A 57,671-nucleotide genomic window follows, 5' to 3' on the forward strand; every position below is an offset into this window, starting at 1 on the left:
TATCTGTGAGGATTGTGTAAGACGCCTAGATACAAATCCTATCCGTGTGCTTGATTGTAAAAACGGTTCTTGTCAGACTCTTTATGAAGGTGCTCCAAAGTTAGTTCATAACCTTTGTGAATCGTGTGACAGCGACTTTACAAAACTAAAAGAGATTTTAGATACAAACGGTATAAGCTATGAGATCGATACTAACCTAGTTCGTGGACTTGATTACTATTCTAAAACTGCTTTTGAATTTGTAAGTGACAATATAGGAAGCCAGAGTGCAATTGCCGGTGGTGGAAGATACGACAGACTAGTAGAGTTTTTGGATGGAAAGCCGACACCTGCAGTTGGTTTTGCTATGGGGATTGAGAGACTGTTAGAACTTATAGAGATGCCGGAATCTAAACCTGAAGGTTATTATATAGGTGCTATGGATGATGAAGGTGTTGATCTTGTAGTTTCTTTAGCTCACAAAAAAAGAAAAACAGACAAAGTAACTATAGAATACAAAGCTAAAAACTTTAAAAACCATATGAAAATGGCTGATAAAGTTAATGCTAAATACTTCTGTATCATAGGCTCTAATGAGATTGAAAAAGGTACCTTTACCATAAAAGATCTTGAAGACAAATCAGAAAAAACAATCAATATAGAAGAATTTTGACAGATGAATAATTACGGTATAGATATTTTCTCAAACAATGACTTCAAAATAAGAGATGGTGAAGTTAAACTAAACTACAAATCAAAACCTTCAGTTATAAACATAGTGCAAGAGATTCGCTCAGGTGGGATCAGAGGTCCTATGCTGCTTAGATTTCCACACCTGATTAAAAAGCAAATAAAAAACCTGTATACAAACTTTAACAATGCGATGTCTGAAAATAACTACAACGGTTCGTTCAATGCAGTGTTCCCACTGAAAGTAAATCAGTTTCCAAATGCTATAAAAGCAATTACTGAGCAAGGTAAAGAGTTTAACTACGGGCTTGAAGCAGGTAGTAAAGCTGAACTTGTTTTGGCTATGAGCCAGGTAGAAGCTGGAACAAACATCACTGTAAACGGATTTAAAGATGAGGAGATGATTACAATTGCTTTTATAGGTGTAAGTTGTGGTCATAATATAACACTTACTATTGAGGGTCTTAATGAGCTTGAGACGATCATTGAAGTAGCTAAAAATACAAACTTTAAAGTACCAAATATCGGTATTAGAATTAGACTGCACAGTGCTGGAAGCGGTGCTTGGGCTAAGAGTGGTGGAATGGATGCCAAATTTGGACTTACATCTACTGAAATCATCGAAGCCGTAGCACTTTTAAGAGAAGCTGACCTACTTGATTCACTTAGTATGATTCACTTCCATATCGGTTCTCAAATGTCAGATATTGCACCACTTAAAAAAGCTCTTCGTGAAGCAGGAAATATCTACGCTGAACTTAGAATGATGGGTGCCCAGTCTTTAGAAAATATCAATATTGGTGGTGGACTTGCCGTAGAGTATGATCAGCATGAGAACTCACAAGCTCACAACTACTCTATTAAAGAGTTTTCAAGCTCAGTTGTTTTTTTACTTGGTGAGATTATGGATGCAAAGAACATTAAACATCCAAATATCTACACTGAGTCAGGTCGCTATGTAGTTGCTTCACATGCCCTTCTTGTAGCACCTGTGTTAGAGTTGTTTTCTCAGGATTACCATGAAAGATTACTAAACCTAAAAGACGTCAATCCACCTTTAGTTCAAGAGCTGGTATCTCTTAATGATCTAATATCTTCTAAGACATCAATAGAGTATCTTCACGATGCACTCGATCATCAAGAATCACTATTTACACTGTTTGATCTTGGATATATAGATCTTCAGGACAGATCAAATGCTGAAATTTTAGTTCACAACATTATTAAAAAAGCACTATATATTGAAGGTTTTGAAGGTTCACGTGAACTTGAATTGCTTCAGACAAGACTTCAAGAAAGATATTTGGTTAATCTTTCTATATTTCAAAGCTTACCTGATTACTGGGGTATTAAACAGGACTTTCCGGTTATGCCGATCCATAATTTAGAAAAAAAACCTATTCGTGCAGCATCATTATGGGATATTACTTGTGATAGTGACGGAGAGATTGGTTTTAATCCTTCAAAACCTCTTCATCTACATGATGTTGATCTAGATAACGAAGAATACTTTTTAGGTTTTTTCAATGTGGGTGCTTATCAGGAAACTCTTGGAATGAATCATAATCTTTTCAGCAGACCCAATGAATATACAATAAATATTACAGAAGATGGCTACAACATCTCTAACGGAATAGAATCTGAAAATATTTTAGATATATTAGAAGACATAGGTTACTCCGGTAAAAGTATTTTAAATAAACTTGAAAATGATATTCTTCAAAGTGAATTTATCACAACACAAGAAAAAGCTGATACACTAGCACAATTAAATACATATTTAAAACAAAATGGTTATCTAAGAACAACATATTAAGGTTATATTGTGGGCATTATAAGATATATTAAAGAAGATTTTTCAAACGCATACAAAAACGACCCTGCTCTAAATTCGTGGGTTGACTTTTTATTCAACTATCGTGGAATTTGGGCCGTAGCTTGGCATAGAGTTGCACACCGTGTTTATAAAGCTGATTTCAAAAGACTTGCAAGAATGATATCAGGATTTTCACAATTTATGACAAATGTTGAAATTCACCCAGCTGCACAACTTGGTAGCCGTGTATTTATCGATCACGGTATCGGTGTAGTTATCGGTGAGACTACAATAATTGAAGATGATGTTTTAATATATCAAGGTGTTACATTAGGCGGTGTTTCATTAGAACACGGCAAACGTCACCCTACTATATGTAAAGGTGCCGTTATAGGTGCTGGTGCAAAAGTTTTAGGAAATATTGTAGTCGGTGCAAATGCAAAAATCGGCGCAAACTCTGTTGTAGTAAAACCTGTTCCTGAATGCTCAACAGCGATAGGAATACCTGCTCATGTAATTGCAAAAGGAAGATGTAAAGATCCATTTATGCATAATATGCTTCCAGATATTAACAAAGAGATGTTTGAATACTTACTTAAAAGAGTTGCTATATTAGAACACATTTTACATGAAGATAATAAAGAGGTACTCGAACAAGATTTAGAATTGGAACACATATACGAAAATTTCATCAAAGCGATGAAAAATTAATAACAAATATCACTTTTTTTCAGTATAATTCCCGATATATTTTGCATTAAAAGGGATATTATGACTAATCGCATAAATTCGCTATCTGAGTCTATTACAATAGCTATAACTACTTTATCACAAGAGTTAAAAGCTGAAGGTAAAGATATACTTAGTTTCTCTGCCGGTGAACCAGATTTTGGAACTCCTCAAGTTATTAAAGATGCTGCTATTAAAGCAATTAATGATGAACGTACTAAATACACTGCGGTTGATGGTGTTCCTGAACTTAGAAAAGCTATTGCAGGAAAACTACAAAGAGATAACGGCTTAACTTACGAGCCAAATCAAATCATAGCTAACAACGGTGCTAAACATACTTTATTCAATCTATTTTCTGCTACTATAGAAGATGGTGCTGAAGTTATCATCCCTGCTCCATACTGGGTTACATATCCAGAGCTTGTTAAATACTGCGGCGGTAAAGTTGTAGAGATTCACACTGATGACAAAACAGGATTCAAAATAACTCCTGAGCAACTTAAAAATGCTATCACACCTAAGACAAAAATGTTAATTTTAACTACACCGTCAAACCCTACAGGTGCAGTTTACTCAAAAGATGAACTAACTGCACTTGCAAAAGTGTTAGAAGGTACTGATATTTTAGTAGCTAGTGATGAGATGTATGAAAAACTTACATACGATGGTGAATTTACTTCATGTGCAGCTATCAGTGATGATATGTATAAACGTACTATTACTATTAACGGTTTATCAAAATCAGTAGCAATGACTGGTTGGAGATTTGGTTATATGGCAGCAGCAGACACTGAACTTGTAAAAGCTACTAAAAAACTACAATCTCAAAGTACGTCAAACATTAACTCTATAACTCAATATGCAGCTATCGCAGGACTTGACGGAAGTGCTGATGCTGATATTGCTATGATGAAAGAAGCATTCATTGAGCGTAGAGATGAAGCTGTGAAACTTATAAATGAGATAGACGGTCTAAGTGTAATAAAACCAGACGGTGCTTTTTATCTTTTTGTAAATACAAAAGAGATTACAGAAGATACTCTAACATTTGCTAAAGATCTACTTGATAAAAAACTAGTAGCAGTAGTTCCTGGTGAAGCATTCGGTACTCCTGGATACTTCAGACTAAGTTTTGCAACTGGTATAGACACAATTCGTGAAGGTATACAAAGAATAGCAGAGTTTGTAAAAGAGAATTATTAATTCTCTTTTATATAAAGATAAAGTAATCTATTATGATATTTGAGCTATCAAATCCCCTTACAAAAACACTTATCACACACCTTAGAGATAAAAACACTAAAGCACCTCAATTTAGACATACAATATCAGAATTAACAAAACAACTTACATACGAAGCTTTAAAAGAGTTTCCTTTAATAGATAAAGAAACATCAACTTGGCTTGGCAATAAAAATTATAAAACAATAGATGAAGAAGATATTATAGTTGTTACTGTTCTAAGAGCTGGTATGCCTATGCTAGACAGTGCCATGGAGCTTATTCCAAATGTAACTGCAGGTTTTTTAGCAATGAAACGTGATGAAGAAACACATAAAAGTATACTGTATTATGATAGATTGCCTGAGTGTAAAGGTAAAACCATACTTTTAGTTGATCCAATGGTAGCTACAGGTGGTTCCATGTGTGATGCTATTGAACTTATAAAATCCAGAATGCCTTCTAAAATCATAGCTTTAAATATTATCGGTTCACCTGATGGTTTAGAAACTCTCCATTCAAAACATCAAGATGTAGATATATACATTGCTCAAATTGATGAAGGGTTAAATAAAGATAAATATATAATTCCTGGTCTTGGTGATGCTGGAGATCGTTCTTATAATACTGAAGATTAAAAACAACACCTCTTTATAATCCTGCCTAATTTTAAATATAATTAATCAACATAATTTTCAAAAAAATACATTTATCAACTAATAATTAGTACCGTTTTTACTCATTTTATAAATTTTTTTTCATAATTTTTTTTTTAATTTTACTATAAGTTATACAAATATTTTTTAATCCACTTTATGAGAATTGACATTTTTTCCACATTTAATTCTCTGTTTTAGTTAATTTTATCACACTATTGTGATTTTTTTAAATATAGATATAATATTAGATTATGTTCTTAAGCACTGTGTTTAAGGTTTTTCAAGCTATTTGAGCCTTCGCCTAATATTCGATTAATATAACTAATTGTAATATTTTTTTATCCGAATTTATTTGGAAAAGTAATAACATAACAAAACAGGAGAATTAATGAATCGTCGTGACATACTTAAATATAGTGCAATCAGTGTTGCTGCTGCAAGTTTAACTGCATGTGGAAATAGTTCAGAGCCTAAACCAGAGGCTACTACAAGTGTTGGTACTAAAGCGCCTCTTCCAGCTGCAAAAGGTCCAAGAGTTGTGGTAGTAGGTGGTGGATGGAGTGGTTTAGCTGTAGCTAAATACACTAAAAAGTTTGCACCAAGTGCTGATGTTGTTTTAGTTGAAAAAAGATCAGAGTTTGTTTCTTGTCCAATCAGTAACTTATACTTAGTTGGTGCTAAAGATTTAGATTATTTAACTCACGATTATCTTCAAGCTGCTCGTGAAAACAACTATGCTTTCTTTAATGCAACTGCTACAGGTTTAGATAAAGCTAACAAAGTTTTACATACTAGTGAAGGTGATATAGATTTTGATCACTTAGTTTTAGCACCTGGTATCGACTATGATTATAGTGTTTGGGGTGTTGATGCTGAAACAGAGCAAACACTTCGTACTAAGTATCCTGCAGGTTTCATTCCAGGTAGTGAGCACATGACTATCAAAACTAAACTTGAAGACTTTGAAGGTGGTAACTTCATATTAACAGTACCAGGTGGTAACTATAGATGTCTTCCTGCTCCGTATGAGAGAGCATGTTTAATTGCTGAGTACTTCAAGAAAAATGAAATTGATGGAAAAGTTGTTCTTTTAGATGCTAATCCAGATATTACAATTAAAAAAGAAGGTTTCCAATCTTCATTTGATGAGATGTATAAAGATTATATTGAGTATCACCCAAGTTCTGCTATCACAAAAATTGACTTAGAGAAGAAAGTAGTTACTGCTGGTGAAATGGAAGATGAATACGAATTTGCTGATGCAGCATTCTACCCACATGTTCGTGGTGGAAAACTTCTAGAAGTTTGTGGTGTTGCAAAAGATACTGCATTTAACAAAATGGAAGGTAACATCGATCCGTTCACTTATGAAGTAATCGGTGAGAAAAACATTTACGTAGCTGGTGATGCACGTCCTATGGGTTACTCTAAATCAGGTAACACTGCAAACTCTGAGGGTCACTACTTAGGTTCTTTCATAGCTAACAGAATCAATAAAAATACTGACTTAGAGTGGAAATCTCCATTAACAGTATGTTATTCTGCAGTTTCTGCTAATCCTGAACATGCAATTTCTGTTAGAGCTGAGTATAAATTCGAAGGTAAAAAACTTGCTGGATTTACTAATGTTGATCTTTCTCAAGAATGGCGTGGTACTACTGGTATTAACAACGGTAAAGCTCTTAACGAATGGGCTAAAGGTATGTTTAGAGATATGTTTAACGCATAATCTACTATTTTGCAGCACTTTGCTGCAAAATTATTAAACTAAGAATTTATGATAGAATGCTTACTTTAATAATTTATTTTAAGGAGATGAATTTATAATGGAAAGAAGAGATTTTTTAAAAGTTGTTGGAGGAGCTAGTTTTATAGCTATTGCACCTTCATTAATAAAAGGTAATTTATATGCAGCTGACGGTACAATGTATACTGCTTATAACAAAGTACAATTGTTAGATGGGAATGGGAACCCTATTCTAGCTTCGAAATTAGCTAAAGAAGAAAACTACGTGTTTAATTATCCTCATGTTGGTACATCTTGTATGTTAATATCGCTTCCAAAAGCAACTGAAAGAAAAGTGTCTTTAAAAAGTGAAGACGGTGAAGAGTATATCTGGAACGGTGGCGTAGGTAAAGAGAGAAATATAGTAGCTTATAGTGCTATATGTCCTCACCAGTTAACGCACATAAATAAAAAAGACACTTTTATGTCTTATCTAAAGTCTGGCGGTAAAACTATGGCTTGTACGAAAGAGATGGAGTGTAGCAAAACTGGTAGCGTTATAGTTTGTGGTTCACACCTTTCTGCTTATGATCCATATAAGGGTTGTAAAGTTTTAGGTGGACCTGCCCCTCAACCTTTAGCATCAATTGTACTAGAGCATCATGATGATGATACACTTTGGGCAGTAGGCGTACTTGGTCCAGATAAATTTCACGAGTTTTTCAAAGCATTTAAACCTGAATTAAAAGAACAATACGGTGGAAAAAGAAAAGCTAAGAAACAAGTTAAAGATAGTGCTCAAACTGTTACTTTAGCAGAGTTTACAAAAGATATCATTAGATACTAAAGGGAAAAAATGAAAAAAATAATTTATACACTTACAGCAACATTACTTTTAATATCACCGCTTAGTGCAAACCAAACACAAAGAGCACAACTTGCTTCTGATATGAGATCGATGCTTGCTGCAATGGAGATGATACAAAAAGGTGGGTTTTATTCTAAAAAAGAGATGATGCAAAAAGGTGTAACTGATCTAAAAAGAGGTTTACATTCTTTAAAAAGCTCAGACGCTAAAGAGTATCTACCTCAAGATAAAGCTTATGCAGATAAATTTGCTCAAAAAAGAGCAAATATGATTGAAATGTATGCTAATGATCTTATTAGTTCTTTAGAACGTAATAACATGGATGATGCTCTAGAAGATTATACACAAATGTTAAAGCAGTGTACATCTTGCCATTCTCGTATTAGAAAATACTAATTTCATATTTAAAGCCTTCTACGGCTTTAAATAATTAAATAGTTTATTATATAGTAACCTATTTAATTAGTCTTGCTATTTTTCCTTGTATTTTTAACCATAACTTATGATCCATAAACGGAAAGCCTGCATATGTTTTTCCACTTGTTTTTACTGTTTTAGTTACACCTGTTCTTGCCGCAAACGTATTAAACGGAGCTATCTCTAAATGCCCTGCCACACCTGACTGTGCACCAAATACATTACTTCTACCAACTTTAGATGAACCCGCAAAACCTGTCTGACTTGCAACAACTGCATTTTCACCTATTTCACAGTTGTGAGCAACTTGAATCAGATTATCTAGTCTTGCACCTGCTTTTATTGTTGTTGAACCAAATACAGCCCTGTCAATAGAGTTGTTTGAACCAATCTCAACATTATCACCTATCACAACGTTTCCATTATGATAGATCTTGTTATGCTCACCTACCCTATTTGATGCAAAACCAAAACCATCACTTCCTATGACAGTTCCTGCATGAATAATACAATCGTTTCCTACTACACACTCTTTATATACTACAACATTTGGATAAAGAATAGTATTGTCACCAATTTTTGCACTTGCACCTACATATGCACCTGCCATAATCCTACAATTCTTACCTATTACAGCACCATTTGCCACTTCAGCCTTAGCCGATACACTAGTGCCCTCTCCTATTATTGCCTTAGGTAGGTTGTTATCTTCAATAGGTGTAGAGAAAAATTTAGAAAGCGTAGCCATATCCCAATAAGGTGATTCTACAACCAAAGCTACACATCCATCAGGTAGTGCATCTTTATTTGCTTCATCTATTAAAATAGCGCCTGCATTTGAGTTAGCTACATCTTTAATATACTTAGAATTAGCTACAAAAGATATTTCACTTTCAGTTGCATCTGAGAGTGTATTCATACCAGTTACTTCAAAACACTCGTCTTCTAATTCAATACCTATATTTGCTACTAACTCTTTTAATGTCATCTTAACGCTCCAGCGCTACAGCGCCGCTTCTTACTATCTCTTTAGGATTATATCTTTGTATAATTTTTAAGAAGTTATCTACACGTTTTGGCTCATCGGCAACCATAGCTATAACTACGTTTTCACCAACATTTACTATTTTACCGTTGTATGCTTCACATAGAGTACTGATATCTGTAATATTTTCAGATACAGGGAACTTAACCATAGCCATCTCTTTTTCAACTAAATCTACATGCTCATACACTCTATATACAGGTATAAGCTTATGGAGCTGTTTTGTGATCTGCTCAATTACGCGAACTGAACCGTATGTAACTATTGTAAGTCTTGAGTATCTACTCTCAGGAATAGGTGCTACAGTTAATGATGTAATATTATACCCGCGTGCAGAGAAAAGATCAGTTATACGAGATAATACACTTGATTCATTAACAACGATTACTGATACTACTCTTCTTTCGTCAATTTCGTGCATCATTATTTATCTCCTTTCTTTTCTAATAACATCATATTAAATAAACTACCGCCTGCAGGAACCATTGGAAGAACGTTTTCAAGTCTCTCAACGCTAACTTCTATAAAAGTTACTACATCTTTCTTTATTGCGTCTTTAAGTGCAGCATCAAACTCTTCTTTAGTTGAAACCCTATAACCTGCCCCACCAAAAGCCTCTGCTAGTTTTACAAAATCAGGCTGGATGCTTAGATCTGTTTCAGAGTGACGCTTATCATAAAAAAGTGTCTGCCACTGACGAACCATTCCAAGATAATTGTTATTTAAAATAATATTTATAACAGGCAGTTTCTTCTCAACAGCCGTCATTAACTCTTGAACATTCATTAAAATAGAACCATCACCAGTAAAGTTAATACTAATTTTCTCTGGAGTTGCTGCTTTAACACCCATAGCCGCAGGGAAACCAAATCCCATAGTACCTAAACCACCAGAACTCATAAACTGGCGAGGTCTGCTAAATGGATAAAACTGAGCTGTCCACATTTGGTGCTGACCAACATCTGTTGAGATATTAGCATCATCTCCAAGTAATTCACCAACACGTTCAACTACCCATTGAGGTTTAATTCTTTCACTGTCTTCATGATACATTAATGGATGAAGCTCATCAAACTTAGCAATAGTATCACGCCATTGAACATATTTTTTAGAATCGATTCTATCACTAAGTTCTAACATATCTTGAACAACGCACTTAACATCACCAACAATCGGATAATCTGCATTTACAAGTTTTGAGATAGATGCCGGATCGATATCTACATGTATAACACCTGCATTTTTAGCAAATTCACTAAGTTTACCAGTTACACGGTCATCAAATCTAGCACCAAGCGCGATAACTAAATCTGTCTCACTCATAGCCATATTAGATGCATATGAACCGTGCATACCAAGCATACCTACTAATAACTCATCATCGTGACTTAGAGTTCCACGAGCCATAAAAGTCTCTACTGCAGGTATACCTGTTTTAGCTACAAGCTCTCTAACATCATAAGCTGCATTTGAATTAATAACACCACCACCTAAATAAAACAGTGGGCGCTTAGCCTTACTCATAGCTTCTATAGCTTTTTTGATCTGACGAGGATTACCCTTAGTATGAGGTTTATATGTCTCTAAGTCAAGTTCTACAGTATAATCAAACTCTGCTATCTCAGCAGTTACGTCTTTTGGAATATCAACATGAACAGGACCTGGACGACCTGAAGCTGCTATATAAAAAGCCTCTTTTAAAATTCTTGGCAGATCTGCTGCACAAGTTACCAGATAGTTATGCTTAGTACATGAGCGGCTGATTCCAACTGCATCGATCTCTTGAAATGCGTCTGTACCGATTAGACTCATTGGTACTTGACCCGAGATTACAACCAAAGGGATTGAATCCATATATGCATCTGCTAAACCTGTTACTGCGTTTGTAAAACCAGGACCTGATGTAATCATAGCTACACCAACTTTACCGCTTGCTTTAGCGTAACCTTCTGCAGCATGAACAGCAGCTTGTTCATGACGAGTTAGTATGTGATGAAACTTATCCTGTTTATAAATTTCATCGTAGACATTCATGATGGCTCCACCAGGGTATCCAAAAACAGTTTCAACACCCTCTTCAATTAAAGCTTCTATGACCATTTGAGCGCCATTTATTTGCATGAAAAGTCTCCTATTATAAAATTTCAGGGATTATACTTAAAAAGCTTTTTGATTTAGGTTAAAGTTGTAAATAATTTTAAAGTTTATATTACTCTAAGATATTTTCAACCCTCATTGATGAGCGCCACTGTTTTTTTGAACCTTTTCTCAAAGAGTCCATATCCATTAGTTTAGAGTCATATTTTTTACAAAAAAGCTCATAGGTAGATAAGATATAATCATCTGTACCAAAGTGTAAAATATAAGTTTTAAAAGCTTTCTCAAGAACTGTTTTATCTTTATTGGTTTTTATAGCTTTTTCTATCTGAGTTACATAAGCCAATGCATATATATTAGCTATTGAGACATATTTAGATGATATACTTTTATACTTTTCAAGAATCCCATAAATACCAATTGGATCACCGTTTAAGGCATACTCTTTTGCTACTTCAAAATCATCAGACCAAAGTTTGTTATACTTTCTTCCCTCAGGTGTATTTATTAAAGTTTCGGAGTTATCTATAATATTATATATATCATCAAAATTTGATTTTTCAATTGCTTGATAAAGCTTATCTCTTGATTCTATATCAAGCTTTATACTTTTAACTTCATCTTTAAAGTCTGGAAAATCTACCAATATATCTAAAAGTTTAACAGCTTTATGTATCTCATTGTCCTCAATATATTTGTGAAGATTTATATACAGAGTATCTCCAAATGTTATAACTTTGGAATATTCAAGGAACTCTTTTAAAAACGGATTAACTCTGACAAGCTCAAATACCATCTTAAAATCTTTTTTAATAATAGAGTTTTTAAACCTTGTATATATATCACTTTTTATAAGCATCTCTTGAATATGAGCTGTTTTCTCACTTACACCCCTGAATTCTGACAGCAACTCTCTGATCTGCTCTTTAGGTTTAGATTCCAATGCCATTTTTTGAGCATGTAAAAAAAGCTTTTGCCATTTTAATTCCAGTGCTTTATATATATCTGATTCTTTGTAAAGAGGATGCTGATTAACCAAAGAGTAAGCAAGTGATATTTTCCCTGATTTGACCAAAGCTAAAAACTTATCAAACTCGTCAAATTCATTAAATAATTTTTTTATTTTTGAGTTTTTACTTGGGATCTCCGTAAAACTACCAAATAAGTTTAGTGCTTTTTCTTTTTTAGACCCTTGAAGAAATTTTAAGGCCTTGTCGTATATTTTATTCCATAATTCTTCTATCTTCTTATAGCTGTCAGTATACTCAAGTAAAGGATTTTTTTTGATTAATTTATATGCTTTATCGTACTCAGCCAACATTATATGCTTTTGGAGTTTATCTAAACCAGTATATACGTCATAATATAACAACTCCCCAAGATCATCTGCAACTATAAGTAAACCTTGCTCAGCATCATATTCCAGACAAGTTATTCTAGAGTCAACTTTAATAAATTTTCTTGAAACTTGTTCATAAGAACTTAGATCATAAACAATTACAAAACCAAGCTGTGTTCCTAAAAATAAAAAATGTTCGTTTGATGTAATCTCAACTATTTCATCGTGAATCCCATCAAGTCTTTTAATGACTTTTTGGGCATTTATATCCCATATAATAACTGATGAATTTTTATCAACACTACATAGGATGTTTTGAGTTAAAAACTCTACTTTCATAACCGCTGCAGTATGAGCTTTTAGTGTTGCAATCGGTGTAATAGTTCCGTAGTTAAATATGTGAATTTTTTTATCGTAACTGGCAGTTGCAACCAAATATGAGTTATTAAAAAATTTTATATCGTTTATTGTATCTGCATGGTGAGGGAGTGTAAAAACAAGCCTTGCACTTTTTGTATCAACGACAAAACATCTGCCATCTTCCCCTGCTGAAAAGAAGTAGTTCCCTCTAGGATCTACAGCTACACAAGAAACTTCTCCATGGTGTCTGTTTATCTTCTGCTTAACTTTTTTAGTAGATGCATCATAAAGTTTAGAACTTCTAACATCTTCACTGACAACAGCAAAATAATCACCACTATTGCTAAAAGAGATCACTTGGTTTTTATACCATTTGTGATTTATATTTGCTTTAAATCCGCCAAGTGTCTCTAGGTTTTGCTGATCTAAAAATCTAACAGCTGTAGTTTTGTCCGCAATCAAAATAGTAGAGTTTTTTTGTTTAACATAAAAAATAATTGGTTCTGAAAATTTTTTACTTTTGACTGCTTTCATATACTTTATCTTCTTAAATAGCCCTCTTTTTCAAGTCTCTCTCTTATCTCATTTTGATGTTCTTCACCTTTTGTCTCCATATGTACTGTAACGTTTGCATCACCATAATCAAGGGAAATAGAAGTTCTGTCATAAGATATATGTACAATGTTTGCACTCAACTCTTCAAGTATCTCAGTAAAGCGTTTTAACGAACCAGGCTTATCTACAAGTGTCACCGTAACGTTCATTTTTCTGTGTGATTTTAATAAACCTTTTTCGATAATTACATTTAAAAGCGTAACATCCAAATTACCGCCGCTTAATACAATGGCTACATTTTTACCTTTTAGATGCTTTAACTTTCCGTGTATAGCTGCCGCAACACCTACACTTCCTGCACCTTCCACAACAAGTTTTTGTTTTTCTAGTAAAAATAATATTGCACTAGCTATCTCTTCATCATCAACACTTATAAATTCATCAACACTCCCAAGCATATGATCTAAAGTAATTTTTGATGTATCACGAACAGCTATACCATCGGCAATTGTTCTAACACTTAAGCTGTCTTGCGGTATACCTGTGTCAAATGAGTTCTTAAGCGCAGGAGCACCGCTGGCACCAACTCCAATAACTTTAATATCTTTATTGATCTGTTTAACTGCAGAGGCTATTCCTGAGATAAGTCCGCCTCCTCCTACTGGAACTACTATGGCGTCTAGTTTTTCACACTTGTCTAAGATCTCTAAAGCTACAGTCCCCTGACCTGCTATAACTTTTTCATCTTCAAAAGGGTGTATAAAAGTTAGTGAATTTTCTTTTGCAAATCCCATTGCATAAGCATATGCTTCATCATAATTAGAACCATGTAAAATAACTTCTCCACCAAGATGTTTTACACCATTTACCTTTGTTAGAGGTGTAGATTCAGGCATAACAATAACAGCACGGATTCCAAATTTTGATGCTGAGAGAGCAACACCTTGAGCATGATTTCCTGCACTCGCAGCTATAACACCGCACTCCATTTGAGATTTGTCTAAAGAAGCTATTTTATTATAAGCTCCACGAATTTTAAATGCACCTGTTATTTGAAGGTTTTCTTTTTTTAAATAAACCTCAAGTCCTGAGTATTCACTCATTTGAGGAGCATAAGAAAAAGGTGTATCTAAAACTATACCCTTTATCGCTTCTTTTGCTTCATATATATTTTTTAAATCTATCAACTGTCTGTCTACCTATCTGTTTTGTAATTCTATTTTCGGACAATGGTTTTGCACAACTCTCATCCCGGCATCTTCAGCTTTTTTAGCTGCTGCATTATTTACAAGACCTAACTGACCCCAGAATACTTTAACATCTCCGCGTTCAATACACGCATCTGCCACAGCATCAAATACATCCGGTTTTCTAAAAATATCTACCATATCAATTTCAAAAGGTATCTCCAGAAGTGAACGATATACTTTTTCACCTAATATAGTTTCCCCTTTAGGATATACCGGTACAATTTTGTAACCTCTGTCTTGTAAGAACTTAGCAACCATATTACTTGCTTTGCTCTCATCAGGTGATAAACCGATCATAGCTATTGTTTTAACACTGTCTAAAATCTCTAAAATTTCTTCATTATTTGAGTTAACTGTAGGAAATTCGCATTCCATAATCAATGCCTTTAAATATATTATTTATTTTAGCGATTATATCTAAAAGAGCTTATATTTTCAATTGTTTAGACGATTGATTCTTGTCCAAGTCTATAGAGTGCAAAATCATATTTTAATGGATCTTTTTCATCAAAAGTTTTTAACGTATCTGTAAGTTCTATTGCAGCTTGAAGATCATATGTCTTTCTTTTTAAAAGACCAAGCTTTTTACCTACATTAAATGTATGTGTATCAAGTGGGATGATTAGATCTTTTGGATCTACTCCGCTCCACAGACCCATATCTATATTGTCGTATCTTACCATCCATCTAAGATACATCATCCAGCGTTTTAATGCACCGCTGCCTTTTGTTTTTGTAGTCACTTTAGATATTAGAAAGTTATAGCCCTGAGATTCATGAGGATAAAGTTCTTTTATAGTAGATATAAGTTCATTTATACCCTCTATAAGATTATTGTTTACTAGATACCCTCTTTTAAATACATCTTCTAAGCTATCTTTTTCTTCCAATCGTTTTAAGGCAATAAAAAGTGCTATTACATCCTCGGCTTTTTGGAATCTGTAGTAGTGATCTTTTAGCGCTTCTTGTATTTCATCATCACTCTTTTTAAGCAGAGTAAAATCTAGTGAATCTAAGAACTTAACAATCTGCTTTACATTTCCATATGCAAAAAGTGCACAAATAAGAGAGATCGTCGGATCTTTATGTCTGTATGCTACAAATATAGGATCTAACTTATCTTCTGATACTTCACCGACTTGGTTTCTTTTTTCTACCTCTTCATCGAGGCGTTTTTTAATGGAGTTGATAGAGTTTTTTTCGCTCACTGGAACCTGCTATATTTAATTGTTTTCTATATTTTGCGATGGTACGTCTAACCATCTTCACTTTGAACTTATCTTGAATCATCTCTAAAAGTTTCATATCACTTAATGGTTTGGCATGACTTTCCTCTTTTACGAGTCCTACTAGATAGTCTTTAATTGCAGCATTTGACACATCTTCGTCGATTGCAGTTGTAAAGAACTCTTTCATAGCTAAAATGCCGCGATCACAAGCTATATACTTATTTGCTATGGCACGTGAAATTGTAGATGGATTATGTCCAAATTCATCTGCTAATGTTTTAAGAGTCAGCGGCATAATTTGCCCGCCGGTAAAGAAGTCATACTGATACTCAACGATCATCAATCCCACTTTATAAAGTGTAGCTTTACGCATATCTAAAGCATCTACGAGTGATTTTGCCTCTTTGATTTTTTGAGACACAAATTCATGCTCAACACCATAGTCGGTATCGATCTTAATAGTTGGATAATATGCGTCGTTTAGTTTAACTTCTATATTGTCATTTTCATCAAAATAGATCATCAGATCAGGTACTAACTGTTCAGAATCTTCTTGGTACTCAATAGATGGAGGGTTTTTAAATGTCCCCATAACACGCATAACTTCGGAAAAATTTTTTTCATCTGAAAAGCTGTAAATATTTTGCAGATCGTTTATAACTGCGCAGGCTAAAGAATATGCTTCATCACTTATATCAGATGAATCTAGCTGAAAGATAAAGCTCTCAGAGAGATCTTTTGCTCCGATTCCTACAGGTTCAACATGAGCAAACCTTAGACGGATCTTTTCAAACTCCTCTAAAGTAATTCCCTCTTCTTTACAAAAAGCTTCACTGTCACCCTCATAGTAACCGTTTTCATCTAAGTTGGACACTACATACATAGCAATAGATTCAGATGTTGGTGTTGGAAACAGCGGTGCACCTATCTGTTCATCTAAAACATCATGTAGTGATCTGTTTTGTACAGTCAGTGCCTCAATTTGCTCTGTTCTTGAATTACTGACGGCTCTGTTTATTATCTTTTTAGGAATCTTTTTTTCATACTCTTCTTCAAACCCTGATTTAACTTCTACTAATGGATTTGATTCAATGAAAGGCTCCATAGCCTCACCCAGATCACTTAAACTAGAATGCAATATCGGAAGCCAATTTCTTAGCGTATTTGATAGTTTATGCTTATTCTCAACTGATTGGGTTTGTCTAAGAGCTGCCATAATCTAGAACTTATAATCCTCACCAAGATAGTGTGTACGAACATCTGCATTGGCTCTGATCTCTTCAGTTGTACCGCTTGCCAGAAGATTTCCTGATTTGATTACATAGGCCCTGTCACATACATCGAGTGTTTCACGAACATTATGATCGGTTATAAGTACGCCTATATCGTATGATACAAGCTGATGAATAACTTTTTGAATATCCATAACAGCTATCGGGTCAACACCTGCAAAAGGTTCATCCAAAAGTAAAAACTTAGGTTTGTTTACAAGTGCACGTGCTATCTCCACACGACGACGCTCACCACCACTTAAACTAATACCTTTACGGTAGCGAATAGGTTCTATGTTGAACATATCAAGAAGTTCTAATATTCTGTCTTCTCTGTCTTTTTTATCTTTTATACTAACTTCTGCAGCTACCATAAGATTGTCTTCTACAGTTAAGTCTTTGAAAATCGAAGCTTCTTGAGGAAGATACCCTATACCCCTTAGGGCTCTTTCATGAAGAGGCTTTCCAGATAGATCTGTATCATCAAAATAAACTTCTCCACTGCTTGCTTCTACAAGCCCGCATATCATGTAAAATGTAGTGGTCTTACCAGCACCGTTTGGTCCAAGCAGTCCTACAACTTCACCACTATTAACTTCAAGGCTCATACCCTTTACTATCTCTAAATCTTTTATTCTCTTTTTTAAATCAATAGCTTTTAATTTATGCATTATTTATACTCTCTTATTAAATACTCTCTTGTATCTGAATCTATTTTATTTATATATATTTCTAAAACATCAAAACCGGAATCAACTAAAATCTCTTTTAATTTATCATCACCCCATTCTACTATATGAAGTCCGTCTTTTTCCAACTCTTCCAACATCCCCATAGATATAAAATGTTCTATCCCTTTGTTGTAGATATCATAATGAAAAACCTTATCTGAATAACATTGCTGCAAAGAAAAGGTAGGTGATGTCACTTCGTCATCTAACCCAAGTGATGCTACTATATTTTTAGTCAGAGTAGTTTTACCTGCAGCCAAATCACCGCGCAGAATTATAATTCCACTAGGAAATGTTGCAACTATATCATCACTGAGTTTTTTAATTTCATCAAGAGCTAGAATATGTTTTTTCATAACTTATTTGATATCTCTATAATCTGTTGTAGTTTAGCTTTAGCCTTGCCCTTAGCAATAACTTCCTTAGCTATCTCTAAACCTTCTTGTATATCACTTGCCATACCATCAACCATAAGTGCAGCTGCCGCATTTAAAAGAACTATATCCCTTTGTGCTTCAGTTGCAGATGAGTCAAATATATTGTGTAATATCTGAGCATTCTCTTTACCATCACCACCTACTATGGCTTCAAGTGGAGCTTTTTTGATTCCATACTCTTCTGGATCTATTTCAAACTCTCTAATGATTCCGTTTTTAAGATGTGCTGCATGTGTAATACTAGATAAACTTATCTCATCCATACCCTCATCAGAACTAACAACAAGTGCACTAGTTGAACCATTTATTTTAAGCGCTTCTGCCATTTTTGGTACAAAAGATTTATCAAATACACCAAGTAATGATTTTTTGACATTTGCTGGGTTTGTAAGAGGTCCTAAAATATTAAAGATCGTCTTATTTGGTATGCTTTTTCTAACAGGCATAATAAATTTCATAGCAGGATGGTGGTTTTGGGCAAACATAAAACAAAAACCAACTTCTTCTAAAAGTTTTGCAGACTGAGCCGGAGTTATATCAAGTCTAATTCCAAGCTCTTCAAGCATATCTGCACTACCACTTTTGGATGTAACTGAGCGACTTCCATGCTTTGCAACAGAGCATCCCGCGGCTGAAGCTAAAATAGAAACTGTAGAAGATATATTAAAACTACCTATCTTATCCCCACCTGTACCGACCACATCTAAAGACTTGTTGCTTAATTCCTCAGATATCGGAAGTGGATAAGCATGTGAACGCATTACTTCTGCCGCTGCTGCAATAGACTCGACAGATGTATTTTTATCTAGTTTCATACCTTCTAGAAACTCTTTCATCTGTGCATCATCCATCTCATGATTAAATAGTGATGTAAATTTAATTTTTGCTTCTTCGTAGTTCATCTAAAGTTCCTTGATATACTCACCCTGAAGTGATTTGGGTGTTGATTTTGTGGTTGGTATTTGTAACACTTCATAACTCTTTGTCTCGTTAAGATACTTAATTGTAATCGTATCACCGACTTCTACGTTCTTGCTAGGCTTTACAACAACATTATTAATTTCTACAACTTTGTTGCTAAGCATATCCTGAGCAACTGAACGTCTTTTTGTAATATTTACTGAATTTAAAAACTTATCTATTCTCATCTACCAACTTTTGAAAATTTTTTGTTTATTGTAGGATAAAGAAACTGAAAGGAATGTAAGAGTTGGAACAATAATTGCTAAAATTTGCGCGGTTTTATAAAATAACTATATTTATTTAAGAAGAAAAACCGCTTGTAAAAGTATCTTTTTTTATAACTATCTGCTTTTGTTTCTCTTTTCTTTTTGTATCTTTTTCAACAAAAATTTTCTCTCTTGTGACATGGTCCATTTCGGTGTAGTACATCACTGCAGAGTATGTTCCTGGTGTAGGAGTAAATACTTGAGCTTGTTCAGGGTTCATTTTCAGTTCATTTTGCGTAAACCTTTTAAGCTCATGCATATCTGATTCTTTACATCCAGGATGCGCAGCTATCAGGTAATATGTTAGAAACTGATTTTTACCCTCTTCTTTGTTTAACTTGTCATATAATTTTTTAAATTCTACAAGTTCTTGTTTGCCAGGTTTTCCCATCAATTCTAGCACACGTTGTTGTGTATGTTCAGGTGCTACTTTCATTTGTCCGGAGATATGGTGTTTTACCATCTCTTTTAAATAGCTATAGCCGTGTTTTTTATCCGCATTTATCAGATCATATCTTACACCGCTGGCTACAAAAGCCTTTCTTACACCTTCAACGCCGCGTATACGTTTTAAAAGATCTATATTACGAGAGTGATCTACTTTCATAGATTTACACAGATGATCTGCATCTACACAACGCTGATGATCACAAGTACCAAGTTTTAGCTTTTTATTACATTCATATCCATACATATTAGCCGTAGGCCCACCGACATCACTGATGATCCCTTTGTAATCTTTATACTTGTTAAACTCTTTTGCTTCGTTTAAAATATTATCTTCGCTTCTTGTGCGGATAGTACGCCCTTGATGAACACCTATTGCACAAAAATTACACTCACCCCAACATCCATGATGTGTCATTATTGAAAACTTGATAGTATCTAAACACTTAACTTTTCCATCTTTTGCATAGTATGGGTGTAACTCTCTAGTATATGGCAGATTAGAGTTTGCATCCATCTCATCCTCAGTCAGATAATCACATGGTGGATTTTGAATAAGATAACGATTATCTACCTGCTGACATAGTCCATTTGCACTTATAGGATCATTATTGTCATAAAACGCATCAAACAGATCTATATATTTTTCTTTATTATCTAAACACTCTTGATGACTTGGAAGCTGAATATATTCGTAATTTGGATCTTTGGAGATATAGCATATACCTCTGATCTCTTTATAATCATCTCCATTATCTAGTGCACGGGTCAACTGCTCTATTGCTATCTCACCCATTCCATAAACCAATATATCTGCTTTAGAATCAAAAAGAACAGGTTTTTTTAGTTTGTTTTGCCAGTAATCATAATGCGTTACACGTCTAAGAGATGCTTCTATACCACCAAGTACCAGAGGAGCAGTATTTTTAAAATATCTGCGAACAAGATTACAATAAACACTTACAGCGCGATCTGGACGCTTATTGTTTTTTCCACCAGGTGTATAATCATCAGAGTTTCTGAACTTCTTTGTAGCAGTGTAGTTTGAAACCATTGAATCAACACTTCCACCACTGATCCCCCAGTATAATCTAGGTTCACCCAAACGTTTAATATCTTTATCGCTTTTTACATCAGGCTGAGCAATGATCCCTACTTTGTAACCTAATCTCTCTAACATTCTTCCAACAACGGCTATACCGATAAATGGTGAGTCAATATAAGAATCACCGCTTACTAAAATAACATCACATTGTTTCCAGCCAAGTTTGTCCATTTCTTCCCTGGTTGTAGGAAGAAAATCTTTTTGAGTAAAAGCTACGGTGTTTCTTTTATTATCGGTATTTTTATTTCTTCTACTCAAGAGTTGACCTTTGTATTTTATGGAAATATTTTTTATGTATAATGATACAAAATTAATTCAAAATAAGAGTTTAATATGGACTACCCGTATGAAAATATAAAAGATTATACACTTGTGACAATGCTAGAAAGATCAGCCTCTATGTATGGAAAAAGGGACCTTGTATCATTTGTAGGGCAAGAGAGAATTACGTATGAAAAGTTTTATAAAAAAGTTCTTGAGATATCTACACTTTTAAAAGAACTAGGAATCAAAAAAGGTGATAAAGTTTTACTTCTTAGTGAGAATATGCCAAACTGGGGTATTGCCTATTTTTCAATTGTTTCCTTTGGAGCGGTAGTTGTTCCTGTTCTGCCGGATTTTCATCCCTCAGATGTGCATCATATTATTAAGCATTCCGATTCAAAAGCTGTTTTTGTATCATCTAAACATCAGCAAACTATAGAAGATTTTGAAGATAAAAGTATAGAGTTTGTAATAAATTTGGAATCTTTTGAGATCCTTCATGAACTAAGTAATGAAAGCTATATAGATAAACTTAAGAAAAAAATACAACAAACTATTAGTGACACTCAAGATAAAGTTTTTGATGATGACATAGCATCTATAATTTATACCTCTGGAACCACAGGGCATTCAAAAGGCGTAATGCTTTCACATAAAAACATTACGACAAATGCAATGAGTTCATTTTGCGTATTTGACATAAAAGAAGATGATGTTTTATTATCTATATTACCGCTTGCACATGTTTTTGAATGTACTGTAGGGATGATTATTCCAATACTTCACGGTTCAAGTATCCAATACCTAAAGAAAACACCGACACCAAGTGTGTTAATAAAAGCGTTTGAAACTACAAAACCTACATTTATGTTAAGTGTACCGCTGGTTATGGAAAAAATTTATAAAAACAAAGTTTTATCTAAAATCAACTCATCAACCATAACAAAAAACCTGTATAAAATTCCATTTTTTAGAAAGAAGTTAAATAAAATTGCAGCTAAAAAGCTATATCAAACATTTGGCGGAAGATTAAGGTTATTAGGCCTCGGTGGTGCAGGTTTACCAGAATATATAGAGCAGTTTTTGTATGATGGTGATTTTCCTTATGTAGTAGGTTATGGCATGAGTGAGACTGCTCCGTTATTATGTGCAACTCCAGATAAGCTAGTTACAAAAATAAAGTCTACTGGGCCTGCCATGTATGGAGTAGAGATAGATATACGTGATAAAAATCCATATAGCGGTGAAGGCGAAATATATGCCAGAGGTCCAAGTATAATGAAGGGATATTATAAAGATGAGCAAAAAACCAAAGAGATATTAGAAGATGACGGATGGATACATACAGGTGATCTCGGTTACTTGGATGAAGACGGTTACCTTTTTATTAGCGGCAGAAGCAAAAATATGATACTTGGTCCAAGCGGTGAAAATATTTATCCTGAACAGATAGAGTATATTATAAATCAGCATGAACTTGTTATAGATTCACTAATGATTCAAAAAGATACAAAACTAATAGCAAAAATACATTTAGATTACGAAAAAATAGATGAACTATATAATGGTGCCAGTATCAGTAGTAATGAGATGCTTGAGAAGATAAATGAATTACTAGAAGAAATGCGCAATGATGTAAATTCAAAAATATCATCATTTTCGAGAATGGTTAAGTTTGAAGAGCAACGTGAGCCGTTTATAAAAACACCAACAAAAAAAATAAAAAGATATCTATATATAAATTAAAAATTATTATATTGATTTTTTGATATAATCATCACATTAAGGAGTTTTTAATGAATGAAAAATTCAAAAATATAATTATTTTTTTAACAATTTTTGCATTTTTAGCCGGACTTGTATATTACGCATTTGTTACATCAGATTTTTCTAATTTGAAAAAAGTTGACACAAGTATGGACTTTAGAATGAAAGAAAAAATAGCAAAAAAAAGATATTACTCTACAGCTGTAGAGATTAAAGAAAACGGAATTGTAGATTTAGGTGATTTTGAAATAAATATAGGAAACGGTAAGAAAGTAATTGCAAATATATCTGCAAAGTATGATAAACCAGATGGCTGGGGTATGGCTATAGGTGTAGATGATGAAATAAAATCAAAAAGCACTGTTATAAGACACTCTGTTATTGAAGCTATTATGAATCAACATGAAAGTGATGTCCGAAGTTACAAAGTTAAAGAAGCTATAATCAGCAATATTAATCGTAATCTATCAAATACAACCGTTGAGGATGTATACTTTAACAGACTAATTATTGCTGAATAAAATATAAATATATTAAAATTGTGGCTGTAAGAAAGGAATAACTTGTTTCTTACGGCTTAATACACCATCAAGCCATACTTGGTTATCTTCAAGTTTGCATTTAAATGCACTCTCCACTTTACTTACATCATCACTAAGACATAGAAGCTGGCTTCCTTCTTTCATGATATCAGTTAAAAGAACAAGCATTGTATGAAGTCCCTCTTCCTCTTTCATCTTAGCCATATCTTCAAAGATCATATCTTTTTTGTCATCAAATACACTTAGATCAACAACTTCAAGCTGATTTACACCAACTTTTGCACCATTCATTTCAAATGCTTTAAAGTCTCTTGTATTTAGGTCTCTTGCACTTGCACCATCAACTGCAGATTTTACTAAAAACATCTCCATACCAAGTGCTTTATAATCTTGAACACCTGCAATTTCTGCTAACTCTTTTACAGCTTTTGTATCTGCTTTTGTACAAGTTGGAGATTTAAAAATTACAGTATCACTAAGTATTGCACACATCATCATACCAGCGATATTTTTAGGAATTTCAACACCGAAAGATCTGTACATCTCATATACTACAGTATTTGAACATCCAATTGGTCTGATCCAGCACTCTAGTGGAGTATCTGTTGTGATATCACCTAGTTTGTGATGATCCACTATACCAAGTATTGTAGCTTCTTTAATATCTTCAGGAGCTTGAGCATAGTCAGAAAAATCTACTAAATAAACAGACTCACCTGCATAAGAAGTTTTTAATTCAGGTGTTTGTCCATCAAATTTGTTTAATATAAAGTCCGTCTCGGCAGAAATTTTTCCTTGACGTGTTGGGATACAATCTTCACCAAGTTGATTTTTTAAATATGAAAGAGAGATAGCACCTACAATAGAATCACTATCAGGATTTGTATGACCGAAAATATATGTTGACATAATGATACCTTAATTTATTTTTTGAAATTATACTAAGATTTTCTAAAAATGATATAATCTATAAAAATTGTAATAATTACTTTAAGAGAGTCTTCAAAGGTATTTAAATTATTTATGCAGTGCCAACTCTTTTTCTAAATACTCTCCGGTATAAGAGCCTGTTTGTTTATAACTGTTTGCAAGCTCTTCAGGTGTCCCTTCTGCAATGACAAGTCCGCCACCGCTTCCCCCTTCTGGTCCCATATCTATAATATAATCTGCATTTTTAATCATATCTAGGTTATGTTCTATTATAAGCACGGAGTTTCCAAGCTCCACAAAATGGTGTAATACTTTTGTAAGTCTATCAACATCTGCAAAGTGTAGACCAGTTGTTGGTTCATCTAAAATATAAAGAGTTTTTCCTGTATCTTTACGGCTTAGTTCTTTACTTAATTTAATACGTTGAGCTTCACCACCAGATAGTGTTACCGCATTTTGACCAAGAGTGATATAACCAAGACCTACATCTACAAGTGTTTTCATCTTCTGTTTTATCTTTGGTATTGTTTTGAAAAACTCATAAGCCTCTTCAACGCTCATATTTAAAACATCACTAATAGTCTTACCTTTGTATAAAACTTCTAATGTTTGTAAGTTATAACGCTGACCATGACAAGCATCACACTTAACCATAATATCCGGTAAAAAGTGCATCTCTATCTTGTTTTCACCCTCACCCTGACATTTCTCACATCTACCGCCTTTTACGTTAAAAGAAAATCTAGATGAAGTGTAACCTCTGATCTGAGATTCTTTTGTCTGAGCAAAAAGGTTTCTGATCTCATCCATTACACCTGTATATGTAGCAGGATTACTTCTTGGTGTTCGACCTATCGGGCTTTGATCAAGGTAGATCACCTTATCTACATTTTCAAGTCCTGTTATCTCTACACCAGCTACTTTATTTACTTTTCTAGCATGATTCAACAGTTCACGTGCAGTAGGAAGAAGAGTCTGAAGCATAAGTGAGCTTTTACCACTTCCGCTAACACCTGTAATACATACAAAATTCTCTAGTGGTATCTTCGCACTAAGGTTATTTATATTGTTTAGAGTTACATTTTTGATCTCTATCCAGTTGTTTTGCTTACGTCTATGAAAATACTCTATCTTTTTACGACCAAAAAGATAATCCGCCGTAGTTGTTTTTGCTTTTTTTAGTTTATCTAGTGTACCGCTAAAGACAACATTACCACCAAATTTACCGGCACCCTCACCAATATCTACAATATAATCTGCATGCTCAATCGTCTCCTTGTCATGCTCAACAACTATAACTGTATTTCCCTTTTCCTGGAGACTTCTAAGTGTGCGAATAAGCTTTAGAGTATCGCGTTCATGTAAACCGATACTAGGTTCATCAAGCACATACATAACTCCCGTTAAACCTGAACCTATTTGAGATGCAATCCTGATTCTTTGTGCTTCACCACCGCTGATCGTTCTTGCATCACGACCAAGAGTTATATAACCAAGCCCTACATCATGCAAGAAAAACAACCTCTCTCTGATCTCATTTAAAATAGGAGCCGAGATCATCTCCTGTTGTGGATCAAAATGTTTAAAATTAGCCTTATCCTCAAACCATTCATAAGTTGTAGATATCGGCATGTCAAGTAAGTTTGCTATACCCATTTCACCTACTTTAACAGCTAAAGATTCCTGTTTAAGTCTATGAGAACCACACACGTTACAAACTTTTTCACTCATATAGTCTGCTAAGTCTTTCTCATCTTTGAACATATCGTATGCTATTCGGATAATTCCAGGAAAAATTCTTTTTACAGTATGCTTTTTCCATAAAAATTCAACTTCATCTATACTACCGTGAAGTATAGCTTTTTGTTGATGTGTAGGCAGTTCTCTGTATGGTACCGTAATGTCTATCTCATTAGCTTCACAGAAGCCTTTTAAGAATGTAAAGTAGTAACCCTTATTAAAACCATATACTATCTTTACAGCACCTTTTTCTATGCTAAGATCACCGTCTATAATTTTATCTTGATCGAGTGCATAACGAAGTCCAAGACCATCACACTCGCTACATGCACCTTTTGGTGAGTTAAATGAAAATGAAAGTGGTTCTAGAGGATCAAAACTTATTTTACAGTCAAAACAGGCATTGTGTTCAGAGTAGTGTATATGTTCATCTTTTAAATCAAGCTCTTTCGCATTCATAATATCGATCTCAAGCTCACCGTAACTCTGCTTAAGTGCTTTCTCAACAGCAGATGCGATACGCTCTTTATTTTCAGGCTTTACAACTACCCTGTCTATTACAACTTTAATAGTATGTTTTTTGGTTTTAGATAGCTCAATCTCTTCATCAAGTCTAACCATTACACCATCGATCTGTGCACGTACATAACCTTTATGTACAAGTGATTCTAATAGATCAGCGTATGAACCTTTTTTCTCTCTTACTAGCGGGGCTAAAAGAACAAGCTTTGCACCCTCTGGCAGTTTTGCAACCTCGTTTATAATGTCAGATGCACTCATTTGTGAAATCTCTTTGCCACACTTATGACAATGCTGTACACCGACACGTGCAAAAAGAAGTCTAAAATAGTCATATATCTCTGTTATTGTCCCAACAGTTGAACGTGGATTTTTTGAAGTTGTTTTTTGATCGATTGCTATGGCGGGAGTTAAACCGTCAATCTTATCAACATCAGGTTTTCCAACTCTGTCTAAGAACTGTCTTGCATATGATGATAGTGATTCCATATACCGTCTTTGACCCTCTGCATAAAGTGTATCAAAGGCTAGTGTCGATTTACCGCTACCACTTAAACCTGTCATAACGATGAGTTCGTTTTTCGGTATAGTTAAATTTATATTTTTTAAATTATTTTCTCTTGCACCTGTAATTTTTATAACATCTTTTTTCATATACTTCTCTTTTTATAAATCATTAAATTAAACTAATCACTCTATACGATAGATATGACACAACACTTACATAAAACACCACTATAAGCTTTCTTTGAAGTGATGTTTGTATTTTCTGTTTGAAATGTATTCCATAATAAACACCAAGTAACGATGACATACCTATAATAAGCCCTGCATTCATATCTATATGACCATTTAGATAGTGCGATATAAAACCTGGTACTGAGGAAAATACAACAAAAAACAATCCTGCAGATATTGCACGTTTTAAATCAATATGCAAGAAGCCTACCAAAATCGGAACTATTAGTATACTTCCGCCTACACCTATCATCATACTCAAAGAACCGACAAATAAACCAATAATCAACAATACAATTTTGTTAACTTCTCTTTGCTCTTTATACTCAGGTATTTTAAAAAACAATCTTATGAGTGCAAATGTAGCAAATAAAAGAAAAACTATCTCTAAAGTAGTATTACTAAAATAAGCTGCTAAACTTCCGCTAAGTGTAGCACCGATAAATCCACCTATCCCCAAATAAAGGACTATGCTCAGATCAAGCGAACCGTTCTTTTTATTTAGATAACTTCCATATATGGAACTAAACACCATTTGAACTACAGATATACCTATTGCTACTTTTGTATCATAACCTAAAGCTAAAAGTATAGGTACCAGAACTGTTCCACCGCCAATGCCAAAGAAGCCTGATAAAAAACCGACAATAGTTCCGACAGCCAATAATTCAAACATATACTACCCAAAACTTTTTTCGAATTATACCCATAAGCTACTTTAATATATATTTGAGAATTTATGAAGTATAATTATTTTAACTTTAAGGATGAAAATGTTTAACAATATTATAAAAGCTGCTGAGAATTTTTGTATACACCAAATAAGGTCTGAATATACAACGAATGAAGAATTAAATAAAGATAGAACACTTATTGCTTACATCGATATAGATGCAAATAGTGGAGAGAAGCATAGAGTTTATATAATTGCTGAAAAAGCCTTTGTACAAAAGGTATCGTACATTTTTCTTGAAGAAGAAGAAAGTGACGATGAAACACTTCATGATATGCTTCTAGAAACAACAAATCTTATAGTAGGGAGTGCTAAAGTCTTGGCTGAAGAGTCTGACGAGTCGTACAATATTAATACACCGTTTTTTGAAAAAGACGGAAATTTTGATTTTGAATACGACAGTTTAAAAAGCTTCATAATAGACGATAGTAAACTATCTATTGCAATTAAGGAACTTTAATTAATGCCTCATAGAAGAAAACACTACGGCGAACAACCACCAGAATATGATGAAAATGAAGAACTTTCATGGATGGACTATTCCGGTCTTTTAGACATGGAAGTAGAATTTGTATCTGACCTTGGTGAAACTAGACAAACTATTGCTGATATACTAAACTGGAACAAAGGTACTATTATAGATCTTGGAAAACCTGCAGGTGAATCTGTGGAAGCTTATGTAAACGGTCGTATTTTAGGTAAAGGCGAGGTAATGGTTTACGAGAAAAACCTTGCTATTCGTATAAATGAAATTTTAGACTCTAGTGCCGTGCTATATCACCTCTCAAAAGAGCGTTTATGATAAAAATAATTTTACTTTTTATACTACCTATAAGTATTTTTGGTTCAAAAATACTTAGCTATAACATATATGACAGAACAGATAGAGCCGATGTTATGATAACTTTTGACGTGCCGTACCACGGTGTTATCAAAAAAAGCATATCATCAACATCATCATCTACAAGAAAAATATTAGTAAAGTTAGAAGGCGCTTCAATTGAATCTTCAAAACTAAAACAAGTATCTTCAAAATATATAAAAACACTTGCTATTACACCGCTTTCAAACTATGTTCAATTGATTGCTTCGGTAACGGATGGTGTAGATTTAAAGGTATCCAAAACAGCAGATGCTTACGGTTTAAGACTTAGGTTTCAAAAAAACGTTACGACAACAAATAAAACTGAAGCAAAACTTTTATCTATGGATGACGAACAACCAACAAATCTTTCACACTTACCTACCAAAAAAGCAGATGATATGACACAAAGCTATTATATAGTTGTTACTATACTAGTAATAGGAATTCTTATATTGTTTTACATAAAAAGAAAAGTTACTCCTAAAAACAATACTTTTCAAGATAAACAAACAAAAGATCAGAAGCAAACAGATCTAAATGTAATATCTAATAGTAACGGAACTCAAAATACAGATGTAAGTATAAGATTTCAAAAAAGTATAGATGAAAACAACAGCGTTGTAATGCTTGATTTTATGGACCAGAGTTATTTGGTAATGATGGGTTCTAATAATGTTCTTTTAGATAGATTTAGCGACGATAAACCAACTTCACAGGAAGAGTTTAACGTGATCTTACAAGATCATCAACAGATGCTTGATAACTTTTTAAATAGCCATGAGATTCAAAATGATTCAGGTGTTAAGTCATACTCGCAAAAAGCTTCAACTATCTCGTACAACGCCTGAGAGTAATTTTTTAATAAATTTTATATTACTCTCGTTTAACTCATAAGAGTTATCCATCATTTTATTTATATGAAAAACTTCCGTTACGGTAATACCGTACGGATCTTTTTTCTCTTTAACCTGTTCATTATCATCATTAAAAGAGTAAAGATATAGTTTCTTACGACTAAACTGGATATAGTAAGTTAAAACTATCTCATCAGAGTGTTTTTTCTCTATAGCTACTACAACTCTTTGATCTTCATTGTAATGTTCTTCTAAGTTGAGTATTTTTTTGGCTTCGTTTATATTCATATATCCAATATATAGCTTGTTATATAAATCGTGATATCTTTGAATCTTAGGATTCATTAAAAAGCCTAAGTCAAGTATATGCTTTTTATGTGCACGCAGAGTTTTTGTTATCCAACTCATCGTGTTATAGTATCTAAACGGATGAAGTTTTAATGTATGTGCCTCTATCATCTTTTTAGAATCAGATTTGATTTTTGGTCTTAGTTTTCTTGTTGAATCTAAAATATATTCTAAAACTTTCGTAGATGAAAACTCTTTTGTAAACCACACTTTACAATAGTCTGGGAACTGTTTAGTACCTGTTGCACCTTCATTGAGTATTATTAACGACTTTATCTCATAATTTGGAAATATTATCTCTAAAAGAGCTTTTTTCTTTCTAAGTCTTTTTCTTAGTTTTAGTACATTTTTTACTAACGTCATCTCTACAAAATAAAGCTCATTTTTTTGAGTTATAAACATTGCGTCAAACTCACTTATTTCACGGCTTTTTGTTCTATATACTATTTGTTGCTTTTCACTTATAGACAGTGTATTGGGGTTTGATCTTGTCTTATTTTGATGAAAGCCTTTAAGTACAAACTTTGTAATGTAATCATTTTTTTCAGCATACTTTACAAGTTTTTCGTAAAGATAGTTTTCATATACTTCGCCTTCAAAAGATCTGTATGAGCTTAAATACTGAGGGTCATCTTTATCAACCCCTTTTTTTATTAAAGAGAGGAGATGTTTGACATTATAGTCATAGTGAAGTAAGTTATCACCTATATCGCTATCATCTAATTTTTTTATATCCTGTGAAATCTCTAACATTATGCCATTTCACCATTTTTAAAAAAATCATCTATCACATCTCTATATTCTTTTATATCGTTAATTCTATTTACTTCATCTCTTAATGTAGAAGCGCCTCTATAACCTTTTGAGTATGTATGAGTATGTTTTCTAAATATAGCTACACCACGCTCGCCATAGAACTCAACTATTTTATCAAAATGTTCCAATATAATATCGTGTCTTAAAGACATATCAATCTCGGCTTTACCTGTTTTTAGCTGATGAAATATCCATGGTGCTCCAACTGCACCGCGACCTATCATTACACCATCTGCCCCAGTATATTCTAAAACCCACTTTGCTTTTTCATAAGAGTCAATATCACCATTTGCAATGACAGGGATAGAGACTGCCTCTTTAACCTCTTTTATAGCTTCATAATCAACCGGTGCCTTGTACTTACCTGCACGAGTTCTACCGTGAACAGCAATAAAATCAACACCTGTCTCTTCAATATTTTTTGCTATATTTACATGATTTTTTTCGTTTACACCAAGACGAATTTTAGCGGAGTTCATAGATTTGTTTGAAGTTTCATTTATAGAGCGTAGAATTGCTTTGAGGCGAGGAAGATCATCTAAAAGTGCAGATCCTGAACCGTGTCCAAAAACCTTGGGAACTGGACAACCACAATTGAGATCAATAATGTCAATCCCCTCTTTTTCATTTAATATTTCAACAGCGCGCCTGGCCATATCAGGATCATTTGCAGAAATCTGAACTGAATAAGGAACTTCTAGAGGTGATTTTTTCAACATATGAAGTGTTTTTTCGGAACCATGAGCAAGAGCGTTTGAGCTGATCATTTCACTTACAGTTAGATCAGCTCCAAATTTTTTCACAACACTTCTAAAAGGGAGATCTGTAAAACCAGCAAGTGGTGCTAATACATATGCCGGTTTGTCAAAGACTATGCCTTCTTTAGTAAAAGTCATATCTATACAAACAGCTCTATATTGTAGTTTTTACCGCATTCTTTTAAAGCAAGATATGATTTAAATTTTAAGAACTCATCTTCTTGAGAAATATTTAATATCTCTTTAGCAAGATCAATCATCTCTAAATCAAAAAGTGTAAATAGATATGCATCCATTGCATCTTCATATTTTTCACTAAGTGTTTCAAAGAACTTCATTCTTTGCTCAGGAATCATATGTAAAGACAATGCTTTAGACATATCTATATAATCGTTACTAGTAAACTCTAACTTAGACACTAATGCTATCAGACTGTCATTTGCTACTTCAAGTGTATTTTCATCAGAATTAACTCTTGCTAAAATCTCAAATAAAGCCTCTTTAGTCATATAATCACTGTAACTCTCAATAGCATATAACGGTGCATCTTTAACAAAGTCTACATATACACTTTTTGATAGTTCGTCTGAATACTTATTTTTAGAACTTAAAACTTTTTCTGCATTTAGTTTACCGTTTTTATATCTGTTTTTATCGTTTTGAACTCTTAATGGGTTGTCTGTATCAAGATTATATTTTTTCAGATCAACTACCTCTCCGTTTTTAATCGAATCGATTAAATTAAGAACAGGCTCTATTTTTTGTGTTTTATCATTATCTTCTTGAAAAGATATTGCACCGTTTGGAAAAACAGTACTGTTGTTTATTAAAGAACCTAAAAGGCTGAATGCAGAAGTTTTATAACTGTATTCTTTTGAACTTTTTCCAAGATATGCGTCTTTTACTGCATCTAAAAACTTTTCGTAGTCCTTATGATATTTTCTTTGCTCCAGCGTATTTATAAATGAATAAAAACTCATATGCAGCATACTAGCTATATAAAATACGACAAGTGGTGTGACAACTAAAACAGCTATTGAAATAGCCGGTAATTGGATTCCGAAAAAATCTATTGCATAAGTATCTTGAGATACAAACGCATATACATACCACCCTACAAATATCATCAAAAACATTGATGCAATCGTATATCTTTTTAAATACATTAACTAAGCCTTACTTTGATTTTTCTACTATCTCTCTACAATCAATACAGTAAATAGCATGAGGTTTAACTTTTAAACGTTGAAACCCTATTGGGTCTTCACACATCTCGCAAATCCCATATGTTTTCTCTGATATTTTACCCAAAGTTACGTTAATCTCTTGCAACTCTTTATTTTGTTGAGTAACAATAGCACTTTCAATCATTGAGTTATTGCTGTTTGAAGCGTGATCACCTTCATCGTTTAACTCTTGTCCACTTAGCTGATCTAATTCATCGTTAACGCCGTTGATATTTTTTTCTATTTGTTCTTTACGACTTTCAAGTATCTCTTTAAAGTAGTTTAGTTCACTCTCTTGCAACTCTTTTTCTCTCTTTCATTGTTTGTTATATTATTTGTGATATGGATGATTCGTTAAAATCGAAAAACCTCTATAGATTTGCTCCAACAAAACAATTTTCGCAATTTTATGGCTCATAGTGATTTTTCCCAAACTTATAACTTTGTCAGCTTTGTCTAAAAAAGCATCTTCAAAACCATAAGCTCCACCAATAAAAAATTTAACCGAGATTTTACCATCTAAAAGCTTACTAAATTCATAAGAATCGATTATTTTTCCATCAGGATGTAACAAAATGTTGCAATTTGCATTCAAATATGGTTCCAAAACGTTAGTATATGCTTTTTGTGAAGCTTCTGCAGATATGTTATGAGCCTTTGTAATATCTTTGTTAAAAATCTCTATATCTTCGACTTTTGCAAAGCGGCTTATCATTTTTGTAAGGTCTTTATATAATGGATCGTAGATTGTTTTCTCTTTTTTAGCAATAGAGATAATATCTATTTTCATCTTAGTAACCCACTTCCTATAACTTTATAAGAGATATTTTCAAACTGGTCCTCAAGTTTTACACCACCTATGACAGCTACAGGATGTACAGATACTTTAGCTAGCTCTTCAACTTTGTCGCCAAGTACACCGGATATATCTTTTTTCGTAGACGTATCTCTGTACGCACCAAGACCAATATAGTTTAAATCCATAGAATTTGCTTCTATAATCTCATGCTCATTATGTGTAGAGATTCCAAGTAGTTTATCTTTTTTAATTACGCTGCGAAGGATTTTGACAGCTTTCGAAACATCTGAGTCTATGCTTTTTAAGTCCTCTTGCCCAACATGAACGCCGTCACAAAACTCTACGAGTTCATATTTGTCGTTCACGATTAAAAAACCGTCATATAGTTTTCGTATTTGAATTAATTGCTGTTTTATAAAAGTAGTATCTGAAGTTTTATTTCTATATTGAATTACTTTAGCTCCGAGAGAGGTTGCAGTTTTTACAAACTCCTCTACAGAAACACCCTTTGAATCTAAAAGCTCTTGATCACAAAGTGCGTAAAGTTTCATATCTAAAATTTAGTTTTTATAGAACATTGTAAGAAGATCACTCAAAGTTTTTTTGAGATTATTTCTATTTACAACCATATCTATAGAGCCTTTCTCTAGTAAAAACTCTGCTCTTTGGAAACCATCTGGAAGTTCAGAACCAATTGTCTGCTCAATTACACGTTGTCCTGCAAATCCTATAAGAGCTCCAGGTTCAGCTATGATAATATCACCAAGAGTTGCAAAAGACGCACTAACACCACCCATAGTAGGATCAGTTAAAACTGATATATAAGGAAGATTGTGTTTAGCCAGTTTTGCTAAAGCAGCTGAAGTCTTACTCATTTGAAGAAGAGAGAAAGTAGACTCTTGCATTCTAGCACCACCAGATGCACTAAGAATAATTACACCTTGATTTTTCTCAATAGCACGGTTAACTGCACGAACAATCTTTTCACCCTCAACAGAACCTAGTGAACCACCCATGAATGAAAAGTCAAATATAACTACTTGAGCATCTACTCCGTTTAAGCTCATCTCTCCACTAACAACAGATGAGTATCTGCCTGTTTTTTCAAAACCCTCTTCTATACGTTTAGTATATGCTTTTTTATCTGAAAATTTTAAAGGATCTATAGGTTTTAAATTAGAATCATGTTCTACGAACGTACCTTCATCAGCTAAAAGGTTTACACGCTCTTTCACACCTATACGTAAATGGAATCCACATTTAGGACATACGTAGTTTTGATTTTCAACCTCTTTGTAATACATTAAAGAATGACATGATTTACACTTTACCCAGTGAGATGATGCTTCGTTTTTTACAGGTTGTTTATCAGAGATTTTAGAAAAAATATTTAGTAGATTCACAAAAATTCCTTAAAATTATCTATTATTAAATTAGTGCGATTATACCAAAAATAAAGTAAAAGTTATGTGTATTATGATTTTTATATCAAAGATAGCACAATAGTGCTACCTTTTGAGGAATAAATTATTTTAAAAGTGATTTTACTATGCTTCTTGCAGCTTCACGGCCATCATACGTAGCAGTAACAACAAGATCAGCTCCACGGTAACAATCTCCACCGGCATAGATACCTGATGTTGAAGTCTCATGCGTATCTTCATCAACAATAATCTCACCCCATTTGTTGATCTCAATACCATTTTCAGCTAAAAATGAAGGTACTTCAGTATCAAAACCTAAAGCCATGATAACGACATCTGCATTAACTCTATGCTCACTTCCTTTTTGCTCTTCAACTTTCTGACGACCAGACTCATCTTTTGCACCTAGATTCATCTTAACAGCTTCTACAGCTATAGCTTTACCATCTTCTAGGATTATCTCCTTAGGTGACGTTAAAAAGTTAAATTCTACACCCTCTTCTATAGCATTTTTATACTCTTTTTTAGATCCAGGCATATTTTTCTCATCACGACGGTAAAGACAAGTTACACTTTTTGCACCTTCACGTTTTGCAGTACGAAGACAATCCATAGCAGTATCACCACCACCGATAACAACAACATCTAAATCTTTAAAGTCGAATTTTTTATCATAATCAGCTTTAAAGTTTTTACGTTGTATTGATGTTAAATATTCCATAGCGTTATATACGTTTGGAGCTTGCTCACCGTTTAACGAAGCACTTTTTGGTTTAGTTGCACCAATACCTATAAACATTGCATCATGCTCTTTAGCTATATCTTCAAAGTCTATATCTTTACCAACTTCACAGTCAACTACAAGTTCCATGCCGGCTTTTTTAAGAAGTTCAACACGTCTTTCAACTATCTTTTTATCAAGTTTGAAGTTTGGAATACCATATGTTAAAAGACCGCCTGCACGATCAGATCTTTCATACATAGTTACAGCTATACCTGAACGAAGAAGGTACGTTGCAGCACTAAGTCCAGCAGGTCCACTACCTATAACAGCTACTTTTTTATCTGTTGTAATTCCAGGAAATTCTGGTTCAAGCCCAGCTTTAAATCCCTCTTCTGTAATATGAGTTTCAACTGAACCGATAGTGATAGCACCATGACCGTCATTTAAAGTACAGTCACCCTCACAAAGTCTATCATGTGGACATACACGTCCCATAACTTCAGGGAAAGGAGATGGTTCGTTTGATAATTTAAAAGCAAACTCCATATCTTTTTCACTTACAGCTTTTAACCATTGAGGTATGTAATTGTGTAATGGACATTTATTTAAACAAAACGGATCACCACACTGAATACATCTGTCACTCTGGCTAACAGCATCATTTTTACTAAATAATTCATAAATCTCGCCAAAGTCTTTTACACGCTCTACGACTAATCTTTTACTAGGTTCTATTCTTTCTACGCTTAAAAATTCTCTCATGACTAGTCTCCTTTCTCTATATTAAGTGGTAATTTTGTTAAGTTTTTAGGTTTAATTAACCAGAAGTTTCTAACTTCAACTCTAAAGTTATCAAGTAACTCTTTAGCTTTTTGACTTCCAGTTTCAACAAGATAATCTTTTAGAAGTTTTTTAAGATAATGTCTAGCTTCATCTCCCTCATCTGTATCGATACGAACAGCTTCAACAAGCTCATGGTTAACATTTTCAACAAATGTGTGGTCTTGATCGTATACAAATGAGATACCACCTGTCATACCTGCACCAAAGTTAATACCTGTACGACCAAGGATAACTACTACACCACCTGTCATATAATCACAAGCATTGTCACCAGTACCTTCAACTACCGCTAATGCACCAGAGTTACGAACCGCAAAACGCTCACCAACTGCACCTGAAATATAAAGCTTACCGCCTGTAGCACCGTATAGACATGTATTACCACCAGCTGAGAATTCTTCACCCTCATTTTTACTTCTGATGATCACTTTACCACCGTGCATACCTTTACAGATATAGTCATTTGCAACACCATCTAAGTCTATAGATACACCGTTGATTAGGAATGCTCCTAGAGCTTGACCTGCGATTCCGTTAAGTTTAATGTTGATAGTATCAGGTTTTAAACCTTCATCTCCATAATACTGAGCTATCTCACCACTGATTCTTGCACCGAAACTTCTGTTTAGGTTTGTAATCTCTCTTTGAATCTTGATCGGATGTTCAGGATGTTGAATAGCTGTCATAGCCTCTTTAAGAACATCTTGCTCAAACTTGTTGTCATCAAAAGGAGGATTAAATTTTTGCTGACATGTATTTACACCCTCTTCTTGGTGAAGTACAGATGAAAAATCAAATTTCTGAGCAAATTCATCATCTTTTACTTTTAAGATATCACTACGTCCGATCATCTCTTGCATAGTTTTAAATCCAAGTTCAGCCATGATTGAGCGCACATCTTCAGCAAGTAGTGTAAAGTAATTGATAACTTGATCTACATGACCTTTAAAGAACTCTTCACGAAGTTTCTCATTTTGAGTTGCAACACCAACCGAACATTTATTTACGTGACATATACGAAGCATTTTACAACCAACAATTGTAAGTACACCAGTACCAAATGCATAAGATTCAGCACCTAAAAGTGCAGCTTTAATAACATCAAGACCAGTTTTTAAACCACCATCTGTTTGAACCTCTACAAGCCCTCTTAAATTATTAGCTTTAAGAGCATTGTGAGCTTCACTAAGTCCAAGTTCCCATGGGTTACCTGCAAACTTAATAGACGTAAGTGGAGCAGCACCGGTACCACCATCACCACCAGAGATAATGATCTTATCAGCATATGCTTTAGCAACACCTGCTGCAATAGTACCAACACCCATAGTTGAAACAAGTTTAACCGCTACACGAGCATTTGGATTTACTTGTTTCATATCAAAGATAAGCTGAGCTAAATCCTCGATAGAGTAAATATCGTGGTGTGGTGGAGGCGAGATCAGTGTAACACCAGGTACAGTATGACGAAGCTTACCGATTAATGCTGTTACTTTGTGACCAGGAAGTTGTCCACCCTCTCCAGGTTTAGCACCTTGAGCTACTTTAATCTGAATCTCTTCTGCACTTCTTAAATATGCAGGAGTTACACCAAAACGTCCAGATGCAACTTGTTTGATCTTAGAGTTACGCTCAGTATCAAAACGCGCTACGTCTTCACCACCCTCACCTGAGTTTGATTGACCACCGATTCTATTCATTGCAATAGCAATAGTCTCGTGAGCTTCCGGAGAGATTGAACCAAGACTCATTGCAGCTGAAGCAAAACGTTTAAAGATCTCTTCTTTAGGCTCAACTTCATCAATAGAGATTGGTTTTCTATCTGATTTTATATCAAAGAAATCACGGATAAATTTTAGACCACGATTATTTACAATTGATTTTAACTCTTCAAAGTCTTCAGTCTTGCCAGTATCTACACATTTATGAATAGCATGTATTACAGAAGGTCCAAAATCATGATGTTCTTCACCATGATAGAACTTATAAAAACCACCTATATTTAGTGGAAATATGTTACTAAAACCATAGTGATCATAAGCATCTTTATGATACTTTTTAATGCGCTCGTCAATATCTTTATAACCAAGTCCGCTAAGAGCACAATTTGAAGATTCAAAACACTCTTGAACAATCTCTTTATTTAATCCCATTACATCAAAAAGGCCTGTATTTCTATAAGAAGCTATAGTTGCAATACCCATTTTAGACATAATTTTCATTAATCCACCGTTTATAGCAGAGTGAACAGCTTTTAGTGCATCGTGACACTCCATATTTATAACTTTAGACTCTTCTAACTTTTTAATTACGCTTGAGAATAATAGATTAGGATAAACAGCAGACGCACCATAACCGATAAGTACTGCAGCAGAGTGAGAATCAATAACTTCACCTGTAACAGCAATCATAGATACAAGGTGTCTAATACCAGCTTTAAGTAAAGCAAAATTTAAACGTCCTACTACCATAGCCATAGGCATTACAGCTTTTTCACTTGAAAGTTCTTTATCATCTAAAATAACTATTCTAACACCGTCGTTTTTAACAGACTCTATAACTTCAGCAGCAAGTGCATCTAAAGATTCTTTTAAATCTCCACTGTATGCTGTTGAGAAAGTTTTATTATTATAAAAAGACTGGTATCTTGGTGATTTTTTATCTCCAAAAGATTTTAGAACTTCAAGTTTTTCACTAGTAATAATAGGTGAGATGGCTTTTAATCTGTGAGCATGTGTAGGAATTTCTCCTAAAATGTTGTGAACTTCACCAAAACCAGTATTTAAACTCATTACAACTTTTTCACGAATCGGATCGATTGGCGGATTTGTTACTTGAGCAAATTTTTGTTTGAAATAATCAGTAAAACTTCTCTGCTTATTTGAAAATGCTGCAAGAGGAGTATCATCACCCATAGAACCGACAGCTTCTTTACCGTCTTTGATCATAGGTTCAATAACCTGTTCAACAACCTCTTGAGTTATATTGAAATATCTTTGACGATTAATTATCTCATCAGGTTCGAACTCACATGAAGCAGTGTATTGAGCATCAACATGTTCTTGAAGATATATCATATGCTCATTTAACCATTTCATATATGGGTTTGATGATTTTAAATAGTTATTGATATCGTCATTTTTAAGAATTTTTCCGTATTTTAAATCAAGTCCAAGCATCTCACCTGATTGCAGGCGACCACGCTCTTGAATGTTATCTTCATCAATATCTACAACACCGTACTCAGAAGCGATCAATAGGTTATTGTCTTTTGTGATGATATATTTAGATGGACGAAGACCGTTTCTATCTAGTGTACAACCAATATAACGACCATCAGTTACAGAGAATGCCGCAGGACCATCCCAAGCTTCGAAAACAGTTGAGTGATACTCGTAAAATGCACGAAGTTCAGGGTCCATATGTGGAGCATTTTGCCAAGCTGAAGGGATTACACCACGCACAGCTTTAAAAAAGTCCATACCGTTTACAAGTAAAAATTCTAAAAAGTTATCAGCTGAAGCCGAATCTGAAGATTTTGGTTGAAGGATCGGAAGAATTCTTTTGATCTCCTCATCCGTAAATACTTCACTTTTAATGCTTTCTGACTTAATCTCTACATTTATACGGTTACCCTCTACAGAGTTGATCTCACCATTGTGTGCAACTGCACGGAAAGGTTGTGCAAGTCTCCACTCTGGAAGTGTGTTTGTCGAGAATCTTTGGTGAAAAAGTGAAAAAGATATTTTAAAACTCTCGTCTTGTAAGTCTTTGTAAAACTCTTTGATATGAGTAGGCATTACAAGCCCTTTATATGAAAGAACTTTTGAGCTCATTGATGCTATGTAAAAATCTCTGTTTGAAATTAATTTATGTTCTGTTTCTTTACGAGAAAGATATAGTAACGCATCAAATCTCTCAGTAGCCATAATTGAGTTTGGAGTAATAAAAACCTGAGTAATATTTGGAAGTGATGCTAATGCTTGTTCCCCTAAAGCATTTGTATCTACAGGTACCTCTCTTAATAATACAACTTTTAAATCGTTATTTGCACAAATTTCTTCTAAAGTATCTAATTCTTCTTTTGTTTTTGAAAATACAGATGCAACTGCAAACTGTTTTGGAAGTTCTATCGATTTACTTGCAGCTTCTTTTCTTAAAAATTCTTCCGGCATAGATAGTAAAAGTCCACTACCATCCCCTGTTTTTCCATCTGCTGCAACTGCACCACGGTGCATCATACGCTCTAGCGCTGTAACTGCATCATTTAAAACCTTTCTTGAAGGTTTATTTTTGATGTTGGCAACAAGACCAAAACCACAGTTATCTTTAAATGATCTCAATAAATCATGATATTCAACCATTTTTACTCCTAAATTTATAAATTTACCACTAAATTTTCGTCAATTTAATCTTTTTTTAAAGAAAATTAGTTTATTTAGAGACAAGGTGGTTTATTATATCCAATAAAGCTTTAAAGAAGCATTATATTGTTAAAATTTTTCAAATAAAAATAAAATATGAGAATTAAAGAAGCAAAGACATGCAGGGTTTCATAATAAATCTTAATAAAGTTAAAGATGAAGACTTAATAGTAACAATAATATCTAAAAACTCTTTAGATACTCTTTATAGATTTTACGGGGCACGTCACGGTGTTATAAACCTTGGATTTAAAATAGATTATGAAAAAGAAGGTTCGGCAAAATCATCTATTGAGAGACTCAAAGATGTTATCCATATAGGCTTTAAATGGATAAATGATTATGAGAAACTTCGTCTTTGGCAAAACTTTTTAGGACTTTTTTATAAACACCTAAAAGATGCTTATGAGATAGATGATTTTTATTTTGATCTAATTGAAAATGCTTCTAAAAACTGGAATAAACAAAATCCAAAAAGAGTAGCAATTGAGTCGTATGTTAAACTTCTTGAACACGAAGGTCGTTTGCATACAGAGATGGAGTGTTTTTTATGTCATGAAGAGATAGAAGGAGATATATCTCTTATTCGTGCATTTCTTCCTACACATAAAGATTGTACACATACTTTGCCAATTTCTCAAGATGCACTTGTAGAGCTCTATAAAAGTAAATCCAGCCTGTTTTTAAATGATAAAGAGGTTGATAGGATGTGGTATATTTTATTAGAAGGATTATGACAGCCTGTCTCTATAATCCTCATATCCAAACTCTTTTACCAATTCTACACTCCCGTCAAGCTTTTTAAGAACTAAAGATGGAAGCTTAATACCATTAAATGTAGTATTTTTAACAAATGTATAGTGTATCTGGTCTTCAAATATAATCTTGTCTCCTGCTTTTAGGGGCTCATCAAATGAGTAATCACCCATAATGTCTCCTGCAAGACAAGTATTTCCACCTAAACGGTAAGTATATTTTTTCTCCCCCACCTCACCTGCTCCACGAACTTCTGCACGATATGGCATAGCTAAAGTATCAGGCATATGTGCTTCAGCAGACGTATCAAGAATAGCTACATTCATACCGTTGTTAAAAGTATCAAGTACAGAGCTTACAAGATATCCAACTTCCCAGCCTACCGCTTCACCAGGTTCAAGATACACATCTACATTGTAACGCTCTTTGAAAGATTTAACTAATCTTATAAGCTTTTCAACATCATAATCTTTTCTTGTTATATGATGTCCCCCTCCAAAATTTATATATTTTAGATTTGCAAAGTATTTTGAAAAGTTTTTTTCAAATGCAATAAGAACCTCTTCTAGAGCATCTGCGTCTTGTTCACACAATGCATGGAAGTTCAATCCATCAATATGTTCTAAAACACTCTCATCAAAGTTTTTAAGCGTAGTTCCTAAACGGCTATATAATCCACATGGGTTGTATATGTCTTTTGGTGATGCTGATACTTCAGGATTTATTCTAAGAGATAAACTGATATTTTGATTTATAGACTTTACCAGATTAGCATATTTAAAAAGCTGGCTTGGAGAGTTAAATACAATGTGATCAGATATTTTAGCAATCTCTTTTATATCATCTTCACTATAAGCAGGTGAATAGGTATGTACCTCTGCTTTATCATTGTGTTTTTTAAACTCTTCGTAAGCAAGTCTTGCCTCATGTAATCCACTTGCAGTACAGCCTTTTAGATACTTTGACACTAAGCCAAATGTTGAGTGCATTGCAAAACCCTTTAGAGCTAAAATAATTTTTGCTCCGCTTTGTTTTTGTACATAGTCAAGAAGCTTTAAATTTTTTTCTAATAACTCTTCTTCACATAAATAATATGGTGTTTTCATCTATTTTTTAAATTTTGTATATATGCTTTTTTAATTCTAAGTGCAACACTTATAAAATAATCAGGATCATAACCTAAATCCTGCACTAGTCTTGCTGCTTTTAAGACAGATTCTTTAGTTAATATATCTCTTGGATTTACAGCAGTTTTAATAACAGCAAGTGTATCTGTATAGCTCTCTATTTTGTCTGTTTTATATTCAGGTTCATAATCTAATGCTTTTAAAATATCTACAAACAACGGTTCAAGATTCCAATGATCAAACAGCATACCTGATACAAAGTACGAAGATGTTCCAAAAACAGAATCTTCATAAACCAATGTATCTTTTGCAGACTTGTAGCCCTCTTTAAATTTTTGAGCAGAGTTGTTTTTCATAATCTCTTTAGCCATCACCAGTTTACCAGATTCCATAATAAGAGCAAGAGGAGTTAAAAACTGAGCTTGACGCGTATCTATTTTAGAAAACCACTGCATCATAAGCGAGCTTTGAAGCTGACATACATCGTTAAATATCGACGGTGATACTCCAAACATCTCAGTATTTGCTTTCATACGCTCATTAATGGCATAATGAAGAACTAAACCGTGTACCATCTCTGTTCCAAACAGTGTTACGGCCTGAGCTACAGATGCAATTTGCCTTGTAAATCCATACAACGGCGAGTTGATCATCTTCAAAATATTAGCTGTTAATACGGCATCAGATTCTATAAGTTTAACAAGTTTAGTGATATTAACATCAGCCGCCCCATTTTCATAAAGCTTTTGTATCAAAATTGCCGCATTTGACAATGGTGGTAATGATTCAATTGTATCTACTAAACTTTTATAGTCCATCTTATACCTCTAACTCTTTAATTTGCCAAGGAAGTCCTTGAACATTTAACTCTTCCATGAATATATCGGGATCAAACTCTTCCATGTTAAATACACCAGTACCATTCCACTTATTTTCAAGCATAAGTTTAGCACCGATCATTGCTGGAACACCCGTAGTGTATGACACTGCTTGTGAGTTTGTCTCAGCATAACATTTTTCATGATCACTTACTTGATAGATGTAGATCTTTTTTCTAACACCGTCTTTTAAACCCTCAGCAACAATACCGATATTTGTTTTACCTTTAGTACGAGGTCCAAGAGTTGATGGATCAGGAAGAAGTGTTTTTAGAAACTCTATAGGGATTATTTTTTGTCCCTTATGTTCAACTTCTTTAATGCCAAGCATACCAACATTTTCTAAACACTGCATATGTGTTAAATAACTTTGACCAAACGTCATAAAAAATCTAATACGTTTAAGACCTTTTATATGCTTAACTAAAGACTCCATCTCTTCATGGTAAAGTAGATATGAATCTTTTGGACCAACCTCAGGATAATCCCAAACTTGCATAATTTCCATAGGTTTTGTTTCTATCCACTCTCCGTTTTCCCAATAACGACCATTTGCAGACACTTCACGAAGATTTATCTCAGGATTAAAGTTAGTTGCAAACGGATATCCATGATCACCTGCATTACAATCTAAAATATCAATATACTCAATAGTATCAAAATAGTGCTTTTGCGCATAAGCACAAAACACATTTGTTACACCCGGATCAAAACCGCTTCCAAGCAGTCCCATTATACCTGCTTCTTTAAACTTTTCATCTCTTGCCCACTGAAGCTTGTACTCAAACTTTGCTTCATCAGGATGTTCATAGTTAGCAGTGTCAAGATACGGTGTTTTAGTTGCAATACACGCATCCATAATCGCTAAATCTTGGTAAGGCAATGCTACATTTATAACAATATCAGCTTCAACTTCATTTATTAAAGCAATAAGCTCATCTACACTATCTGCATCTACACTGGCAGTTTTTATATCTGCACTCGGCAGTTCATTTTTTATCTCATCACATCTAGCTTGTGTTCTAGACGCTAAAATTATTTGACCAAAGACATCAGCATTTTGTACACATTTGTGTACCACTACACGACCTACGCCGCCAGCACCAATAATCAAAGTTTTTTTCATTAAGGTTTTTCTCCATAAGCATTTAAGTGTATTATTTTACCATAGCTTATATTATATTTGAGCCCTTTTGTTCTTAATATTTTGCACAATCTCCTGAAGCTCTTTTGCTTCTAGCTTATTTATTATAGGTTTTTCAAACTCGACACTTACAACTCTTCTTCTAAAAACGCTGCCGTGTTGGTCATTTTTATTTTTTGAAAATATGGAACCGAACATACCATCTATCAAAAATGGAACAACTACATAGTTATCTTCGCCTTTTATAAGTTTATAGCCGTTTTTGAACTCTGAGAGTTCACTGTCTTTAGAGATCTCACCTTCTGGATACAAGGCAACTACTTTTGATTTTTTCAATCTCTCAGAAGCCTCTTTTAGTGCATCTTTAACAGAGCTTGAAGATATAGGTATTACATCTGCTTTTTTTAAAATAGGAGTTAAAATTTTATAGTTGTAGATATCTTTATCCATAAGAAAGTTTATACGTTTTTTTATAGGCACCTGTAAAATCAACCAATCTATCCAGCTAACATGATTTCCAAGAAGCAATACGCCCTGATTTTCAGGTATATTGTCTAAACCTTTATATTCAAATTTGTATCTAATAGAAAACAAAAATACAAAAATAGCCCATATACCCATAATAAGATAACGTTTATATACTAAGTAGGTCAAACCTATTCCAACTGCTCCCATTATGTAAAATAAAGCCTCAGAATCCATTCCGAAATATGCAAAAACAGTTGTAAGGGCTAAGAATGTAAACATAAAAATATTTTGAATAAAATTGTTTCCCGCAAGTATAGTTCCAAGATGTACTGATGGCGCAAGGTATTGTATATAAGCATTGAGAGGAACAATGATAAATGCGCTAAAAATTCCAAAAAATAAAAACACAACAGCATTAAAACTCATTGATGTACTAAATGGGATAATAAATATGATGATTGTTATGCCTACTGCACCTAGTATGATATATCCTACATTAATGAAGTACTTTGAAAAAATAGAAACTATAAAAGAGCCAAAAACTATACCAAGACCTGCGAGTGCCATAACACCTTGAACAGCCAAAGCATTTGTCACACCAAGATTAGTTTTTGCATACTCTCCAAATATTGCAAGTATAACTTGAGATATAGACCATAATAAACTCAAAGCTATGATCGCTTCAAAAATTTCAGGCTTTCTTTTTGAAATTCTAAAGTTTTTAAATAGATATTCACCCCTAATATACTTTGAAATATCAAATCTTTTTTCACTATATATTTGAATTTTATTAGGTAGCTTAGATGCCAGATACCACTCTATTATTGAGCCTAAAACTAAGAACCAACCAAGTGGAGCGATCTCTTTTAGTATATCTTCATTAGTTGAAAATTTATCCCCGACCATAGATTCAAAAAAAGCAGAATAGAATATAATTCCCCCAAGTATTGCAACTATAGTTACAGCTTGAACTGCACCATTACCTTGAGTGATAAACTTATCCCCAACCAATTCTTTTATATAACCGTATTTTGCAGGTGAATAGATGGCACTTTGTAAAGCTAGTAAAAAAGTCATCATAAAGGCAAATAAAAACCAGCCTTGATAATATGAAAAAGTAATAAATATAGTAATAACAACAGCAAAAGCTGCCGAGTGTTTCATAATAATATGTTTGCCAAATCTATCTGAAAGATATGCTGAGGGCGAGAAAACAAGTATGAAAGGAAGAAGTATCATACCGTTTATAATTGCAGTTAGAACTATCTGCTCACTAGAATCATAAACTTTAAATATAGTATTTTGAATAATTATTTTATGACCCAGATCAGTAAATGCATTTAAAAACACAACGATCAGATAGTTTATAACACCGACAAGTGCAAACATTTTACGCATCTATTGCTCCTGTGCTAAAGTTGTACTCCATAACTCATAAAAACCATGCTCTTTTTTTGCAAGTTCACTTAATATCTTAATATTCTCACTTAATGTAGCATACTCTAAATTATGAACTCTACTCATAGCTACACCATATTCGCACTCTTCAGAACTGATTTCATCTTTTAATTCAAAACCAAACTCTTTAGAATTCTCTACAAAACGCTGCATCTGTGATGCAGTATCAAACATAACATAGTGCTCAACTTCACGCTCTTTTGTTATATCATCACCCTCTTCTGTGAGCATATTTACAATCTTTTGAGACTCGATCATAAAAAACTCTAATTCGCTTGGTTCTAAATTTCCCTGATAAAATTCCCACTTTGTATCTTTAACAACACCGCCTTCAAACTTATAAGAGTTTTTTTGCAGATATGAGTTTACATCTTTTTGTATGTTTTTAGAGTTTAAAGAATAAAAATAAAGCTCGCTCCAACCATCTATAAAACGCATTCCCACATACTTTACAAATGGTTTTTTCTCAACTATATCAATTATCTCTTCTTTTGTTTTATCTTCTAACTCTGATTCTATAAAAAGTGAAAAAAGCCATGGATATGTTTGAACATCTTCATCTATGTCTAGTTCAACCTCTACACTAAAATCCTCGTTGATATTTATATATTTTTCAATCATCTGTATTTATTTCTTTTGCTCTTTGTTTTTTTAAAGCTATTTGTTTAGCTTCTTCAGGTGTAGGTTCCAGTTTTCTATGATAAAAAGACCACTCTGAATCTTTTTCTACATGACTTTCATAATCATATGGTTCAAACTGTAAAGTATCTCCGCCACGTTCTTTTATACCGTCATTATTTTTTGAATAAAAATAAAATTCAGTCCAGCCGTTTACAGTTCTAGAACCTATATAGCCTGTTCTGTCTTCATCTTCCAAAGATATGATCAGTGAACCTTTAAGACGAAGAAACTCAAGGTAATTATCTGCTTTAGTATCTGAACTATCTAAATGCAAAAAGATGCTTAAAAGCCATGGGTTATCTCTGTAGCGCTCGATCTCGCTTTCAACCTCAATTTTAACTTTTTCACCATCTTCCAAGCGTTCAAAAAAGTTCAGCATATACGCTCTTTTATATCACTACAGTTTCGTTTACTTCTAATCCAAAGCCGCCTAAACCTACAATGTCAGTTTGAGCTGACGAGCTTAAAAGGTTCATTTTAGAAATCCCCAAACTTTTTATAATTTGTGCTCCGGTACCAATCTCTTTCATATGAGCATTGTCTTGGTGGTTAGTTTTGTTTATAAATACAAGTACACCGCTATTTTGTTTAAGGTACTCTATTGAATTTACGAGGTTTTTATACTTTGACTGGTTTAATAATAAGTCTATATCAGGTACAACATTGTGTACACGTACGTTAGCAAGCTCTCCAGCCTTATAAAATACAATAGCCGTATGTTCAATTCCATCATGGTCTTCATAAGTGTGTCTATTTACTTTTACGTCGAAAAATTCAATTTCTTCAACATTAGTTTCTTTTACAAGTCTCTCATTTGCCAGACGATATTCAACTATATCAGATATGAAAACAGTTTTAAGGTTGTGTTTCTCACCGAATATATCCAGATCATCACGTCTTGCCATAGTTCCGTCTTCTTTAATGATCTCACAAATAACACCTGCTTCTTGCAGTCCTGCTAAACGACAAATATCTACACTTCCTTCTGTATGACCTGTTCTAACCAATGTACCGCCATCTTTAGCTATTAACGGAAAAATGTGCCCCGGTCTTACCAATTCATCTGCATGTGATATCGGGTTTGCGAGTATCTTTATCGTATCATCACGCTCTTTAGCAGATATACCAGTTTCTGCAGTTTTTGCATCAACTGATACCGTAAACGCAGTCTCATACGATGATGAATTTGAACTAACCATTGGATTTAATTCTAGTCTGTTTGCCGTATCTTTACTAAGAGCTACACATATAAGCCCTCTTGCCTCTTTAGCCATAAAGTTTACATGTTCAGGTGTGGAAAATGCAGCAGCATAAACAAGGTCACCTTCATTTTCTCTGTCCTCATCATCACACATGATGATCATTCTACCTTTTTTAATCTCTTCAATTGCTTCTAAAACTCTCTGAGTGGGTGTCATAAATATTCCTAAATAAATTTGATTTTATTATATATGAAAGTATATTAAAAAGAGTTCAAACACAAAATTCGTTAACTTATTTTTTCAATAGAAGTATTTAAAACATCTACCAATTCGTTTAATTTTACAGGTTTATAAATATAGCTACTTATACCTAATTCTGCAGCTTTATCTAAATATTGTTCTTCATTATATGCAGAAGATATAATTATTTCCTGGTCATCATTATCTTTAAGAATATTCTTTATTAACGTAAAACCATCCATATTAGGCATTAAAATATCTGTTACAACTATATCGTATTTTTTTTGTTTATATCTATCTAAACCTTCTTTTCCATCTTTGGCTACATCTACAGTTGGAAAAATTTTTTTAAATAAGTTAGATGTTTTCTCACGTAACGTATCTTCATCTTCTACATAAAGAACTGATAAGCCATCAGCCTTCTCTTTTAATTCTTTTATATTTTCAGATATATTATTTTTCATCATCGTCATTTTTACCATCCTCTTCAATTAACAAACTTATTTTAAAACAAGTACCTTCTCCAATATTTGAGACATCTATAATTCCTTTTAGATGTTCTTCAATAATCATCTTACTCATATAGAGTCCCAAACCTGTTCCTGTTTTTTCATCTTTTGTAGAAAAGTATGGATCAAATATTTTTGGCAATATTTCATCGTATATACCACCTCCATTATCACTAACTTCTATATTTACATACTTATCGTCTTCATATACATGTATAGCTATCCAAGCATCTTCTTTTTTATTCAATAAAATTGCATCTTTAGCATTAGTAATCATATTTACAAAAACCTGCATAAGCTCTCTAGGATATGCATTTACTTTTTTATCTGTTTCAAATAATGTTATAAGTTCTATATTATTATTTTTAATACTATCTTGAACTATTGACAAAGTCTGCTTAACAATATCTTTAATGTTAACTATTGAAGCATCCCTGTCAGGTTTAAAAAAGTTTCTAAAATCATCTATAGTTTTTGAAAGGTGTTGTGTTTGTTCTATAATACTATTTGCATACTTTTCTGATTCTTCAGTGTCAAATTCATCTATCGCAATATCTAAGAGCATATTGTTTGCGTCCATTGAAATTGCAGCTATCGGCTGTCTCCATTGATGGGCTATCATCCCTATCATCTCTCCCATAGCGGCATTACGTGATTGATTCAAGAGCATATCATCTTTTTTCTTTAACTCTGTAATATCAGTAGCTGAAGTTATTAATGTACTTTTATTATTAACAATCCCAAGTGGTGCCGAACTAAACTGCCATATAACAAAGTCACCATTTTTTGTTTTTATAGAATGTTCTTTTCCATCATCAAATTTTTCTTTAATTTTATATAAACTCTTTATATATTGCTTCATTGATGTTTTTGTAATCTTTTCATCATTTAAATCTTCATGATATACTTTGTCAACCAAATCATCAATTGTTGATAGTTCATTAAAAGTATATCCTGTCACATCAACCCATGCTTTATTTACTCTTAGTATCTGACCTGCTTCATTATGAATGATCATAGGATTTGGAGCCTGACTAATAATTGTTTCAAGCTCATTTTTTTTCTGGTTAAGTTCCACCAACGTAGATTTTTTTTCTGTAATATCCTGTGTAGTACCTACAAGTTTAACTATTTTATTATTTTCCTGTTCGACTATCCAACGATGTTCTAAAAATATCAATTTACCATCATTCTTTCTATAGATCCTATTATGTAAAATATTTGTATCGCTAGATTTAAATGATTGTTCAAACATTTGTTTTGATTTTTCAAGGTCATCTTTATGAACAAAACCAAATAACATATCATTGTCAAATTTCATATCAATATCAGACACACCGTATATGTTATACAGTTCATCACTGTAAGTTAAACTCTTAGTATTTATATTATATTCCCAACTTGCTATTTTTGCAATTGACTGGGCTTCTTTGAGTCCTTTATACAACTTATGTTCTCTTGTAAAATCGGATGAATTACCTACTAAACCAATAATATTTTTATCAGAGTCAAGTAAAGGTGATTTTGCGGTTTTTAGATAAACCTTGTCTCCGTTTGGATAAGTAACCCATTCGAAATTAGATACAGGTTTCTTATGAGCAAACATATTTATATCATTATCGCGAAAAATCTGTGCAGTCTCATTGTCAAAAAGTTCAAAATCATCATGACCGATGACATCTTCTTTTGATTTTCCGGCTAATTTTAAAAATGTATCATTACATGTGATATATTTAAACTCTTTATCTTTCACAAATATAATATTATCTATACTGTTTATAATATTGTCATATAGGTTTTTAAGATACAAGATTGTGTCTTCAGCCTCTTTTTGAATAGATATATCTTGAATACTTCCTAATACCCTTTCAGCTCTTTTATCATCATTGAAAATAACTTTACCGCGTGCCTCTATCCAAACATAATACTTATCTTTATGTTTCACTCTGTGTATATTATGATAAAAGTTTATCTTTCCATCTTTTAGGTCTTTCATATCTGAAAAAACTTGCTCTTTATCATCAGGGTGTATACGATTTATCCATGATTCAAGTTTATTTTCAATCTCATCATCTCTATAGCCTATCAAGTTCTTAGTTCTAGGTGAAAAGTAGATCTCATCAGTTATTAAATTCCAATCCCATATACCATCATACGTTGCTTCGAGTACTAACTCTAACCTTTTTTGAATTAGATCTCTTTCCTTTTCAAATCTCAAACTATCTGTAATATCGAAAATTATAGAATAAAGGAGTGTCTTTCCATCAACATTAATAGGTCCGCTATATACCTTTACATTTCTAATATCACCACTTCTTAATTTATGTTCACAATAGAATTCATCATACTTCTCACTTTTTAAAGCTTCCATTCTGGATAAAATATCTTCTTTTGGTAATGTACAGATATTAGTAAGACTCATATTTATAAATTCATCATAACTATATCCATAATAATTACAAGCTTTATCATTAGCATCTACTATTTTAATTTTCACAGGATCTATAATCAATTCAACTGTCTTATTACCTTGAAAAAGCATATGATAACGCTGTTCATTTTGTTCAAGTTTAGTTACTAAGTTTATTGATCTAATTGCATAAGCAATATCACTTGCAAGTTCCTCTAAAATAAGCCGTTCATCATGTTCAATATCTTGTTCTTTAAAACAAACATTGATAAAACCATAAAGTTCATCTTCATACTTTATTTTGATCTTAAATATATTGTCTTTTTGAAAAAACAAACCCTTAGTCTTGGAAATTTTTTCTATATCAACAGGTTTCCAATCTAAGTTTAACTTATCTTGAAAGTCACTAAAACATCTAGACTCCCCTCCACCGATAACATTTGTAATTTTATAATTACTATCCAAAACAACTATCCATAAACAATCATATATGTTACTGGACTTTAATATGTTATAACTGTTTGTCAGTAGTTCATGAGGATCATTTTCTCGAATTATTGACTGGTTAATCTCACGTACAACATTTAAAACATTTTCTAAATGGTTATTTTTCTTTATATTTTTTAGAGTTTTGTCTATTGTATAAAAAAGTATAAAAATCAGTGTAATAAAAAATAATGTATTAACTAATGTAGTTAACTCTTTTAAATCTTGAGTTTCTGATATGGAGCTATTTTTAAACTCTAATGCTTTAGATTGTGAAAATTTATATATATGGTCAATAGTTTGTTCCATTTCTAAAATATGTTTAGTACAACTACTGTTTATAACCTTTACTGCTTCAGCTCTTTTTCCTTCTTCTATAAGTTTAATAATCTTATTGTGTATAGGTTTCCAAGTTTTAAAAAGTATCATTATTTGTTCATCAAATTTTTCATCAGTATCATCAAGGATATTATTTTTTATAACTAATAAATTTTTATAAATTTCATTCTCATGTAGTTCTATATTTTTTGATAATACAGATAATTGTTCTTTCGATTTAGAAAGAACAATATCTTTTACGTCTCCGTGAATTTGATAAATTTTCTGTTTGATTATTAAAGCAGCATTTGATACTTTTAACGGGTGATTATAAAGATGGAGTGTGTTATGTTGGATTTTTTTAACTCCATTGTAGTTAAATAATTCAACAGATATTGATAAAAATGCAAGAAGTAAAAAATATACTACTATAAAATATATTTCTCTCTTGTGTTGTTTTGTTTTCATTATTTTAAACTTATCTTATAAATAATTATTTTAATCCATTCTACAATATTTTTTTATAATAGAACTTATGATTTTTTATTAATTATTTTTAAGATTAAATATATGTATATTTTTAAAAAACTAAATTTTAAAATTTTTATAACAAACACTTGACAATGAAAAAAATTTTGTCTATAATTTCGCCCACAAACAAAGCATACAAGCTTTATTTGACGTGTCGCGGAATAGAGCAGTTCGGTAGCTCGTCGGGCTCATAACCCGAAGGTCACAGGTTCAAATCCTGTTTCCGCAACCAATTTTACAAACTACATTTTAAAAACATATTGGGGTATCGCCAAGCGGTAAGGCCTCGGTTTTTGGTACCGATATTCGGGGGTTCGAATCCCTCTACCCCATCCACCTTTTTAATCAATATTTTTTTTACTACAAATAATTACATTGCAGATAAATTTTGATACTCTTTTAAAGCAAAATCATCTGTCATTCCACTTATATAGTCGGTAATTAACCTGACTCTATAGTACCATTCAAGCAATGTATAATTCTCTTTATCATCCTTATTTAATTTCTGTACATCATTCTGATATGCCACAATCTGTTTAGATGACAACCTTTTTATTAACCTTATAGAGACAAAACAATCAATTCTCTTATCTTCGAGTAACTTAGAAAAATCATCTGAACTTAATTCCAATAATGGTTTATATATGTTTAATAAACCATTTACTATTGAATACCCTTGAAGTTCAAGCTCTTGTACATCTTTGTTTTGATATATATGCTTTAGAGATATTTTTTCAAGTATTCTTATTGCTTTAAAATATTTACTTTCCTCATTATGGTCCAAAAGTGCAGAATTAAATTCACCATTAAAAATACTTTCATGATTATCCATATATATCTCTACAACGTGATACACTAAAGCAGTAACCAACTGTGCTCTAAAAAGTGTAAAAAACATATTAAACTGATAAGGTTCTTCATTCTGTTTAGCTTTTTTATACTTGTCTTCTATTAGCTCTAAAAGATAATTTTCATTCTCTTTTTCACACTCACTTTTAATTAGATTATATACTTCATCTAAGCTAAGAATCCCCTTTTCAACAGAATCTTCCAAGTCAGCTGTAAGATAAGATATGTCATCAGCAGCTTCCATAATATATGTTATTGGAAACCTATGCCCTTGTTTAATATTTAGAGTCTCTTGAATTTTTTCAATAAACTCTTTTTCACTATAGTAAAACCCCGGCTTTTTACATAAATAATCTAAAGAGCTTCCTTTTTCTGGTTTTGTTTCATACGCACCTCTTGTATATTTAAGTACAGCTAATATTTGTGTGTAAGAGAGGTTTAATCGTTGCAATTTAGTTATAACTCTAATAGCTTGTGCATTACCATCATAGTTGCAAATATCTCTTTTTAAAAGCTCTTTTAGATCTTCTGCTTCATCTGAAGAAGTTTCAAACTTACCTAAGATGGGAAGTGCATGATTTTCCATCCACTTGTTAATGGTTTGCTCCGCGAAATGTCCAAATGGAGGGTTACCTATATCATGCAGAAGACTTGTCATCTCTGCTGTTGATATAAATGCATTTTCAAGTTCTTCTAAATGATACTTTTTTAAACCATCCTCTTCTAATTTTGAAAGTATAGTTTTAGCTATAAACCTCGCTGTTTGCCCTACTTCCAGTGAGTGAGTTAACCTTGTACGAATAGATGCATTTAGCTCAAGTGCAAATACCTGTGTTCTTTTTTGTAGTCTTCTAAAAGCAGGTGCTGAGAGTATTCTTCCTCTGTCACTTTCAATAGACATATTGATATCTTTTGATGGATAAAATTCCCTGTCTAATGTGATTTTTTTACTATAATCAATCAATTAGTTTTCCTTTCTAACATACTCCATATCTTGTCTGTTCCAAGCAATTACCTGTAGCTTTTTTCTATATGTTGTTATAGAGTGATCACTTGGTATTTTGCTCCATGGAACTTGTTTGTTTATGAATGATCGTAGTCTTCTTAATATAGTCACATTATTCAAGAGTTTAACACTATTGAAATCTCCATCTTGTATATTAGTTAAATAACGCATATCACCTGCATGATGATACCCTGCAAATCTTGATAAAAATTTCTCAATAGGTTTTAAAATAGGAAAGAACTTTAATATAAACGTAATAGTTTTTATAATTACACCGCTTGGTGGGACCATAGTAACAGGATCAGCAGAGTTTACAAGTCTATAAACAGGTGTTTTTATTCCCATAATCCACCCTTCATCACCTACCCTTGGTGAACCAAATGTATAACAACCTGCAATACCAAACTTGAATGTCAGTTTTTTAGTTGCAACAGTCGCTAACGCTCCACCAAGACTATGACCCGCTATGAAAAGTGGTTTATCAGTTTCTAAAGAATCTAAAGTTTCTTGTATATCTAACTGAACTAAATCAAATGCTTCATCAAAACCTGAATGTATCATTCCACCAGTTTCACATTTTTTTGTCGTAGCTTTAATATCTGACTTTATATCTTTGATACTTGTCGGTTCAGTTCCTCTAAAAGCCAATACGTAAAATTTTTCGCTTGAAACTATCATAGCCTGTGTACCGTCAACATCAAAAGTCTTTTCAATTTTCATGTTTAAAATCTCTAAGTCTGCTTTTAATTTAGCTTTTTCCTCTTCGCTATCATATGCAAGCATATCAATTAGTTTATTTAAAGAACTCATCTTTTGTTCATCAATAAGTTTAGACACATTTTTAATAAGTTTTGCTTTCTTGCCATTTAAAATAGGTTCATTAAACTTCAAGTAAACCAGTTCAGATAGACATGCCATCAACCAAGCTGTACGATCACTATATGCTTGTCTATATGTAGGAAACTGCTTATCTAATAAACTCTTAGTATTATCTAATTCCTCTTGTGATTTAACTATTACATTTTTCATAACTCATTCCCTCAACTTTCTCAAAATTTTTACCATTGCCAAAGTGTCTAACTTACAATACTCTAACAACGAAGTTCTCATCTTTTGTTTATCTTCATGATCTAACTTACTAAGCTTTGCAAAAGCATTCATAGCCTGAGAACCATTTTGTACACCGTCTAGTTCTTTATACGCCTGTGCAAACTCTGGGACAAGTGCCGGCAATACATACTTTATAGAATAACTTCCTCGCATAGCAGGTGTTACATACCACTTCTTTTGAAACGGAACCATAAGATCTTGCATATTTTCATTTATAGCTAAAAGATGCTCACTTAGATCAGAAAAGCTATTTGCCAGTCTGTTTATAACACCTTGTTCAAAACTCATGTTATATGCCAGTACCGTTACATCATTTGGTATATCTTCACAAAGTCTTGTAGCTAACTCATATCTACTATCAACACTATCTTGAGATAAATACTCTTTATGTTCTAGTGTCCCATCTTCGTGTTCTATATGGATAGAGTACTGAAAAGGTATTTGTTCAAATGGTTTTATACCTTTAAACTCAGGTATAGCTTGCTGATATGTCTCAAAGTCTAAATGGTAGATTGGATAAGTAAAGTTTTGTAAAAAAGAGGTGATATTTTCTTTGTCTATAAAAGTTTTTTTCGACTTATAGTTTTGTACAGCTTGTTTTTGATTTGCAGTCATAGCAAAGTCTGAAGGTACATCAGCTATATCTACGATCCCTTGTTCGTAAAGTTCTACTTGTTTTTTACTTCCTAGGTTAAAAATGTTAAAGATCGAATACTCAGGAATACGTCTTTGTATAGTCCAACAATACTCTTTCGCATCACATTCATAAGGTTTGTTACAATGTTTTCCTATGTCTATGTTTGGTTCATTATCTGTGTCATTCAAGTAAGATTCAAACTCTTCTAAAATGTTTGGAATGTTTGCTTGTAACTCTACCACTTCACTTGTTACGTCTACTACCTTAAATAGTTCGTTTATATCTAACTCATCACCTCTGACATACTCATTGTTTATGTGTACTACATTTGCACTTTTTATATTAAA

51 protein-coding genes and 2 tRNA genes (2 of these 53 only partly in view) are annotated in these 57,671 nt (G+C 33.2%); 16 read left to right on the forward strand and 37 right to left on the reverse strand.

Annotation, left to right across the window (positions count from 1 at the left end; all coding sequences use genetic code 11):
• From hisS to ABZA65_RS04590, 8 genes are all read left to right on the forward strand, one after another.
• Nucleotides 1–652 carry the 3' portion of a histidine--tRNA ligase gene (gene hisS, locus ABZA65_RS04555; RefSeq protein ID WP_373071066.1) on the forward strand. Its footprint begins 560 nt before the window's first position, so only the last 652 of its 1,212 coding nucleotides appear in the window; its start codon lies off the left edge, out of view; it ends in the stop codon at nucleotides 650–652.
• Between the two features lie 3 nt (nucleotides 653–655).
• Nucleotides 656–2,485 carry a biosynthetic arginine decarboxylase gene (gene speA, locus ABZA65_RS04560; protein ID WP_373071068.1) on the forward strand — a complete coding sequence of 610 codons (1,830 nt, stop codon included), beginning with the start codon at nucleotides 656–658 and terminating at the stop codon, nucleotides 2,483–2,485.
• A gap of 9 nt (nucleotides 2,486–2,494) precedes the next feature.
• A complete protein-coding gene (cysE, locus tag ABZA65_RS04565) occupies nucleotides 2,495–3,196 on the forward strand; it encodes a serine O-acetyltransferase (protein WP_373071070.1) in 702 nt (233 codons plus the stop codon).
• 60 nt (nucleotides 3,197–3,256) lie between these two features.
• Nucleotides 3,257–4,420: a pyridoxal phosphate-dependent aminotransferase gene (locus tag ABZA65_RS04570; RefSeq protein ID WP_373071072.1), complete on the forward strand. Its 1,164-nt coding sequence runs from the start codon at nucleotides 3,257–3,259 to the stop codon at nucleotides 4,418–4,420.
• A gap of 32 nt (nucleotides 4,421–4,452) precedes the next feature.
• Nucleotides 4,453–5,076, forward strand: coding sequence for a uracil phosphoribosyltransferase (upp, locus tag ABZA65_RS04575; RefSeq protein ID WP_373071074.1), 624 nt, complete (start codon nucleotides 4,453–4,455; stop codon nucleotides 5,074–5,076).
• 409 nt (nucleotides 5,077–5,485) lie between these two features.
• The gene (locus ABZA65_RS04580; protein ID WP_373071076.1) at nucleotides 5,486–6,826 is read left to right on the forward strand and encodes an FAD-dependent oxidoreductase; all 1,341 of its coding nucleotides are present in this window, start codon (nucleotides 5,486–5,488) and stop codon (nucleotides 6,824–6,826) included.
• 97 nt (nucleotides 6,827–6,923) lie between these two features.
• The gene (locus tag ABZA65_RS04585) at nucleotides 6,924–7,670 is read left to right on the forward strand and encodes a Rieske 2Fe-2S domain-containing protein (RefSeq protein WP_373071078.1); all 747 of its coding nucleotides are present in this window, start codon (nucleotides 6,924–6,926) and stop codon (nucleotides 7,668–7,670) included.
• 9 nt (nucleotides 7,671–7,679) lie between these two features.
• Nucleotides 7,680–8,087: a hypothetical protein gene (locus ABZA65_RS04590; RefSeq protein ID WP_373071080.1), complete on the forward strand. Its 408-nt coding sequence runs from the start codon at nucleotides 7,680–7,682 to the stop codon at nucleotides 8,085–8,087.
• A 58-nt stretch (nucleotides 8,088–8,145) separates the two neighbouring features.
• Here the strand turns inward: ABZA65_RS04590 and lpxD are convergent, their stop codons facing one another.
• The 13 genes from lpxD to ABZA65_RS04655 form a co-directional block, all read right to left on the reverse strand.
• A complete protein-coding gene (gene lpxD, locus ABZA65_RS04595; protein ID WP_373071082.1) occupies nucleotides 8,146–9,096 on the reverse strand; it encodes a UDP-3-O-(3-hydroxymyristoyl)glucosamine N-acyltransferase in 951 nt (316 codons plus the stop codon).
• A 1-nt stretch (nucleotide 9,097) separates the two neighbouring features.
• Nucleotides 9,098–9,574 (reverse strand): acetolactate synthase small subunit, encoded by a 477-nt coding sequence (gene ilvN / locus ABZA65_RS04600; protein ID WP_373071184.1) that lies wholly within the window; start codon nucleotides 9,572–9,574, stop codon nucleotides 9,098–9,100.
• A gap of 2 nt (nucleotides 9,575–9,576) precedes the next feature.
• Entirely contained in the window at nucleotides 9,577–11,274 is a 1,698-nt protein-coding gene (locus ABZA65_RS04605) for an acetolactate synthase large subunit (RefSeq protein ID WP_373071084.1), read from the reverse strand.
• An 88-nt stretch (nucleotides 11,275–11,362) separates the two neighbouring features.
• On the reverse strand, nucleotides 11,363–13,483 hold the full coding sequence (locus tag ABZA65_RS04610; RefSeq protein WP_373071086.1) for a hypothetical protein: 2,121 nt from the start codon (nucleotides 13,481–13,483) through the stop codon (nucleotides 11,363–11,365).
• A gap of 5 nt (nucleotides 13,484–13,488) precedes the next feature.
• Nucleotides 13,489–14,691 (reverse strand): threonine ammonia-lyase, encoded by a 1,203-nt coding sequence (gene ilvA / locus ABZA65_RS04615; RefSeq protein ID WP_373071088.1) that lies wholly within the window; start codon nucleotides 14,689–14,691, stop codon nucleotides 13,489–13,491.
• Between the two features lie 12 nt (nucleotides 14,692–14,703).
• Nucleotides 14,704–15,129 carry a CoA-binding protein gene (locus ABZA65_RS04620; RefSeq protein ID WP_373071090.1) on the reverse strand — a complete coding sequence of 142 codons (426 nt, stop codon included), beginning with the start codon at nucleotides 15,127–15,129 and terminating at the stop codon, nucleotides 14,704–14,706.
• A gap of 68 nt (nucleotides 15,130–15,197) precedes the next feature.
• On the reverse strand, nucleotides 15,198–15,962 hold the full coding sequence (locus tag ABZA65_RS04625) for a TIGR02757 family protein (protein ID WP_373071092.1): 765 nt from the start codon (nucleotides 15,960–15,962) through the stop codon (nucleotides 15,198–15,200).
• Nucleotides 15,931–17,199, reverse strand: a complete 1,269-nt coding sequence (locus ABZA65_RS04630) for an RNA polymerase factor sigma-54 (RefSeq protein WP_373071094.1) — start codon at nucleotides 17,197–17,199, stop codon at nucleotides 15,931–15,933. Before ABZA65_RS04630 ends, ABZA65_RS04625 begins: the two co-directional genes overlap by 32 nt.
• Nucleotides 17,200–17,202: 3 nt before the next feature.
• Nucleotides 17,203–17,925, reverse strand: a complete 723-nt coding sequence (lptB, locus tag ABZA65_RS04635) for an LPS export ABC transporter ATP-binding protein (protein ID WP_373071096.1) — start codon at nucleotides 17,923–17,925, stop codon at nucleotides 17,203–17,205.
• The gene (gene tsaE, locus ABZA65_RS04640; protein WP_373071098.1) at nucleotides 17,925–18,341 is read right to left on the reverse strand and encodes a tRNA (adenosine(37)-N6)-threonylcarbamoyltransferase complex ATPase subunit type 1 TsaE; all 417 of its coding nucleotides are present in this window, start codon (nucleotides 18,339–18,341) and stop codon (nucleotides 17,925–17,927) included. Before tsaE ends, lptB begins: the two co-directional genes overlap by 1 nt.
• Nucleotides 18,338–19,324: an anthranilate phosphoribosyltransferase gene (trpD, locus tag ABZA65_RS04645; protein WP_373071100.1), complete on the reverse strand. Its 987-nt coding sequence runs from the start codon at nucleotides 19,322–19,324 to the stop codon at nucleotides 18,338–18,340. Before trpD ends, tsaE begins: the two co-directional genes overlap by 4 nt.
• Nucleotides 19,325–19,570, reverse strand: coding sequence for an RNA-binding S4 domain-containing protein (locus ABZA65_RS04650; protein ID WP_373071102.1), 246 nt, complete (start codon nucleotides 19,568–19,570; stop codon nucleotides 19,325–19,327).
• A gap of 115 nt (nucleotides 19,571–19,685) precedes the next feature.
• Nucleotides 19,686–21,461, reverse strand: coding sequence for a YgiQ family radical SAM protein (locus tag ABZA65_RS04655; RefSeq protein WP_373071104.1), 1,776 nt, complete (start codon nucleotides 21,459–21,461; stop codon nucleotides 19,686–19,688).
• Between the two features lie 75 nt (nucleotides 21,462–21,536).
• Between ABZA65_RS04655 and ABZA65_RS04660 the strand changes: the two genes are divergently transcribed.
• Nucleotides 21,537–23,213 carry an AMP-binding protein gene (locus ABZA65_RS04660; protein WP_373071106.1) on the forward strand — a complete coding sequence of 559 codons (1,677 nt, stop codon included), beginning with the start codon at nucleotides 21,537–21,539 and terminating at the stop codon, nucleotides 23,211–23,213.
• Nucleotides 23,214–23,263: 50 nt separating this feature from the next.
• A complete protein-coding gene (locus ABZA65_RS04665) occupies nucleotides 23,264–23,755 on the forward strand; it encodes a flagellar basal body-associated FliL family protein (RefSeq protein WP_373071108.1) in 492 nt (163 codons plus the stop codon).
• Nucleotides 23,756–23,767: 12 nt separating this feature from the next.
• Here the strand turns inward: ABZA65_RS04665 and ABZA65_RS04670 are convergent, their stop codons facing one another.
• The 3 genes from ABZA65_RS04670 to ABZA65_RS04680 form a co-directional block, all read right to left on the reverse strand.
• Entirely contained in the window at nucleotides 23,768–24,685 is a 918-nt protein-coding gene (locus ABZA65_RS04670) for a manganese-dependent inorganic pyrophosphatase (RefSeq protein WP_373071110.1), read from the reverse strand.
• Between the two features lie 108 nt (nucleotides 24,686–24,793).
• Nucleotides 24,794–27,619, reverse strand: a complete 2,826-nt coding sequence (uvrA, locus tag ABZA65_RS04675; protein ID WP_373071112.1) for an excinuclease ABC subunit UvrA — start codon at nucleotides 27,617–27,619, stop codon at nucleotides 24,794–24,796.
• 22 nt (nucleotides 27,620–27,641) lie between these two features.
• Nucleotides 27,642–28,379, reverse strand: coding sequence for a sulfite exporter TauE/SafE family protein (locus tag ABZA65_RS04680; protein WP_373071114.1), 738 nt, complete (start codon nucleotides 28,377–28,379; stop codon nucleotides 27,642–27,644).
• Nucleotides 28,380–28,476: 97 nt separating this feature from the next.
• On the opposite strand from ABZA65_RS04680, the gene ABZA65_RS04685 reads away from it, so the two are divergent.
• From ABZA65_RS04685 to ABZA65_RS04695, 3 genes are read left to right on the forward strand one after another with little or no spacing between them, the layout of a single operon-like run.
• Nucleotides 28,477–28,896, forward strand: coding sequence for a chemotaxis protein CheX (locus tag ABZA65_RS04685; RefSeq protein ID WP_373071116.1), 420 nt, complete (start codon nucleotides 28,477–28,479; stop codon nucleotides 28,894–28,896).
• Nucleotides 28,897–28,899: 3 nt separating this feature from the next.
• On the forward strand, nucleotides 28,900–29,238 hold the full coding sequence (gene fliN, locus ABZA65_RS04690) for a flagellar motor switch protein FliN (RefSeq protein WP_373071118.1): 339 nt from the start codon (nucleotides 28,900–28,902) through the stop codon (nucleotides 29,236–29,238).
• Complete coding sequence (locus tag ABZA65_RS04695; RefSeq protein WP_373071120.1) at nucleotides 29,235–30,149, forward strand: hypothetical protein; 915 nt, start codon at nucleotides 29,235–29,237, stop codon at nucleotides 30,147–30,149. The genes fliN and ABZA65_RS04695 overlap by 4 nt, the downstream gene beginning before the upstream one ends.
• On the opposite strand, the gene ABZA65_RS04700 is transcribed toward ABZA65_RS04695, so the two are convergent.
• The 9 genes from ABZA65_RS04700 to gltB form a co-directional block, all read right to left on the reverse strand.
• Nucleotides 30,126–31,256: a hypothetical protein gene (locus ABZA65_RS04700; RefSeq protein ID WP_373071122.1), complete on the reverse strand. Its 1,131-nt coding sequence runs from the start codon at nucleotides 31,254–31,256 to the stop codon at nucleotides 30,126–30,128. The genes ABZA65_RS04695 and ABZA65_RS04700 overlap by 24 nt on opposite strands.
• Nucleotides 31,256–32,215, reverse strand: coding sequence for a tRNA dihydrouridine synthase DusB (gene dusB / locus ABZA65_RS04705; protein WP_373071124.1), 960 nt, complete (start codon nucleotides 32,213–32,215; stop codon nucleotides 31,256–31,258). Before dusB ends, ABZA65_RS04700 begins: the two co-directional genes overlap by 1 nt.
• 2 nt (nucleotides 32,216–32,217) lie before the next feature.
• A complete protein-coding gene (locus tag ABZA65_RS04710; RefSeq protein WP_373071126.1) occupies nucleotides 32,218–33,243 on the reverse strand; it encodes a hypothetical protein in 1,026 nt (341 codons plus the stop codon).
• Nucleotides 33,244–33,253: 10 nt separating this feature from the next.
• A complete protein-coding gene (gene dksA / locus ABZA65_RS04715; RefSeq protein WP_373071128.1) occupies nucleotides 33,254–33,604 on the reverse strand; it encodes an RNA polymerase-binding protein DksA in 351 nt (116 codons plus the stop codon).
• Nucleotides 33,605–33,634: 30 nt separating this feature from the next.
• Nucleotides 33,635–34,093, reverse strand: a complete 459-nt coding sequence (locus ABZA65_RS04720) for a 23S rRNA (pseudouridine(1915)-N(3))-methyltransferase RlmH (RefSeq protein WP_373071130.1) — start codon at nucleotides 34,091–34,093, stop codon at nucleotides 33,635–33,637.
• Nucleotides 34,090–34,653, reverse strand: coding sequence for a thiamine phosphate synthase (locus ABZA65_RS04725; protein WP_373071132.1), 564 nt, complete (start codon nucleotides 34,651–34,653; stop codon nucleotides 34,090–34,092). Before ABZA65_RS04725 ends, ABZA65_RS04720 begins: the two co-directional genes overlap by 4 nt.
• Before the next feature lie 9 nt (nucleotides 34,654–34,662).
• A complete protein-coding gene (gene accD, locus ABZA65_RS04730; protein WP_373071134.1) occupies nucleotides 34,663–35,505 on the reverse strand; it encodes an acetyl-CoA carboxylase, carboxyltransferase subunit beta in 843 nt (280 codons plus the stop codon).
• 124 nt (nucleotides 35,506–35,629) lie between these two features.
• On the reverse strand, nucleotides 35,630–37,012 hold the full coding sequence (locus ABZA65_RS04735; RefSeq protein WP_373071136.1) for a glutamate synthase subunit beta: 1,383 nt from the start codon (nucleotides 37,010–37,012) through the stop codon (nucleotides 35,630–35,632).
• Nucleotides 37,013–37,014: 2 nt separating this feature from the next.
• Nucleotides 37,015–41,454, reverse strand: coding sequence for a glutamate synthase large subunit (gltB, locus tag ABZA65_RS04740; protein WP_373071138.1), 4,440 nt, complete (start codon nucleotides 41,452–41,454; stop codon nucleotides 37,015–37,017).
• A gap of 179 nt (nucleotides 41,455–41,633) precedes the next feature.
• Between gltB and recO the strand changes: the two genes are divergently transcribed.
• Nucleotides 41,634–42,251: a recombination protein RecO gene (recO, locus tag ABZA65_RS04745; protein ID WP_373071140.1), complete on the forward strand. Its 618-nt coding sequence runs from the start codon at nucleotides 41,634–41,636 to the stop codon at nucleotides 42,249–42,251.
• On the opposite strand, the gene nspC is transcribed toward recO, so the two are convergent.
• The 9 genes from nspC to ABZA65_RS04790 all read right to left on the reverse strand — a co-directional run bounded on the left by nspC (nucleotide 42,246) and on the right by ABZA65_RS04790 (nucleotide 53,659).
• Nucleotides 42,246–43,376 carry a carboxynorspermidine decarboxylase gene (gene nspC / locus ABZA65_RS04750; protein WP_373071142.1) on the reverse strand — a complete coding sequence of 377 codons (1,131 nt, stop codon included), beginning with the start codon at nucleotides 43,374–43,376 and terminating at the stop codon, nucleotides 42,246–42,248. The two genes, recO and nspC, sit on opposite strands and share 6 nt — an antisense overlap.
• The gene (locus tag ABZA65_RS04755; protein ID WP_373071144.1) at nucleotides 43,373–44,215 is read right to left on the reverse strand and encodes an HDOD domain-containing protein; all 843 of its coding nucleotides are present in this window, start codon (nucleotides 44,213–44,215) and stop codon (nucleotides 43,373–43,375) included. Before ABZA65_RS04755 ends, nspC begins: the two co-directional genes overlap by 4 nt.
• A gap of 1 nt (nucleotide 44,216) precedes the next feature.
• Complete coding sequence (locus ABZA65_RS04760; RefSeq protein ID WP_373071146.1) at nucleotides 44,217–45,401, reverse strand: saccharopine dehydrogenase family protein; 1,185 nt, start codon at nucleotides 45,399–45,401, stop codon at nucleotides 44,217–44,219.
• A gap of 51 nt (nucleotides 45,402–45,452) precedes the next feature.
• On the reverse strand, nucleotides 45,453–47,285 hold the full coding sequence (locus tag ABZA65_RS04765; protein ID WP_373071148.1) for an MFS transporter: 1,833 nt from the start codon (nucleotides 47,283–47,285) through the stop codon (nucleotides 45,453–45,455).
• Nucleotides 47,286–47,966 carry a DUF695 domain-containing protein gene (locus ABZA65_RS04770; protein WP_373071150.1) on the reverse strand — a complete coding sequence of 227 codons (681 nt, stop codon included), beginning with the start codon at nucleotides 47,964–47,966 and terminating at the stop codon, nucleotides 47,286–47,288.
• The gene (locus ABZA65_RS04775) at nucleotides 47,959–48,405 is read right to left on the reverse strand and encodes a DUF695 domain-containing protein (protein WP_373071152.1); all 447 of its coding nucleotides are present in this window, start codon (nucleotides 48,403–48,405) and stop codon (nucleotides 47,959–47,961) included. Before ABZA65_RS04775 ends, ABZA65_RS04770 begins: the two co-directional genes overlap by 8 nt.
• A gap of 10 nt (nucleotides 48,406–48,415) precedes the next feature.
• Nucleotides 48,416–49,444, reverse strand: a complete 1,029-nt coding sequence (locus ABZA65_RS04780) for a bifunctional 3,4-dihydroxy-2-butanone 4-phosphate synthase/GTP cyclohydrolase II (RefSeq protein WP_373071154.1) — start codon at nucleotides 49,442–49,444, stop codon at nucleotides 48,416–48,418.
• Nucleotides 49,445–49,515: 71 nt separating this feature from the next.
• On the reverse strand, nucleotides 49,516–49,941 hold the full coding sequence (locus tag ABZA65_RS04785; RefSeq protein ID WP_373071156.1) for a response regulator: 426 nt from the start codon (nucleotides 49,939–49,941) through the stop codon (nucleotides 49,516–49,518).
• Nucleotides 49,922–53,659 (reverse strand): PAS domain S-box protein, encoded by a 3,738-nt coding sequence (locus ABZA65_RS04790; RefSeq protein ID WP_373071158.1) that lies wholly within the window; start codon nucleotides 53,657–53,659, stop codon nucleotides 49,922–49,924. Before ABZA65_RS04790 ends, ABZA65_RS04785 begins: the two co-directional genes overlap by 20 nt.
• Before the next feature lie 218 nt (nucleotides 53,660–53,877).
• Here ABZA65_RS04790 and ABZA65_RS04795 point away from each other — a divergent pair.
• Both ABZA65_RS04795 and ABZA65_RS04800 read left to right on the forward strand, forming a co-directional pair.
• Nucleotides 53,878–53,954 (forward strand) — tRNA-Met (locus tag ABZA65_RS04795).
• A 29-nt stretch (nucleotides 53,955–53,983) separates the two neighbouring features.
• Nucleotides 53,984–54,058 (forward strand) — tRNA-Gln (locus ABZA65_RS04800).
• Nucleotides 54,059–54,092: 34 nt separating this feature from the next.
• Here the strand turns inward: ABZA65_RS04800 and dgt are convergent.
• The 3 genes in view from dgt to ABZA65_RS04815 are tightly spaced (at most 3 nt apart) and all read right to left on the reverse strand, a layout consistent with a single transcriptional unit that may run on beyond the window.
• A complete protein-coding gene (gene dgt, locus ABZA65_RS04805; protein WP_373071160.1) occupies nucleotides 54,093–55,535 on the reverse strand; it encodes a dGTPase in 1,443 nt (480 codons plus the stop codon).
• The gene (locus tag ABZA65_RS04810; RefSeq protein ID WP_373071162.1) at nucleotides 55,536–56,606 is read right to left on the reverse strand and encodes a hypothetical protein; all 1,071 of its coding nucleotides are present in this window, start codon (nucleotides 56,604–56,606) and stop codon (nucleotides 55,536–55,538) included.
• 3 nt (nucleotides 56,607–56,609) lie between these two features.
• A protein-coding gene (locus tag ABZA65_RS04815) for a DUF2779 domain-containing protein (RefSeq protein ID WP_373071164.1) crosses the window boundary here: on the reverse strand, nucleotides 56,610–57,671 show its 3' portion. It continues 411 nt past the right edge of the window; only the last 1,062 of its 1,473 coding nucleotides appear in the window; its start codon lies off the right edge, out of view; the stop codon is at nucleotides 56,610–56,612.

It is taken from the genome of Sulfurimonas sp., assembly GCF_041583195.1.
Taxonomy (GTDB): Bacteria; Campylobacterota; Campylobacteria; order Campylobacterales; family Sulfurimonadaceae; genus Sulfurimonas.

Coding starts and splice junctions, on each gene's coding strand:
- speA (WP_373071068.1), top strand. CDS start 656: ATGAATAATTACGGTATAGATATTTTCTCAAACAATGACTTCAAAATA.
- ABZA65_RS04570 (WP_373071072.1), top strand. CDS start 3,257: ATGACTAATCGCATAAATTCGCTATCTGAGTCTATTACAATAGCTATA.
- upp (WP_373071074.1), top strand. CDS start 4,453: ATGATATTTGAGCTATCAAATCCCCTTACAAAAACACTTATCACACAC.
- ABZA65_RS04580 (WP_373071076.1), top strand. CDS start 5,486: ATGAATCGTCGTGACATACTTAAATATAGTGCAATCAGTGTTGCTGCT.
- ABZA65_RS04585 (WP_373071078.1), top strand. CDS start 6,924: ATGGAAAGAAGAGATTTTTTAAAAGTTGTTGGAGGAGCTAGTTTTATA.
- ABZA65_RS04590 (WP_373071080.1), top strand. CDS start 7,680: ATGAAAAAAATAATTTATACACTTACAGCAACATTACTTTTAATATCA.
- lpxD (WP_373071082.1), bottom strand. CDS start 9,096: ATGACATTAAAAGAGTTAGTAGCAAATATAGGTATTGAATTAGAAGAC.
- ilvN (WP_373071184.1), bottom strand. CDS start 9,574: ATGCACGAAATTGACGAAAGAAGAGTAGTATCAGTAATCGTTGTTAAT.
- ABZA65_RS04605 (WP_373071084.1), bottom strand. CDS start 11,274: ATGCAAATAAATGGCGCTCAAATGGTCATAGAAGCTTTAATTGAAGAG.
- ABZA65_RS04610 (WP_373071086.1), bottom strand. CDS start 13,483: ATGAAAGCAGTCAAAAGTAAAAAATTTTCAGAACCAATTATTTTTTAT.
- ABZA65_RS04620 (WP_373071090.1), bottom strand. CDS start 15,129: ATGGAATGCGAATTTCCTACAGTTAACTCAAATAATGAAGAAATTTTA.
- ABZA65_RS04630 (WP_373071094.1), bottom strand. CDS start 17,199: ATGGCAGCTCTTAGACAAACCCAATCAGTTGAGAATAAGCATAAACTA.
- lptB (WP_373071096.1), bottom strand. CDS start 17,925: ATGCATAAATTAAAAGCTATTGATTTAAAAAAGAGAATAAAAGATTTA.
- tsaE (WP_373071098.1), bottom strand. CDS start 18,341: ATGAAAAAACATATTCTAGCTCTTGATGAAATTAAAAAACTCAGTGAT.
- trpD (WP_373071100.1), bottom strand. CDS start 19,324: ATGAACTACGAAGAAGCAAAAATTAAATTTACATCACTATTTAATCAT.
- ABZA65_RS04650 (WP_373071102.1), bottom strand. CDS start 19,570: ATGAGAATAGATAAGTTTTTAAATTCAGTAAATATTACAAAAAGACGT.
- ABZA65_RS04660 (WP_373071106.1), top strand. CDS start 21,537: ATGGACTACCCGTATGAAAATATAAAAGATTATACACTTGTGACAATG.
- ABZA65_RS04665 (WP_373071108.1), top strand. CDS start 23,264: ATGAATGAAAAATTCAAAAATATAATTATTTTTTTAACAATTTTTGCA.
- ABZA65_RS04670 (WP_373071110.1), bottom strand. CDS start 24,685: ATGTCAACATATATTTTCGGTCATACAAATCCTGATAGTGATTCTATT.
- uvrA (WP_373071112.1), bottom strand. CDS start 27,619: ATGAAAAAAGATGTTATAAAAATTACAGGTGCAAGAGAAAATAATTTA.
- ABZA65_RS04680 (WP_373071114.1), bottom strand. CDS start 28,379: ATGTTTGAATTATTGGCTGTCGGAACTATTGTCGGTTTTTTATCAGGC.
- ABZA65_RS04685 (WP_373071116.1), top strand. CDS start 28,477: ATGTTTAACAATATTATAAAAGCTGCTGAGAATTTTTGTATACACCAA.
- fliN (WP_373071118.1), top strand. CDS start 28,900: ATGCCTCATAGAAGAAAACACTACGGCGAACAACCACCAGAATATGAT.
- ABZA65_RS04695 (WP_373071120.1), top strand. CDS start 29,235: ATGATAAAAATAATTTTACTTTTTATACTACCTATAAGTATTTTTGGT.
- ABZA65_RS04700 (WP_373071122.1), bottom strand. CDS start 31,256: ATGTTAGAGATTTCACAGGATATAAAAAAATTAGATGATAGCGATATA.
- dusB (WP_373071124.1), bottom strand. CDS start 32,215: ATGACTTTTACTAAAGAAGGCATAGTCTTTGACAAACCGGCATATGTA.
- ABZA65_RS04710 (WP_373071126.1), bottom strand. CDS start 33,243: ATGTATTTAAAAAGATATACGATTGCATCAATGTTTTTGATGATATTT.
- ABZA65_RS04720 (WP_373071130.1), bottom strand. CDS start 34,093: ATGAAAATAGATATTATCTCTATTGCTAAAAAAGAGAAAACAATCTAC.
- ABZA65_RS04725 (WP_373071132.1), bottom strand. CDS start 34,653: ATGAAACTTTACGCACTTTGTGATCAAGAGCTTTTAGATTCAAAGGGT.
- ABZA65_RS04735 (WP_373071136.1), bottom strand. CDS start 37,012: ATGAGAGAATTTTTAAGCGTAGAAAGAATAGAACCTAGTAAAAGATTA.
- gltB (WP_373071138.1), bottom strand. CDS start 41,454: ATGGTTGAATATCATGATTTATTGAGATCATTTAAAGATAACTGTGGT.
- recO (WP_373071140.1), top strand. CDS start 41,634: ATGCAGGGTTTCATAATAAATCTTAATAAAGTTAAAGATGAAGACTTA.
- nspC (WP_373071142.1), bottom strand. CDS start 43,376: ATGAAAACACCATATTATTTATGTGAAGAAGAGTTATTAGAAAAAAAT.
- ABZA65_RS04755 (WP_373071144.1), bottom strand. CDS start 44,215: ATGGACTATAAAAGTTTAGTAGATACAATTGAATCATTACCACCATTG.
- ABZA65_RS04760 (WP_373071146.1), bottom strand. CDS start 45,401: ATGAAAAAAACTTTGATTATTGGTGCTGGCGGCGTAGGTCGTGTAGTG.
- ABZA65_RS04765 (WP_373071148.1), bottom strand. CDS start 47,285: ATGCGTAAAATGTTTGCACTTGTCGGTGTTATAAACTATCTGATCGTT.
- ABZA65_RS04770 (WP_373071150.1), bottom strand. CDS start 47,966: ATGATTGAAAAATATATAAATATCAACGAGGATTTTAGTGTAGAGGTT.
- ABZA65_RS04775 (WP_373071152.1), bottom strand. CDS start 48,405: ATGCTGAACTTTTTTGAACGCTTGGAAGATGGTGAAAAAGTTAAAATT.
- ABZA65_RS04780 (WP_373071154.1), bottom strand. CDS start 49,444: ATGACACCCACTCAGAGAGTTTTAGAAGCAATTGAAGAGATTAAAAAA.
- ABZA65_RS04785 (WP_373071156.1), bottom strand. CDS start 49,941: ATGACGATGATGAAAAATAATATATCTGAAAATATAAAAGAATTAAAA.
- ABZA65_RS04790 (WP_373071158.1), bottom strand. CDS start 53,659: ATGAAAACAAAACAACACAAGAGAGAAATATATTTTATAGTAGTATAT.
- ABZA65_RS04810 (WP_373071162.1), bottom strand. CDS start 56,606: ATGAAAAATGTAATAGTTAAATCACAAGAGGAATTAGATAATACTAAG.